The sequence below is a fragment of the Aeromonas sp. QDB62 genome (assembly GCF_027705695.1).
In the GTDB taxonomy this organism is placed as follows: domain Bacteria; phylum Pseudomonadota; class Gammaproteobacteria; order Enterobacterales; family Aeromonadaceae; genus Aeromonas; species Aeromonas allosaccharophila.
In genome coordinates, this window is the sequence record NZ_JAPDCD010000018.1 from 1 (window position 1) to 57671 (window position 57671).

At 59.0% G+C, this 57671-nt stretch carries 52 protein-coding genes and 1 tRNA gene; 23 read left to right on the forward strand and 30 right to left on the reverse strand.

The annotated features are described in order from the left end of the window. Positions 1–279 precede the first annotated feature (279 nt). Positions 280–780 (forward strand): 2TM domain-containing protein, encoded by a 501-nt coding sequence (locus OKC27_RS10585; RefSeq protein ID WP_042059946.1) that lies wholly within the window; start codon positions 280–282, stop codon positions 778–780. A 119-nt stretch (positions 781–899) separates the two neighbouring features. Here OKC27_RS10585 and OKC27_RS10590 read toward each other — a convergent pair whose 3' ends face one another. From OKC27_RS10590 to lptD, 6 genes are read right to left on the reverse strand one after another with little or no spacing between them, the layout of a single operon-like run. Further along, positions 900–1721, reverse strand: a complete 822-nt coding sequence (locus OKC27_RS10590) for a symmetrical bis(5'-nucleosyl)-tetraphosphatase (RefSeq protein WP_111808580.1) — start codon at positions 1719–1721, stop codon at positions 900–902. Between the two features lie 6 nt (positions 1722–1727). Continuing rightward, entirely contained in the window at positions 1728–2090 is a 363-nt protein-coding gene (gene apaG / locus OKC27_RS10595) for a Co2+/Mg2+ efflux protein ApaG (RefSeq protein ID WP_182938912.1), read from the reverse strand. A 4-nt stretch (positions 2091–2094) separates the two neighbouring features. After that, positions 2095–2922 (reverse strand): 16S rRNA (adenine(1518)-N(6)/adenine(1519)-N(6))-dimethyltransferase RsmA, encoded by an 828-nt coding sequence (rsmA, locus tag OKC27_RS10600; protein WP_162518047.1) that lies wholly within the window; start codon positions 2920–2922, stop codon positions 2095–2097. Next, complete coding sequence (pdxA, locus tag OKC27_RS10605; protein ID WP_182938913.1) at positions 2912–3907, reverse strand: 4-hydroxythreonine-4-phosphate dehydrogenase PdxA; 996 nt, start codon at positions 3905–3907, stop codon at positions 2912–2914. The genes rsmA and pdxA overlap by 11 nt, the downstream gene beginning before the upstream one ends. Continuing rightward, complete coding sequence (gene surA, locus OKC27_RS10610) at positions 3907–5205, reverse strand: peptidylprolyl isomerase SurA (RefSeq protein ID WP_182938914.1); 1299 nt, start codon at positions 5203–5205, stop codon at positions 3907–3909. The genes pdxA and surA overlap by 1 nt, the downstream gene beginning before the upstream one ends. 26 nt (positions 5206–5231) lie before the next feature. After that, on the reverse strand, positions 5232–7697 hold the full coding sequence (gene lptD / locus OKC27_RS10615) for an LPS assembly protein LptD (protein WP_182938915.1): 2466 nt from the start codon (positions 7695–7697) through the stop codon (positions 5232–5234). 174 nt (positions 7698–7871) lie between these two features. Here lptD and OKC27_RS10620 point away from each other — a divergent pair, with 174 nt between their 5' ends. From OKC27_RS10620 to djlA, 3 genes are read left to right on the forward strand one after another with little or no spacing between them, the layout of a single operon-like run. Then, positions 7872–8882: an aminoglycoside phosphotransferase family protein gene (locus tag OKC27_RS10620; protein WP_182938916.1), complete on the forward strand. Its 1011-nt coding sequence runs from the start codon at positions 7872–7874 to the stop codon at positions 8880–8882. Continuing rightward, positions 8879–9547, forward strand: a complete 669-nt coding sequence (gene murU / locus OKC27_RS10625; protein WP_182938917.1) for an N-acetylmuramate alpha-1-phosphate uridylyltransferase MurU — start codon at positions 8879–8881, stop codon at positions 9545–9547. Before OKC27_RS10620 ends, murU begins: the two co-directional genes overlap by 4 nt. A 19-nt stretch (positions 9548–9566) precedes the next feature. Beyond that, positions 9567–10400 (forward strand): co-chaperone DjlA, encoded by an 834-nt coding sequence (gene djlA, locus OKC27_RS10630; RefSeq protein WP_182938918.1) that lies wholly within the window; start codon positions 9567–9569, stop codon positions 10398–10400. An 88-nt stretch (positions 10401–10488) separates the two neighbouring features. On the opposite strand, the gene OKC27_RS10635 is transcribed toward djlA, so the two are convergent. Then, positions 10489–11940 (reverse strand): aminoacyl-histidine dipeptidase, encoded by a 1452-nt coding sequence (locus OKC27_RS10635; protein WP_182938919.1) that lies wholly within the window; start codon positions 11938–11940, stop codon positions 10489–10491. 948 nt (positions 11941–12888) lie between these two features. Between OKC27_RS10635 and gpt the strand changes: the two genes are divergently transcribed. The 5 genes from gpt to OKC27_RS10660 all read left to right on the forward strand — a co-directional run bounded on the left by gpt (position 12889) and on the right by OKC27_RS10660 (position 17909). Beyond that, positions 12889–13356 carry a xanthine phosphoribosyltransferase gene (gene gpt, locus OKC27_RS10640; RefSeq protein ID WP_058053568.1) on the forward strand — a complete coding sequence of 156 codons (468 nt, stop codon included), beginning with the start codon at positions 12889–12891 and terminating at the stop codon, positions 13354–13356. Positions 13357–13528: 172 nt separating this feature from the next. Beyond that, positions 13529–14797: an esterase FrsA gene (gene frsA, locus OKC27_RS10645; RefSeq protein WP_182970461.1), complete on the forward strand. Its 1269-nt coding sequence runs from the start codon at positions 13529–13531 to the stop codon at positions 14795–14797. 62 nt (positions 14798–14859) lie between these two features. Beyond that, positions 14860–15252, forward strand: coding sequence for a sigma factor-binding protein Crl (gene crl / locus OKC27_RS10650; protein WP_042059969.1), 393 nt, complete (start codon positions 14860–14862; stop codon positions 15250–15252). Between the two features lie 181 nt (positions 15253–15433). Then, on the forward strand, positions 15434–16537 hold the full coding sequence (proB, locus tag OKC27_RS10655) for a glutamate 5-kinase (protein WP_042656667.1): 1104 nt from the start codon (positions 15434–15436) through the stop codon (positions 16535–16537). Between the two features lie 118 nt (positions 16538–16655). After that, on the forward strand, positions 16656–17909 hold the full coding sequence (locus OKC27_RS10660) for a glutamate-5-semialdehyde dehydrogenase (protein WP_270806234.1): 1254 nt from the start codon (positions 16656–16658) through the stop codon (positions 17907–17909). A gap of 96 nt (positions 17910–18005) precedes the next feature. Here OKC27_RS10660 and OKC27_RS10665 read toward each other — a convergent pair whose 3' ends face one another. From OKC27_RS10665 to rsgA, 5 genes are read right to left on the reverse strand one after another with little or no spacing between them, the layout of a single operon-like run. Then, positions 18006–18407, reverse strand: a complete 402-nt coding sequence (locus OKC27_RS10665) for a hypothetical protein (protein WP_058053572.1) — start codon at positions 18405–18407, stop codon at positions 18006–18008. A gap of 2 nt (positions 18408–18409) precedes the next feature. Beyond that, positions 18410–18673 (reverse strand): DUF2960 domain-containing protein, encoded by a 264-nt coding sequence (locus OKC27_RS10670; protein WP_058053573.1) that lies wholly within the window; start codon positions 18671–18673, stop codon positions 18410–18412. Continuing rightward, the gene (locus tag OKC27_RS10675; RefSeq protein WP_270806235.1) at positions 18663–18935 is read right to left on the reverse strand and encodes a VF530 family protein; all 273 of its coding nucleotides are present in this window, start codon (positions 18933–18935) and stop codon (positions 18663–18665) included. Before OKC27_RS10675 ends, OKC27_RS10670 begins: the two co-directional genes overlap by 11 nt. Beyond that, complete coding sequence (gene asd / locus OKC27_RS10680; protein ID WP_058053575.1) at positions 18932–19804, reverse strand: archaetidylserine decarboxylase; 873 nt, start codon at positions 19802–19804, stop codon at positions 18932–18934. The genes OKC27_RS10675 and asd overlap by 4 nt, the downstream gene beginning before the upstream one ends. 28 nt (positions 19805–19832) lie before the next feature. Next, complete coding sequence (gene rsgA / locus OKC27_RS10685) at positions 19833–20867, reverse strand: small ribosomal subunit biogenesis GTPase RsgA (RefSeq protein ID WP_162851507.1); 1035 nt, start codon at positions 20865–20867, stop codon at positions 19833–19835. A gap of 91 nt (positions 20868–20958) precedes the next feature. Here rsgA and orn point away from each other — a divergent pair, with 91 nt between their 5' ends. Beyond that, positions 20959–21504: an oligoribonuclease gene (orn, locus tag OKC27_RS10690; RefSeq protein WP_042656672.1), complete on the forward strand. Its 546-nt coding sequence runs from the start codon at positions 20959–20961 to the stop codon at positions 21502–21504. Between the two features lie 178 nt (positions 21505–21682). Continuing rightward, positions 21683–21758, forward strand: a tRNA-Gly gene (locus OKC27_RS10695). Between the two features lie 242 nt (positions 21759–22000). On the opposite strand, the gene OKC27_RS10700 is transcribed toward OKC27_RS10695, so the two are convergent. From OKC27_RS10700 to OKC27_RS10710, 3 genes are all read right to left on the reverse strand, one after another. Then, a complete protein-coding gene (locus OKC27_RS10700) occupies positions 22001–22210 on the reverse strand; it encodes a cold-shock protein (RefSeq protein WP_042010507.1) in 210 nt (69 codons plus the stop codon). Positions 22211–22483: 273 nt separating this feature from the next. Next, complete coding sequence (locus OKC27_RS10705) at positions 22484–23152, reverse strand: LysM-like peptidoglycan-binding domain-containing protein (protein ID WP_270806236.1); 669 nt, start codon at positions 23150–23152, stop codon at positions 22484–22486. Positions 23153–23251: 99 nt separating this feature from the next. Next, on the reverse strand, positions 23252–25354 hold the full coding sequence (locus OKC27_RS10710) for a methyl-accepting chemotaxis protein (RefSeq protein WP_270806237.1): 2103 nt from the start codon (positions 25352–25354) through the stop codon (positions 23252–23254). A gap of 274 nt (positions 25355–25628) precedes the next feature. Here OKC27_RS10710 and gltX point away from each other — a divergent pair, with 274 nt between their 5' ends. Then, positions 25629–27044, forward strand: a complete 1416-nt coding sequence (gene gltX, locus OKC27_RS10715) for a glutamate--tRNA ligase (protein WP_182938924.1) — start codon at positions 25629–25631, stop codon at positions 27042–27044. 159 nt (positions 27045–27203) lie between these two features. On the opposite strand, the gene OKC27_RS10720 is transcribed toward gltX, so the two are convergent. The 4 genes from OKC27_RS10720 to ettA form a co-directional block, all read right to left on the reverse strand. Beyond that, entirely contained in the window at positions 27204–28166 is a 963-nt protein-coding gene (locus OKC27_RS10720; RefSeq protein WP_182938925.1) for an IS1595 family transposase, read from the reverse strand. Between the two features lie 91 nt (positions 28167–28257). Continuing rightward, complete coding sequence (locus OKC27_RS10725; protein WP_042059992.1) at positions 28258–29601, reverse strand: NCS2 family permease; 1344 nt, start codon at positions 29599–29601, stop codon at positions 28258–28260. Positions 29602–29864: 263 nt separating this feature from the next. Continuing rightward, a complete protein-coding gene (locus tag OKC27_RS10730) occupies positions 29865–30194 on the reverse strand; it encodes a hypothetical protein (protein WP_042656677.1) in 330 nt (109 codons plus the stop codon). A 93-nt stretch (positions 30195–30287) separates the two neighbouring features. Continuing rightward, positions 30288–31955: an energy-dependent translational throttle protein EttA gene (gene ettA / locus OKC27_RS10735; protein ID WP_182938926.1), complete on the reverse strand. Its 1668-nt coding sequence runs from the start codon at positions 31953–31955 to the stop codon at positions 30288–30290. Positions 31956–32197: 242 nt separating this feature from the next. On the opposite strand from ettA, the gene OKC27_RS10740 reads away from it, so the two are divergent. Together OKC27_RS10740 and OKC27_RS10745 are read left to right on the forward strand one after the other, a co-directional pair. Then, positions 32198–32773 (forward strand): Crp/Fnr family transcriptional regulator, encoded by a 576-nt coding sequence (locus OKC27_RS10740; RefSeq protein WP_182938927.1) that lies wholly within the window; start codon positions 32198–32200, stop codon positions 32771–32773. A gap of 57 nt (positions 32774–32830) precedes the next feature. Continuing rightward, positions 32831–33337 carry a YgjV family protein gene (locus OKC27_RS10745; protein ID WP_182938928.1) on the forward strand — a complete coding sequence of 169 codons (507 nt, stop codon included), beginning with the start codon at positions 32831–32833 and terminating at the stop codon, positions 33335–33337. Positions 33338–33444: 107 nt separating this feature from the next. Here the strand turns inward: OKC27_RS10745 and mtnN are convergent, their stop codons facing one another. The 5 genes from mtnN to OKC27_RS10770 all read right to left on the reverse strand — a co-directional run bounded on the left by mtnN (position 33445) and on the right by OKC27_RS10770 (position 38318). Beyond that, positions 33445–34275, reverse strand: a complete 831-nt coding sequence (gene mtnN, locus OKC27_RS10750) for a 5'-methylthioadenosine/S-adenosylhomocysteine nucleosidase (protein WP_182938929.1) — start codon at positions 34273–34275, stop codon at positions 33445–33447. A 120-nt stretch (positions 34276–34395) separates the two neighbouring features. Next, positions 34396–35253, reverse strand: a complete 858-nt coding sequence (locus tag OKC27_RS10755; RefSeq protein WP_182938930.1) for a lytic transglycosylase domain-containing protein — start codon at positions 35251–35253, stop codon at positions 34396–34398. Positions 35254–35329: 76 nt separating this feature from the next. Continuing rightward, positions 35330–35596, reverse strand: coding sequence for a hypothetical protein (locus OKC27_RS10760; RefSeq protein WP_270806238.1), 267 nt, complete (start codon positions 35594–35596; stop codon positions 35330–35332). Positions 35597–35928: 332 nt separating this feature from the next. Then, on the reverse strand, positions 35929–36942 hold the full coding sequence (locus OKC27_RS10765; protein WP_270806239.1) for an NAD-dependent epimerase: 1014 nt from the start codon (positions 36940–36942) through the stop codon (positions 35929–35931). After that, on the reverse strand, positions 36939–38318 hold the full coding sequence (locus OKC27_RS10770) for a UDP-glucose dehydrogenase family protein (RefSeq protein ID WP_270806240.1): 1380 nt from the start codon (positions 38316–38318) through the stop codon (positions 36939–36941). Before OKC27_RS10770 ends, OKC27_RS10765 begins: the two co-directional genes overlap by 4 nt. A 243-nt stretch (positions 38319–38561) precedes the next feature. Between OKC27_RS10770 and OKC27_RS10775 the strand changes: the two genes are divergently transcribed. Beyond that, on the forward strand, positions 38562–39173 hold the full coding sequence (locus tag OKC27_RS10775) for a YitT family protein (RefSeq protein ID WP_005349421.1): 612 nt from the start codon (positions 38562–38564) through the stop codon (positions 39171–39173). 101 nt (positions 39174–39274) lie between these two features. Here OKC27_RS10775 and OKC27_RS10780 read toward each other — a convergent pair whose 3' ends face one another. The 5 genes from OKC27_RS10780 to OKC27_RS10800 form a co-directional block, all read right to left on the reverse strand. Beyond that, on the reverse strand, positions 39275–40306 hold the full coding sequence (locus OKC27_RS10780; RefSeq protein WP_270806241.1) for an ABC transporter ATP-binding protein: 1032 nt from the start codon (positions 40304–40306) through the stop codon (positions 39275–39277). Then, positions 40303–41298, reverse strand: a complete 996-nt coding sequence (locus OKC27_RS10785; RefSeq protein ID WP_270806242.1) for an ABC transporter ATP-binding protein — start codon at positions 41296–41298, stop codon at positions 40303–40305. The genes OKC27_RS10780 and OKC27_RS10785 overlap by 4 nt, the downstream gene beginning before the upstream one ends. 31 nt (positions 41299–41329) lie before the next feature. Beyond that, positions 41330–43147 (reverse strand): extracellular solute-binding protein, encoded by a 1818-nt coding sequence (locus OKC27_RS10790; RefSeq protein WP_182938936.1) that lies wholly within the window; start codon positions 43145–43147, stop codon positions 41330–41332. Positions 43148–43297: 150 nt separating this feature from the next. Further along, a complete protein-coding gene (locus OKC27_RS10795) occupies positions 43298–44341 on the reverse strand; it encodes an ABC transporter permease (RefSeq protein WP_182938937.1) in 1044 nt (347 codons plus the stop codon). A gap of 109 nt (positions 44342–44450) precedes the next feature. Next, positions 44451–45476: an ABC transporter permease subunit gene (locus OKC27_RS10800; RefSeq protein WP_182938938.1), complete on the reverse strand. Its 1026-nt coding sequence runs from the start codon at positions 45474–45476 to the stop codon at positions 44451–44453. Between the two features lie 739 nt (positions 45477–46215). Here OKC27_RS10800 and OKC27_RS10805 point away from each other — a divergent pair. The 8 genes from OKC27_RS10805 (at position 46216) to OKC27_RS10840 (ending at position 55441) form a co-directional block, all read left to right on the forward strand. Continuing rightward, entirely contained in the window at positions 46216–48849 is a 2634-nt protein-coding gene (locus OKC27_RS10805) for a TonB-dependent receptor (protein ID WP_042656689.1), read from the forward strand. 108 nt (positions 48850–48957) lie between these two features. After that, entirely contained in the window at positions 48958–49722 is a 765-nt protein-coding gene (locus OKC27_RS10810) for a DUF3450 domain-containing protein (RefSeq protein ID WP_042656690.1), read from the forward strand. Next, a complete protein-coding gene (locus OKC27_RS10815) occupies positions 49719–51092 on the forward strand; it encodes a MotA/TolQ/ExbB proton channel family protein (RefSeq protein ID WP_005338937.1) in 1374 nt (457 codons plus the stop codon). Before OKC27_RS10810 ends, OKC27_RS10815 begins: the two co-directional genes overlap by 4 nt. A 10-nt stretch (positions 51093–51102) precedes the next feature. Beyond that, positions 51103–51630, forward strand: a complete 528-nt coding sequence (locus tag OKC27_RS10820) for a MotA/TolQ/ExbB proton channel family protein (RefSeq protein ID WP_005338936.1) — start codon at positions 51103–51105, stop codon at positions 51628–51630. Between the two features lie 67 nt (positions 51631–51697). Further along, positions 51698–52105 (forward strand): ExbD/TolR family protein, encoded by a 408-nt coding sequence (locus OKC27_RS10825; RefSeq protein ID WP_005338933.1) that lies wholly within the window; start codon positions 51698–51700, stop codon positions 52103–52105. 16 nt (positions 52106–52121) lie between these two features. Further along, a complete protein-coding gene (locus OKC27_RS10830; RefSeq protein WP_042656692.1) occupies positions 52122–52757 on the forward strand; it encodes an energy transducer TonB in 636 nt (211 codons plus the stop codon). Positions 52758–52768: 11 nt separating this feature from the next. Beyond that, positions 52769–54010 carry a tetratricopeptide repeat protein gene (locus tag OKC27_RS10835; RefSeq protein WP_182938939.1) on the forward strand — a complete coding sequence of 414 codons (1242 nt, stop codon included), beginning with the start codon at positions 52769–52771 and terminating at the stop codon, positions 54008–54010. A 510-nt stretch (positions 54011–54520) separates the two neighbouring features. After that, the gene (locus OKC27_RS10840) at positions 54521–55441 is read left to right on the forward strand and encodes a L,D-transpeptidase family protein (RefSeq protein ID WP_042656694.1); all 921 of its coding nucleotides are present in this window, start codon (positions 54521–54523) and stop codon (positions 55439–55441) included. A gap of 91 nt (positions 55442–55532) precedes the next feature. On the opposite strand, the gene sppA is transcribed toward OKC27_RS10840, so the two are convergent. Further along, positions 55533–57377: a signal peptide peptidase SppA gene (gene sppA, locus OKC27_RS10845; RefSeq protein WP_182938940.1), complete on the reverse strand. Its 1845-nt coding sequence runs from the start codon at positions 57375–57377 to the stop codon at positions 55533–55535. Positions 57378–57671: the final 294 nt, after the last annotated feature.

Consider the following 57671-nt stretch of genomic DNA (forward strand, 5'->3'; position numbering starts at 1 on the left):
AAAGACAACAAGCCAGCCTTGAATCTTACATCCGAAGAGCAAGCCGTGATAATGCTGGCTTAAACCGATCTCAGGTTGAATAGATAGCGTTTGTCGGGTTGCTGTCGGGTGACCGGCACCTGTCTGCAGTGTTCACAGGCGGTGCTTGAAAACGGCAGAGATGATGATGTTAATCTGTTGATTTAAAAGGAAAGTCAGGTTTATGTCAGGCATCTGTCGTGTCGTTTGTCACATCTGAGCCCGTATGCTGGCCCTGTCAATTACCACAAGGAGTTCGAGATGATCGTCAGGAAGTTGAGATTGCAACGGGGTTGGTCCCAGGATCAGTTGGCGACGATGACTGGTTTGAGTGTTCGCACTATCCAGCGGATCGAGCAGGGGCAGCAACCCGGACTGGAATCTCTCAAGGCCCTGGCCTCCGTCTTTGAACTCGATGTGGCTCAACTGGATGGGTCAGAGCAACAGGAGCGCGAGATGAGAGGAAGTGACACTATGGGTCAGGATGCGGTGCAGGTATCGGCCGAGGAGCGGGCTGCCATGCGCTATGTGGAGGCGCTCAAGGGCTTCTATCACCATGTCGCCAGCTATGTGGTGGTGATCTGCGGGCTGTTTGTCATCAACTACCTGAGCAATCCGGAGTACATCTGGGCCTGGTGGCCAGCACTGGGGTGGGGATTGGGGCTCGCCTCCCATGCCATTCGGGTATTTCAGCCCTTCAAGCTGTTTGGCCCGGAGTGGGAGCGGCGCCAGATCGAGAAGCGGCTGGGGCGCAAGTTGTAACGTCATCCACCGGAAAACAGAGAACATAAAACAGCAAGCCCGGCAGGTTGCCGGGCTTTGTTATTGATGCGGGTCTTGGCAATCCGTGCGGTTGCGACCGCCTGATTGCTGCGTAGCCTCTAGCTGGCGTGAACCGGGCAGGGGGTGGCGATCAGGGCATCATCTTCGTAGCGCCACAAGGTGAGGCTGTTGCCCCAGACGCAGCCGGTATCGAGTGCCTTGATATCGTTCTTGCCGGTGTTGCCCATCAGGGCGGCCCAGTGACCGAACACCAGAATGGGGTCGTCCACGTGATGCTCCCGCTGTTCGAACCAGGGGCGCAGCCCCGGAGTCGACTCCTTGGGCCCCTTCTTGCATTTGAAGTCGAGACGACCATCGAAATAGCAGAAGCGCATCCGGGTGAAGGTGTTGATGATGTAGCGGTAGCGGTCGATCCCGACCAGATCATCTTTCCAACCATCGGGCAGGTCGCCATACATGTTGTGCAGCAGCCAGTGGTACTGATCGCCGCGCAGCAGGCTCTCTACCTCGCGGGCGCAGTTGCGGGCGGTGCGGGCATCCCACGCGGGGGAGATACCGGCATGCACCATCATGATGGGCAGATCAGGATGTTCGGCCAGCAGCGGGCGGTGGCGTAGCCACTCCAGCAGTTCATCCCGATCAGGGGCATCCATCAGGCTCTGCAGCTTGTCTTTCTTCTTGAGCGGCGCGACGCCATTGGCGACCGCCAGCAGGTGCAGGTCGTGGTTGCCGAGCACGGTGACGGCGCGGTTGCCCAACCCTTTGACGAAACGCAGGGTATTGAGGGAGTCCGGGCCGCGGGCGACCAGGTCGCCGCAGAGCCAGAGTACGTCTTTGTCGGGATCGAACGCGGCAAGATCCAGCAGACGGCGCAAGTCGTCGTAACAGCCCTGGATGTCACCGACAAAACAGTTCGCCATGAAACCTCAGTTGATAATATTGGGGATGGCCAGCGTGAAGGGGGCGATAGGCGCCTCGAACTGCTGACCAGAGCCATCTTGCAGGGTATAGCTCCCTTCCATCACCCCGAGCGGGGTCGCCAGCGGCACGCCGCTCTGGTAGCGGTAGGTATCACCTTCGGCAATGACGGGTTGCTCCCCGACCACGCCCGGGCCTGCCACTTCCAGCATCTTGCCATTGGCATCGGTGATGAGCCAGCACCGGTGCAGCAGTTGCACCGGGCCGGGCCCCAGATTCTCAATCTCGATCAGATAGTGAAACTGGTAAGGGTCTTGGGAGCCCGCCACATACACGGGGTATGGGCGGATCTCGATGTGCGGGTGAGCCACAGGATCAGGCCTGTTGCTGATCCGCCAGCCAGTTGGCGATGATGACGAACTGCTCGAGGGAGAGGTTCTCCGGGCGCAGGTTGCCATCGATACCAAGCTCGGTCAGCTGGGCGTCGGTGATGAAGTTGGAGAAGCTGTTGCGGATGGTCTTGCGACGCTGGCCAAAGCCCTCGGTACAGACGCGACTCAGGCAGCGCATGTCTTTCGCGACCAGAGTCGGGTTCTTGTGGGGGATCAGGCGAACCACGGCAGAGTCCACTTTCGGCGCCGGTTTGAAGGCGCCCGGGCCCACTTCCAGCACAGGCACAACCTGGCAGTAGTACTGCACCATGACGCTCAGACGACCATAGGCCTTGCTGCCCGGGCCGGCACACATCCGCAATACCACCTCTTTTTGCAGCATGAAGTGCATGTCTTCAACCCGGTCGGCAAATTCGCACAGGTGGAAGATGAGCGGGGTGGAGATGTTGTAGGGCAGGTTGCCGAAGATACGCAACGGCGGCTTGCCTTCACCCATCAGGGTGCCGAAGTCAAAACGCATGGCATCTGCTTCGATGACGGTCAGTTTGTCCTTGAGGGTCGGGTGCTCGCGCAGGCGAGCGGCCAAGTCCCGGTCAAGTTCGACCACGGTCATTTTGTCCATCTGGGAGGCGACCGGCTCGGTCAGCGCGGCCAGACCCGGACCGATCTCCACCAGATTCTGACCCGGCTGCGGGTTGATGGCGGCGACGATCTGGTCGATCACATAGCGGTCGTGCAAGAAGTTCTGACCGAAACGCTTACGGGCCGTGTGACCCATGTGCACCTTATTGCTCTGCACCTTACTGCTCATATCTTTTTTTCTCTACCATCTTGATGGCGTGGTTAATCGCGGTGATCAGGCTGCCCGAATCCGCCAGGCCCTTGCCTGCCAGATCCAGCGCGGTGCCGTGATCCACCGAAGTGCGGATGAAGGGAAGCCCCAGGGTGATATTGACCGAACTGCCGAAGCCCTTGTATTTGAGCACAGGCAGCCCCTGGTCGTGGTACATGGCGAGTACCGCATCCGCATCCTTGAGGTATTTATCCTGGAACAGGGTGTCGGCCGGCAGGGGGCCGACCAGATCGATCCCCTCCTGGCGCAGCGTGGCCAGAGCGGGTTCGATCACGTCAATCTCTTCACGTCCGAGATGGCCACCTTCCCCGGCATGGGGGTTGAGGCCGCAGACGTAAATACGGGGTTTGGCGATGCCAAACTTGGTGGCGAGATCCTCGTTGAGGATCCTGATCACCTTGCCGAGGCGATCCTCGGTGATGGCCATTGCCACATAGGCCAGCGGAATATGGGTGGTCGCCAGCGCGACCCGCAGCCCCTCGGTTGCCAGCATCATCACCACATCGGCGGTGCCCGACTGCTGGGCAAAGAACTCGGTGTGGCCGCTGAACGAGACCCCGGCCTGATTGATGATCCCCTTGTGCACCGGTCCGGTCACCACGGCGGCAAATTCGCCGCTCATATTGCCATCGCAGGCGCGTTGCAGGGTTGCCAACACATAGGCGCCATTGCCTTCGTTCAGCTCGCCTGGCACCACGGGGGCGCCGAGGGTGATCGGACAGACGGTCAGGGTGCCCGCCCGCTGCGGATGGGCAGGGGCGGCGGTATCGTAGGGCTCAAGCTCGATGCTGAGCCCCAGCAGGGCGGCCCGCTCGCGCAGCAGCGCCGGATCGGCAATCACCACCAGCTGGTGGGGCCAATCCTGCTGGGCAATCTGCAGCACCAGATCCGGGCCGATCCCGGCCGGTTCGCCCGGGGTAACGGCAAGGCGACGGCAGCTCATCAGCTACCAGCGCCTTCGATCTGGATGTAGGCCTCGTCACGCAGCTCATCCAGCCACGCCTGGGACTCTTCGACGAAGCGGCGGTTGTAGATCAGCTGGTAGGCGCGCTGCTCCTGAGCCTTGTCGGTGGCATCCTGGCTGCGGCGATCTTCCACCTGCACGATGTGCCAGCCGTGGCTGGTACGGAACGGGGCACTGATCTGGCCCGGTTGCAGACGGTTGACCATGTCGCGGAACTCCGGCACATAGACGTTGGGATCAGACCAGCCCAGTTCGCCACCTTGCACCGCAGAGCCCGGATCTTCGGAGTACTTCTCCGCCATGCTGGCGAAGTTGGCCTTGCCGCTCTTGATGTCGTGCAGAATGCCGTCCAGCATCCCCTTGGCCTTCTCTTCGCTCAGGATGATAGAGGGTTTGATCAGGATATGGCGGGCCTTCACCTCGGTCTGCATCACTTGCTGCTGACCCTTGGTGTCGAACACCTTGACGATGTGCAGACCGGCGCCGGAGCGCAGCGGGCCGACGATGTCGCCCTTCTTGGCACCCTGCACCGCTTCCGCCATCAGGGTCGGCATCTCTTGCGGGCTCATCCAGCCCCAGTCGCCCCCTTCCAGCGCCTTAGGACCGTTACTCTCGGCAATGGCCAGTTTGCGGAAGTCGGCACCTTGCTTGAGGGCGGCCAGAATGCGCTCGATCTTGCTCTTGGCGGCATCCAGCTGGGCGGCAGTGGGGTTGTCCGGCAGGGCAATCTGGATATGGCCGACGTGGTATTCGTTCTGCTGTTGACCCTGTTTCTTCAGGATCTCCACCACCTGCTTCACCTCCTGCTCGGAGATGTTGATACGGCGGCGCACCTGGTTGCGGCGCACCTCGTTCATCAGGATCTCGCGGCGAACCTCTTCCCGATACTGGGCATAGGTCATCCCTTCACGGGCGAGCTGGGCACGCAACTGATCCAGGGTCATCTTGTTGTCGGCGGCGATGCCCTGAATAGCCTGTTCCAGCTGGGTATCGCTGATCTTCAGCCCCTGGCGATCCGCCAGTTGCAGTTGCAGGCTCTCCTGGATCAGACGATCCAGCGCCTGTTTGCGCAGGGTGGCGTCGTCAGGCAGGGACTGGCCGCTCTCCTGGGCGGAGAGTTTTACCTTGTTGACCAGTGCGTCCTGTTGACTGGACAGCACTACGTCCTTGTTGACCACGGCCAGCACCTTGTCCATCAGCTCGGGTGCAGCCAGTGCGGCTTGGCTCATGGCGCCGAACATTCCCGCGGTCAGCAGGGCAATCAGGGTCTTTTTCATATCCATCTCTCAAGGCTGGGCCAGCATCATTGCTGGCCTTTCAGATTAAACGGGCGAACATAGGGCAACAGCTCGGTATCCAGCGTGACACTGCGGCCACCGGTACCCACGCTGCCAAGTCCCTTCATTTCAAACTGCAGACCAATGACTTTTTCCGAAGTGGGGGTCAGGGTGACGTTGTCCGGCTGGTTGTGCCACTCCAGGCTCATGTTGATACTCCAGCAGCAGGAGTCGTATTTGACACCGATCTTGCGGTCAATGTTCACATCCTGCTTGATATCACGGTAGTAACCACCATACATCTGCCACTGATCGGCGATCGGCGCCATCACTACCAAACCCGCCTGGCTCAGATCTTCCGCCAGCGCCATATTGGTCGGATTACGGTAGTCCAGGTTGCCATCCTTGATGTAGCGGTAGTTGACCTGGGTGGTCAGCTTGCCGGTCCGGTACTCCACCGCACCGTTGCCTGCGGTAAATTCACCTTCCGAGGTGTCGTACTGGGTGCCCGCATGGGCGAACCACTCATCGGTGATGCGGGCATCCCCCTCAAACGACAGCAGCGAGCGGGCGTTGGTGCTTTCCGGATCGGACGGGTAGAGGCGCACCTTGGGTGGCGTCATCTCGAAGGCCTGGGCCACCGCCAGACGCAACCGCTCATCACCCGCATTGTCATAGACCCGGCTGGTCAGGCCAACGGTGATCCGGTTGGCATCACTGATGCGGTCGAGACCGGCAAAGCGGCGATCGCTGAACAGGCTGTAGTAGTCCTGACGGGTGGTGGTGGAGTCGTAGATCCCGATCTCGTCCTGATTTTTGTAAGGGATATAGAGGTACTGGAACTCGGGTTCCAGGGTCTGGGTACCCTTGCCATCATACCAGTCGAGCGGCCGATCGAAGTTGACGCCCCCCTTGAGGCGGAAGGATGGCAGGGTGCGGGTAATGGTGCCGTCTTTCAGGGTCAGCTGTTTGCTGTCTGCATCGGTGAAGCGGCTGCGGTCCGTATAGACCAGATCTTTGGGCACCTCCTGGTTGTAGGAGGTAAACATCAGTTTGTACTGGCTGGTCAGGTAGTAACCCGGCGCATCCACCAAGGGGACGGTCAGGGTCGGTGCCAGATGCAGACGGGTGGCGGTGTAGCGTTCACCGGCCTGCTGGGTAGTGGCACTGCCGCTGTCATAGCCAAACTTGGTCAGCTCGCTGTTCCAGGCCAGATCGAACCACTTGCCCTGCTGGAAGTAGTTGTGGTCGATGCGCGGCAGCATCTCGTGGGGCAGCAGCGCATACGGACTCAGGATCTGGTAGCGGCGCACCTCGGAGGTAAGGTTCCAGTTGTGCTGGTAGTAACCGGCGGTAAAAGATTGCTGCAACTGGCTGTCGACCTGGGTGCCTACTTGCGGGCTGAAGTCGTTGAAGTAGTTGTAGTCCTTATCCCGCACCTGGGTGTAGTCGATGCCAAAGCGCAGTGAACCATCCATCAGGGTTGAGCCGTGACGGACATTCATCAAATAGCGATGGCCATCGGAGAGGTACGGAGTGCCGGTCGCAGGGTTGGTGAAACTAGAGTTGCCCGCGGCATACTGCTTGTCATCCGCCAGATTTTCAAAATAGAGGGTGCCGGTGTGGGCGGGGTCCGGCATGTAGCGGAACTCCACCTGCTCCATCAGGCCGCGCTTGTCCATAAAACGGGAGGTGATGGTGGCATCGTAGTTGGGAGCAATGTTCCAGTAGAAGGGCTGGGTGATATCCATGCCGTTGCTGGAGCTTTGCTTGTAACCCGGGTAGAGCAGACCTGTCTTCCGCTCATCCTTGATGGGGAAGTTGATATAGGGGAAGTAGAACACCGGATAGTCATAGAGCCAGAGGCTGGCGTTCCAGGCTTCGCCGAACACCTCTTTCTGGTCGATGTCGATGCTGCCCGCCTTGAGGGTCCACACTTCCTGACCGGGGGGGCAGGTGGTGTACTGGGCCCCCTCCATGGTGATGTTCTGGTTGTTGTTGGTCATCACCACGCGTTTGGCAAAGCCGCGTACCGGTGAGCCATGCACCTGATATTTGCCCTCTTCCAGTTCGGAGTTCTTGGTATCCAGGTTGGATTTGAGGGTCTTGTCGCTGGTGACGGTCACCTGACCGTCGTTGTAATAGATGTTGCCGATGGCGATGACATCCCGGCTCTTCTGGTCGAGCTGGGCGTAGTCGGAGTCAAACTTGCGAACACCCTGACGAACCTTGACGTCGCCTTCATAGACGGCGGTGCCGCCCTGTTTGGCCTCGAGACGGTCGGCATCAACCTCGACCGGCTGTGCGTTGGCCTCCTGATCCGATACAGGCTTCTCTATCTTGGGAACATAGTCATAGCAGAGACTATCGAGAATGCCGGTGGCTGGCGGCGTTTCGAACGGGGCTGCCTGCACCACCATTGGGGCGAGTGCGGGGGCCAGGCTGATAGTCAGGGCGATGGGATAGCGGTACCCCAGTGTCCATTTGGTCATGTGAAAGACTCGTGCAATCCGTGATAGATACGGTTGATCCAAGGCATGCATTTTACGACAGGTTTCATCGAGTTGACATTGCATGTCATTGCTTTATGTTAGCCGGCAATGATAAAGCATTATTGCGGCCAGGGCTAACAGCCAAGTGCTGCTTTCCACCTTGGTCTTCTACTTATGCACGATCGCGATTCCCTGCTATTGCAGTGGGCACGCCGTATTTCCGGCGATGCCACTCTCACGCTTACCCTCATTTCCGGTGATGCCAGTTTCCGCCGCTACTCTCGTGGTGGTGGTCTGGTGTGGGTGGATGCCAATCCGAAAACCGAAAAAAATCATGAATTTGTTCGTAACGCTGCCGCCTTGCAGGCGCGTCAGTTGCTGGCGCCAGAGGTCAAGGCGGTGGACTACGAACAGGGCTTGCTGGCGGTCACTGACCTGGGCGATACCCAGCTGATCAGCTGCCTGAATGAACAAAACGTATTGGCCTGGTATGGCAAAGCCATTGATCTGCTGCCCCGACTGGGGGCGGTCGAACTGGCGCTTGAGCCCTTCGATACGGCTTTTATGGCACGGGAGAACAGCATTTTCCCCGAGTGGCTGCTTGGCCATCATCTGCAACTGACCCTGAGCCATGAAGAGCAGCAGTTGCTGGACGAGACCTTTGCCTGCCTCACCGCCTGCAATCTGGCCCAGCCGCAAGGGGTGATGCATAGGGATTTCCACAGTCGCAACCTGATGGTGTGTGGCGGTGATACCCCCGAGAGCAGCCGGCTGGCCATCATCGATTTTCAGGACATGGTCATCGGGCCCCTGAGCTATGACCTGGTCTCCCTGCTCAAAGATTGTTACGTGCGCTGGCCGGATGAGGTGATCGATGAAGGGATGCGCCACGGTTTTGCCACCCTGCAACAGGCGGGGCTGCTTGGCGAGCTCGATTATGCCAGTTTCCGTCGTGGTGCCGACCTGACCGGCATGCAGCGCCACCTCAAGGCGGCCGGGATCTTCACCCGGCTCTATCATCGCGACGGCAAGTCCGGTTATCTGAAGGATATTCCCCGCACTCTCGGCTACGTAGTGGATGCCTGTCGCACTCACGGTAGCGCCTATCCGGTACTGGCCCGTTTTGGTCAGTGGCTGGAGCAGGTGGTGTTGCCCGGGATAGCCAACGCTGGAGTGAAACCATGAAGGCGATGATCCTGGCCGCTGGCCGTGGCGAGCGGATGCGCCCGCTGACCGACCTGCTGCCCAAGCCGCTGCTGGCGGTGGGGGGCAAACCGCTCATCGTCCACCATATCGAAAAGTTGAAGTCAGCTGGCGTGACCGAGCTGGTGATCAACCACGCCTGGCTCGGCCACAAGCTGGTCGAAGTGCTCGGTGATGGCAGTTCGCTTGGGGTGACCATCCACTGGTCAGCCGAGGAGAGTGCGCTGGAGACCGCGGGCGGCATAGTGCAGGCGCTGCCACTGCTGGGCGCAGACCCTTTTCTGGTGATCAACGGCGATACCTGGCTCGATCTCGATTATCACACACTGGTCAGCCAGCCCCTTGGCGATGATCTGGCCCACCTCTGGCTGGTGCCCAATCCGCCCCAGCATCCGAGCGGGGACTTTGCCCTGCAAGGAGGGCGAGTCATAGATACGCCAGCGTTTACCTTTAGCGGGGTCGGACTATATGATCCGGCTGCCTTTGCCGGTCTCGCGGGCGGCGCCCGTAAGCTGGCGCCGCTGCTGCGTGACTGGATGGCGCAAGGGCGGGTGGGCGGCAGCCTGCTCGCTGGCGAGTGGCGCGATATCGGCACGGTCGATCGACTGCGCGAGCTGGATGACCAGCTCCAGGCCCGCACTCATTAACTTCAAGAGGTCTTGAACCATGCGTATTTGGGGTAAGGTGCTGGGCGCCTTCTTCGGTTTTCTGCTCGGCAATATCATCGGCGCCCTGATTGGCCTGTGGATTGGCCACCGTTTCGACCGTGGCATGGGGCTGCAGGGGGCGTTTCGTCGCGGCCCGAGTCAGGCGCAGCAAGCCATCTTCTTCCACGCCACCTTCTCGGTGATGGGTCACATCGCCAAGTCCAGTGGTCAGGTGACCGAGCAGGAGATCCGGGTTGCCTCCAACCTGATGGATCGGATGCGGCTGGTGGGCGAACAGCGTGCCCGGGCGCAGGAGTCGTTCCGTCTCGGTAAAGAGGCCGACTTCCCGTTGCGCGAGACCCTGGCCGAGTTTCGCCGTGCCAGTCTGGGGCAGCGCGACATTCTGCGCTTCTTCCTCGAGGTGCAGTTACAGGCGGCCTTTGCCGACGGGCGGGTAGAGGAGGGCGAGCGCGCCATTCTGCACACCATTGCCGACGAGCTGGGGTTCAGTCGCATCGAGCTGGCCCGCATTCTGGCGATGGCCGAGGCGCAGATGAACTTCTTCAATCAGGCCCATGGTCAGTATCAGGGGGGCAGTGCGGGTGGCCAGCAGTATCGGCAGGAGCCGCCCTCTGCGGATCGCCTCAAGAATGCCTACCAGTTGCTTGGGGTGAGCGAGAGCGACAGCGATCAGGATATCAAGCGCGCCTACCGCAAGGAGATGAGCAAGCATCACCCGGACAAGCTGGCCGCCAAGGGGCTGCCGCCTGAGATGATGGAGATGGCCAAGGAGAAGACCCAGGAGATCCAGCAAGCCTGGGAGTGGATCCGCGAGGCACGCGGCATTCGTTAAGCGCCAAAGCCTGATAGACCTGAACAGCAGACAATAAAAAGCCCCGCAGCAGTGCGGGGCTTTGTTTTGTTGTTTTATCCGGGCTGGCTTACTTGGCCGGAATGGCTTCCAGCACGTGCACCAGCAGTTGCCAGAAACGCTCGACTGCCGGGATGTGCACCTTCTCGTCAGGGGAGTGAGCACCACGGATGGTCGGGCCGAAGGAGACCATGTCCCACTCCGGATAGGCGCTCTTGAACAGACCGCACTCGAGACCGGCGTGGATCACCATGACATTGGGCATGGTGCCAAACAGAGTCTGGTAGCTGTTGCGCACCAGCGCCATGACGGGGGAGTCCACGTTCGGCGCCCAACCCGGATAGGCACCGGTGAATTCGCAGCTGGCACCCGCCAGGGTGAACAGGGAGCGGGTCATCTGCTCGATGCTCTCGCGGCCGGAATCGATCAGGGAGCGGATCAGGCACTGGACGTACACTTCACCATCCTGAGTCTTGATGACCCCCAGGTTGGTTGAGGTTTCGGTCACGCCGGGCATGGCATCGCTCATGCGCATCACGCCGTTCGGGCAGGCCAGCAGGGCATCCAGCAGGCGTTGCTGCAGGGAGACGCTCATCAGCTTGGCCGGTTTGGCGGCGCCGTTGACCAGCAGGGTCAGGTTCGGCTCGGTGGCGGTCAGTTCGGTCTGGTAGATACCGGTATAGCGGTCAACCAGCGCCTTGAACTCGTTCACGCTGGCGGCGGGCACCAGCAGGGTTGCGCGGGCTTCGCGCGGGATGGCGTTGCGCAGGGTGCCGCCGTGGATCTCGGCCAGACGAATACCCAGCGGCTCGGCTGCTTTGAGCAGACGCACCAGCAGCTTGTTGGCGTTGCCACGACCGCGATGGATGTCGCAACCTGAGTGACCGCCACGCAGCCCTTTGACCGCCAGCTCGAACGCTTCGCCTTCGCTGGCGTCAACCAGCTCGAGCGGGAAGCGGATATTGGCATCCACACCGCCAGCGCAGCCCATATAGACCTCGCCATCCTCTTCGGAGTCGGTGTTGAGCAGGATTTCGCCCTCCAGCCAGCCCGCTTCCAGACCGAAGGCGCCGGTCATGCCGGTCTCTTCGTCGGTGGTCAGCAGCACTTCCAGTGGGCCGTGCTTGATGGTCTTGTCAGCCAGCACCGCCAGGCAACCGGCCATGCCGATGCCGTTGTCGGCACCCAGAGTGGTGCCACGGGCAGTGACCCACTCGCCATCCACATAGGCATCGATGGGATCGGTCGCGAAGTCGTGCTGGGTGTCGGCGTTGGCTTGCGGCACCATGTCGATGTGCGCTTGCAGCACCACGGCTTTGCGGTTTTCCATCCCCGGGGTGGCCGGTTTCTTGATGATGATGTTGCCGACCTTGTCCTGCTTGACTGCCAGACCTTCTTCCTGTGCCCACTGAATGATCCAGGCGCTCAGTTTGGCTTCATGCTTGGAAGGGTGGGGAATGGAGCAGATCTGTTCGAAGAAATGCCAAATCAGTTTGGGAGAGAGAGAGCTAAGCTGTGCCACGTCGGGACTCCTTACCAGCACGGAATAAACAGGGCCCCATCAGCGGGCCGGGGAAGAGGGTAACGATAATACAGTCAATCACACAAAAATGTGAGCAATCAGCGCAAATCGCAGGCAGCTTGTGCTGGGCCATGGCAACCAGGCAGTACGATCGTCAGGTTTGGACGACGCTGGCCGGTAGAAAAGAAATTATGTGACCGATCTCACAAAAAAGTTGAATTTAACGCGCCGACTGGTAAATTAGCTTCCGTGGTTCGCCACCCGTCAGGATGACGATGAAAGCCTCCAGGGAACCGAAGCAAAGCAAGTGCGCCTCCATGGAACCGAGTGTTCGTTCAAGGATTTGAGCCCGCATTAAAGGTACGTAACTTGTTAAGCAATCAGGAGTTTCAATATGCCAGGCAGCAACTCAACCTATTGGTTTGCCCCGTCTTTGTATACCCAGGGTTTCAGCTACCCTAACCCCTTCGTCACTCGTCGCTAAGACGAGCTGCCTGACCGGGCAGAGGCGAGAAAGCAGCAGGTGCGTGAGGTCAAACCTCCCCCTGCTATTTTTTTATCTGCGATTTGCCGCTACGCCCATTTTGATGTCATTAGCAGCAGCGACAGATTGGTCGTTTGGCTCTCTTGATGTGCCAAATGGAGAGGTTGATGCCGATTTTTCCTGAATTTGGCATACGTTTGCCAGGCATTTTCTCTGTAAACGGTGCTATCATATCGGCCCAACAGCCTGTCCGCGGTTTGGACACATCATCGAACCGATCGCCGGATACGCCCATCTTGCTTCCATTGTTATCAGATTTGCTGCCGAGGCTCAGCCCTGAGGCAGCCGAAGTGCAATCTGAATTCAGTCGGGCAAGGGCCGCCATTTGCTGGCATCCGCAGGGAAATCTGCGGGTGTCATTATTTTAAGTGATTGTTTTTATATAACTATTTGAGATCGATAACATGCCGAAAAAGTTCTATGTGTCGTGGGACAACCTGCAACGTGAAGCTCGTCGTCTGGCCCGTCGTCAGCTGCCTGTCAGCCAGTGGAAAGGTATCATCGCGGTCAGCCGTGGTGGTCTGGTGCCCGCTGCCCTGATGGCCCGTGAACTTGGCATTCGTAATGTGGAAACCCTCTGCATCTCCAGCTATGACCACGACAACCAGCGCGAGCTGGTGGTCGTGAAGGCCGCCACCACAGCCGGTGACGGCGAAGGCTGGCTGGTGGTGGAAGATCTGGTGGACACCGGCACCACCGCCAAGGCGATCCGCGAGCTCTACCCGAAAGCCAAGTTCATCGCGATCTTCGCCAAGCCGATGGGCGAAGCGCTGCTGGACGATTTCGAAGTGGCGATCCCGCAGGATACCTGGATCGAACAGCCGTGGGATATGGCGCTGGAGTTCGCCACACCGATCTGCGACGAACAGTAACAGGATCGGAATTTGACGTTCACTGCGTCAATTGGCCGCACGCGGCAAGAATGGTTTCACAGGGCTCCAATTAGGAGCCCTGTTTTTTTGTCTATCAATCTGTTGCGGGGTGGCTGAGTGGCGCTAAAAGTGGTTAAGATGGGCCATTGCCTGATATGAATGAGACACTATCTTGGACTTGAACGACGACCTAAACCTGACCGAACAGCTCTTTACCCGCGTCAAGAAGGTATTGGAAACATCCGAGATCTCCAACTCCAGTGCGGCTGATCTGGCGGAGGCCGCGTCAGACGAGATGTTTATCGACGGCTCCATGTCAAAGAGCTGGTATCGCCTGCTGCGCCGACCCTCCTGGGCCTGGCAGGGGGCTGATCCGATCGAGGTGGAGCAGACCCTGGCCCGCATCGCCATGGCGACGGGGGAGCGCACTCACGACTGCTATCTCGATACCATCAAGGGCTATGTGCCCGGCAACTGGATCTACGAGTGGAGCCAGGTGGCTGGCAACTACTTCAAGCAGGGCCGCGAGCTGCGCGAGCAGGGGGATGCCGCGGGCGCGCTGAAACAGCTGCTCAAGGCGGTTCGCTACTACTCCATCGCCAGCTATCCCCATCTCAAAGACGACGAACTGGCGGATCAGGCCCAACTGCTCGGCAACATGGCCTATCGCGAGGCGGGTCGGCTGTTCAAGGTGCCGCTCAAAGAGATCCAGGTGCCCTTTCGCGGCAAGAATATTCAGGGTTATCTCCACCTGCCGACCACCGACAAACCGGTGCCGCTGGTGATCATTAGCGGCGGGATCGACTCACTGCAGCTCGATTTCCTCAACTTCTATCTCAAGCGACTCGAACCCCATGGCATCGGCATGCTCTCTCTCGACATGCCGGGTATCGGCTATGCCGAGCATTGGCCGCTGGTGCAGGATACCAGCCGACTCCATCAGGCGGTGCTGCACTACCTCTCCGAGGTGGCCTGGGTCGATCATCAGCGTATCGCCATGGTGGGGATGCGTCTGGCGGGGAATGTCGCCGCCAGATTGGCCTTTATCGAACCGTTCAAGCTGCGTACCGTGGTCTGTGTCGGGGCCGGGGTCAATCAGGTGTTTACCAATCAGGAGCTGTTTGCCAAGTGCCCGCGCATGATGCGGGACAGTCTGGCCAACCGGTTGGGGGCCGATGCGGCGCAGTGGGATGGCATGCGCACCAAGTGCCAGGTATTTTCACTGAAAACGCAAGGATTACTGGGGACTCGCACCTCTGTGCCGATATTGAGTATTGGACACAAGCGAGATTTTATTTGTCCCGAGCAGGATGTACGGGCATTGGCGGCGGCCAGTCGTAACGGCAAGGCCATCGTTTTCGACAAGCAGCCTTTGCTGGAGGTGTATGACAAGGCGCTGGACGAAATCGTCGAGTGGCTGAAACAGCATTTGTGTACCTGATATTGCGCTAAAAAACTGACGCCATCCCGAGGTGGCGCGGCTTGTTTAACAGGGAGGTTAACATGTCTGAAAAAGTGACCTACAAGCGACTGCTGCGGCAGTTTGCTGCCATTGGCCCCTATTTGCGCGAAGATCTCTGCGAAGAGGGGCGTTATCGTTTCGACTGCCTGTCGGTCTGCGTCAGCGCCAAGCCGGCGCCGGACAAACGGGAGTTCTGGGGCTGGTGGCTGGTGCTGGAGCAGGACGATCACCATTTCCGTTATCACTATCAGCTCGGTTTCTACAATGCTGACGGTGAGTGGCTGGACAAGCCGATCCCCAAGAAGCACCAGGTCGAGGTGGAGCGAACCCTCAACCGTTTCTACAAGCTCATCAGCGACAAACTGACGGCATTGGAGTGCCAGCTGGTGCCTGCCGAGCAGGTCACCAACGAGTTGAGCGTCACCGCAGCCTGATCCCTGATGCCCGGCAAGCCGCGTTACGCTGCTTGCCGGGCCATCAGTCAGTTATTTTCCACTCCGCTCGCAACAATCAAGGCCTTTTCCCCCATCTCCCCACCTCGGCGTTAATTGCCTTGCAGGGCTCCATGGCCGTGGGTATAAAGATATTCCTTACTTTTTTAGCCTTTATGCTCCCATGGAAAACAGAACCATAGTCGTCAAGTTGGGCACCAGCGTGCTTACAGGGGGGTCTTCCCAGCTCAATCGTGCCCATATGGTCGAGCTGGTCAGACAGTGTGCGGCCTTGCACCGTCACGGCCATCGGGTCGTGGTCGTCACATCAGGGGCTATCGCCGCCGGGCGTGAACATCTGGGCCACCCGCCACTGGCGCCAACCCTGCCCAACAAGCAGATGCTGGCGGCGGTCGGTCAGACCCAGCTTATTCGGGTATGGCAGGATCTGTTCAACCTCTATGGCCTGCATATCGGCCAGATGCTGCTGACCCGCGCCGATCTGGAGGATCGCGAACGCTACCTCAATGCCCGCGACACCCTGCGTACCCTGCTCGATCACCGGATCATTCCGGTGATCAACGAAAACGACGCGGTGGCGACCGCCGAGATCAAGGTGGGCGACAACGACAACCTCTCCGCCCGTGCCGCCATCCTGGCCGATGCGGATCTGCTGATCTTGCTGACCGACCAGAAGGGGCTGTTTACCGCCGATCCGCGCACCAATCCGGATGCCCAGCTGATCGAAGAGGTGCAGACCATCGACGATACCCTGCGCTCGCTGGCGGGTGACAGCGTCAGTGGCCTTGGCACCGGCGGCATGGCTACCAAGCTGCAGGCGGCCGATGTGGCGCGCCGTGCCGGGGTCAACGTGGTGATCGCCACCGGCCAGATGCCGGAGGTGATCGGTCGTCTCGCCAAGGGCGAGCGGATCGGCACCCTGTTCCCGGCGCTGGCTTCCCCGCTGGAGGGGCGCAAGAGCTGGATTTTGGCAGGCCCACCCCCTCACGGCGAAGTGCAGGTGGATCAGGGGGCTGTCGCCGCCATGAAGGATAAAGGTTCCAGCCTGCTGCCCAAGGGGATCGTCGCGGTCAGGGGCGACTTCATCCGGGGCGATGTGGTGCGCATTCTCGATCCCAAGGGGGTTGAGCTGGCGCGCGGCATCTGCCGTTACGACCATCTGGAGCTGGAGAAGCTGCGCGGTGTTCACTCGGATCAGATTGAGCAGGTACTGGGCTATGGATATGGTTCAGTAGCCATCCATCGAGACGATATGGTGCTGCTCTGAGTGGATCGGTGTTAGCAGCCCAGAGCCAACGATGGCTACGGGATCTGTGGGCTATCCACCGAGATAATAGGGTGCTGCTCTAATCAGGGCGGCACAGCATGAATAAAAGGGAACCGAGATGAGTCTGGAGAAAATGGGGCAGGCGGCCCGTGAAGCCGCCTATCAGCTGGCCACCATCAGCACGGCGCAGAAGAATCGGGCGCTGGCCGCCATCGCCGACGAGCTGGAGGCGCGAAGCGAGCAGATCCTCGCGGCTAACGACAAGGATATCGCGGCTGGCCGTGAGGCCGGCTTGTCAGAAGCCATGCTGGATCGCCTGCTGCTCAATCCGGCCCGGCTGGCCGGGATCGTGGCCGATGTGCGCAAGGTGATCACGCTGGACGATCCGGTCGGCGCCGAAATGGATAGCCGGGTGCTGGAGAACGGCCTGCGGCTCTCCCGTCGGCGGGTGCCCATCGGGGTTATCGGCGTCATCTACGAGGCGCGCCCCAACGTCACCATCGACATCGCCAGCCTCTGCCTCAAGACCGGCAACGCCAGCATACTGCGTGGCGGGCGCGAGACCTTCCACTCCAATCTGGAGCTGGTGCAGGTGATCCAGCATGCGCTGGTCGCCTCCGGCTTGCCGCAGGCGGCGGTGCAGTACATCGACAATCCGGATCGGGCGCTGGTCGGCGAGTTGCTGCGCCTCGATCGTTATGTGGACATGATTATCCCCCGCGGCGGTGCCGGGCTGCACAAGATGTGTAAGGAGAACAGCTCCATCCCGGTCATCATCGGCGGTTTTGGCATCAGCCATATCTTCGTTGACGAGAGTGCCGATCTGGTGCGCTCCCTGGCGGTCATCGACAATGCCAAGGTACAGCGTCCCTCCGCCTGCAACGCCCTCGATACCCTGCTGGTACACGAGAAGGTGGCTGCCACCTTCCTGCCGCAGCTGGTGGCGCTGATGAATGAACGCAAGGTGACCCTGGTGGCCGCGGCCAACGCCATGACTCTGCTGGTGGGTGCCGACAACCTGTGCGAGACGGGGCCGGAAGATTTCGATACCGAGTGGCTGGGGCTGACCCTGGGGGTCAAGCTGGTGGCGGATGTCAACGAAGCGCTGGCTCATATGCGCGAGCATAACGCCGGTCACTCCGATGCCATCCTGACCAACGATCTGGCCAACGCCGAGCGTTTCGTCAATGGCGCCGGTTCGGCGGCGGTCTACGTCAACGCCTCGACTCGCTTCACCGATGGCGGCCAGTTTGGACTGGGTGCTGAAGTGGCGGTCTCGACCCAGATGCTGCATGCCCGCGGCCCCATGGGGTTGACCGAGCTCACCAGCTACAAGTGGGTGGGGCAGGCCGATTACCTCAGCCGGGCCTGATAAGAGGCTGTTTCACATACAAAAATGCCGACCACATGGTCGGCATTTTTTTCACTGGTATCGCGTCGATACCATGTAGTGCGCTATCGCTCGGGGTCATTCCCCCTGATAGAGCACCTTGTCACCGGACTTGAGCACATAACCCTTCCAGGGGAAGAGGATGTAGTCGCCACCTTGCCAGGACCAGTTGCCTTCCGCACCCTGACGGGTCAGCGCAAGCAGCTCGCCGCTTGGCAGATGCAGTTCGGCCTGCGTCTGGTCAGCGTTGAACAGCACGAAAGCGCTGCTGGTTTGGCTGGTATCGGTCGGGTTCAGTCGTACGCCCTGTTCAAACAGGCGCACGCACTGGTTGGTCAGTGGTGACCACTGGTAACCGGCACTGCCGATACAGCCGTGGCTGTCGCGATCACTGCCTGGCATAGTGCCTGTCATAGGTTGCTCCGGTGCGCTGCAGGCGGCCAATAGCAGAGAGGCGGCCAGCAGAGTCAAGGTTCTCATGATTACTCCTGCTTGTCTTCGAGATGATCCCGTTCAATGACGATGTTGGAGAATCCCAACTCTTTGAAGTAGTTCTCTTGGTAATCCTTTACGCTTTTCTTGTCACGGCGACAAACCTGAGCCAGCTGGGCCTCCATGGCGTGGAAACTGGCGAGATCCAGCCCTTCGGCAGCGGCGATGGCGTCGTAGATGCTGCGGAACTTGTCGTTCGCGTAGCCGATCTCTTTGGCCTGTTTTTTATAGGTATAGGTAATCTTAAAGGCCATCTTGCCCTTCCTTCTTCGATTTGGCTTGCTTGCGCTGGATGTAGAGGTAGAGGCTTTCGACCTTCTCCCGAGCCCAGGGGGTCTTGCGCAAGAACTTCAGGCTGGACTTGATGCTGGGATTATCGGTGAAGCAGCGGATATTGATCTGCTGCCCCAGCTCTTCCCAGCCATAGTGCTCGACCAGCGCGGTGACGATCGCTTCCAGGGTCAGCCCGTGCAGCGGGTTGTTTTTCTGCGCCGGGGTCGGCAGTTCAGCGCTCATGCCTGCTCCGCCAGTTTGGCAAAGGGTTGACCCATGCGGGTGGTGACCCCGTTGGCCAAGTGAGGCTCGAAACCGGCCAGCATGCCTGGGCCAAACAGGCAGACCACGGTGCTGCCCAGCTTGAACAGGCCCATCTCGGCGCCTTTTTGCAGGGTAATGGCCTCGTCGCCGGTGTAGTCCCAGCGCACCACCTTCTTCTCTTTGGTTGGTGCAATATTGCCTGCCCAGATGGTTTCGATGCTGGCGACGATAGTCGCGCCGACCAGCACCAGCGCCATCGGGCCGTGCGGGGTGCGGAAGGTGGCCACCACCCGCTCGTTGCGGGCAAACAGGTTGGGCACGTTCTCGGCGGTGAGCGGGTTGACGGAGAAGAGATCCCCCGGCACGAACACCATGCTCTCCAGCACGCCGTCCAGCGGCATATGGATGCGGTGGTAATCCTTGGGCGCCAGATAGATGGTGGCAAAGTCGCCATCCTTGAACGGCGCAACCAGATCCTCATAGCCACCCAGCAGCTCGCGGGCGCTGTAGTCGTGGCCCTTGGCCTGAATGATGCGGCCCTGCTGGATGGGGCCGAGCTGGCTGACGGTGCCATCTACCGGCAGTGCCAGAGTCATGGCATCGTCAACCACCGGGCGGATGCCGGGCTTGAGCTCACGGGTGAAGAAGGCGTTGAAGCTCTTGTAGTGGGCCGGACTCTCATGCAGCGCCTCGCTCATGTCGACCTGATACTGCTTGATAAAGGCTTCGATCACTTTGGTCGTGAGGTTGCCCGCTTCGGCCGCGGCAAACTTGCCGATCAGACGGGAGAGGGCGTGCTTGGGCAGACAGTATTGACCGGCAATTTTCAGGTTGTCAGTAATGCTCATGTTCATCATCAACGTAGGTTTATTAGGGTCACAGGCGCGCCTGTTGGCGACCGTGACGGGCTTCCTGCATGGTTTCCAGGATGCGGTGATAGTTGTGGAAGCGATCGGCGCTGATGGCGCCACTGTCGACTGCCGCCCGCAGGGCACAGCCGGGATCGTCCTTGTGGGTGCAGTCGCGGAACTTGCAGCCACCCAGATAGTCGCGGAACTCGATAAAGCACCAGGTGATGCGATCGGCTTCCAGATGCCAGAGGGCGAACTCGCGGATCCCGGGGGAGTCGATCAGATCGCCGCCGCTCGGGAAGTGGTAGAGTCGCGCCGTGGTGGTGGTGTGCGTACCGAGTCCCGAGTTTTCGGAGATCTCGCCGGTGAGCACATCCAGCCCCGGCATCAGGGCGTTGGTCAGGGACGATTTGCCGACCCCTGACTGGCCGACGAAGATGCTGATCTTGCCTTCAAACTGGGCCTTGAGCTCATCGAGCCCTTCGCCGCTCTCGCAGCTCACCAGGATCACCTGATAGCCAAGCTTGCGATAGGGTTCGAGCTGGCGCTCGATGCGCTTGCGCGCCGCGTCATCCAGCATATCGACCTTGTTCAGCACGATGAGCGGCTGGATCTCCACATCCTCGGCGGCCACCAGATAGCGGTCGACGATGTTGGTGGAGAACTCGGGCATCACCGCCGAGACGATGATGATCTGGTCGATATTGGCGGCGATGGGTTTGACCCCGTCGTAGAAGTCCGGCCGGGTCAGTACCGAGTGGCGCGGATGCACCGCCTCGATGACGCCCGCTGTCGCGGCATTGAGGCCGGGACGCCACACCACCTTGTCGCCGCACACCAGACTGCTGATGCTGCTGCGACGCAGGTTGCTGCGGTGGATGGTGCCATCGACCGCTTCCACGTCTGCGTGCTGACCAAAACGGCTGATCACCACCCCTTCGATGGCTGGGCCAAACAGGGTGTCATCCACCACAGTGGAGTGATCTTTTTGCAGCCGCCGTTCGCGGTTGGCCTGGACGCGCCTTTGTTGACCCAGATTGAGTTTTGCTTTCTTTGCCACTCGATTCGCCAGTTTATGAACAGATCCAAAGCCAGTATGATACATGCAAATTGGCAAAATTCCGCCATTCCTCCCAATAGAGAGAGCAATCATGACAGTCAGCGCGCAGAACCTGGTATGGATCGACATGGAGATGACGGGTCTGGACCCCGAACAGAACGTGGTACTGGAGATCGCCACCATCGTCACCGACAAGGATCTGAACGTACTGGCCGAAGGGCCGGTCATCGCCATTCATCAGAGTGATGAAGAGCTTGCCAAGATGGACGACTGGAACGTCAACACCCACACCAAGAGTGGTCTGGTGGCCCGGGTCAAGGCGAGCCAGCACGACGAGGCGAAAGCCATTGCCGAGACCCTCGACTTTATCCGCCAGTGGGTGCCGGAGCGCACCAGCCCGCTGTGTGGCAACAGCATCGGTCAGGATCGCCGCTTCATGGTCAAGCACATGGCCGAACTGGAAGCCTTCTTCCACTATCGCAACGTGGACGTCAGCACCATCAAGGAGCTGGTCCGTCGCTGGCAGCCGGAATTGCTGGATCAGTTCACCAAGAGCGGCACCCATCAGGCACTGGATGACATCCGCGAATCGATCGCCGAACTGCGCTTCTATCGCAGCCACGTCTTCAAGATCTGAGTCATTGGCAAGGAGTTGCCCCGGTTTGGTTGCTAAAATCGACAGTTCGGCCAGCTTTTGAGCGAACGCGCGCAACCAGACAAAAAAGCCCTTGCAATTGGAATGTCTGCTCTTATAATTCGGCTCCCGTACAGTAGCGCAAGCAACCAAATGCTGTACGGCCTGTTTTAAGGTAGTTGCGGGAATAGCTCAGTTGGTAGAGCACGACCTTGCCAAGGTCGGGGTCGCGAGTTCGAGTCTCGTTTCCCGCTCCAAATCTCTCTCCTCGAAGTACACCAATTCATATTCGAAATTGCCCATCACATCGCGCTGCGATGCTTTGTCGTATCTGGCGTTTACTCCGCGCGTCTCTGCCTTCTTCTGTCAACAGGAAGGGCATGCGAGGGGCTTACTCTGTGGGCTGAACGAGACAAGCGGTGGTGACCGGAGAGGGTAAATTTCGGGCAAAAAAAGAGGAGGGGCCTTGGCTCCTCCTGCATGATTCACTGGCGCGAGCTTAGACCAGAGTAACGTTCTCAGCCTGGGGGCCTTTTTGGCCCTGGGTCACAGTGAACTGGACTTTTTGACCTTCAGCCAGGGTTTTGAAACCGGTGCTCTGGATGGAGGAGAAGTGAACGAAAACGTCCGGACCCTGAGATTGCTCAATAAAGCCAAAACCCTTGGTTTCGTTGAACCATTTTACCTGGCCGGTGCGAATGTCAGACATGTGCTAAATCCTATCAATAACAAAATGAAACTAAGCCCGTGCTGGGCTGCATTTGCCTTGCAAGCAGGGGTTGGCTCATGACTGACCACGTCTATTTGTCCCAGTAGCACGTAGAACAATCCCTGTCTAAAGCACAAACGATTGTACGTTAGCGCCGATCCTTGTCAATTTGACCCCTTTCGTTTTTTGAACAAGCTAAAAATATTGTGAAGTCAGTAGCTTATTTGAAGAGATTTGACCGAAAAAAACGGGAGGCCAGCGCCTCCCGTGTTGTTATTCCTTGAGGGCGAACCCTTCACCCTGCCGGTCGTAGCGGTAGACCGCCTGACCGTAGGAGCGGATCTCCACCCGCTGGATGCGGCGGGTGTCATCCACCAGAATAAAGACCGAGCGGCCCGATTGCAGGCGGGTCAGCGGGCGATCCGGCCCCTCGATGGCGATCAGGCGGCTCAGCTCGGCACCCGGCAACTCGAATTTGCGCCAGATGGAGTAGAGGGTCTCACCAGCCTGCACATCGTGTTGCAGCCAGGTGCCGTTGACCTTCTCTTCGACCGGTTTGGTTGCCGCAGGCGCACTGCCTGCCGCGCCGTTACCGACGGTGAGGGCCTGAGCAGGCACGGCCAGCGGCACTTCCAGCGAGCCGGAAGGGGCGGCTTTGGGTGCTGACGGTGCCGGCTCCCAGGCCAGCACCAGCAGCCAGAGCGGGACCAGGATCAGCAGACCTATGGTGTTTTTGCGGGGCAGCGGGCTGGACAGCTTGAATTTGCCTGCTTTGGCATCCTGGCGGCGTTGGTCAAGGTTGCTCATCCCTTGGCCAAAACGTTGGCGCAGGGACAGGGTCGCGGCATTGATGCGATGGAGCAGGGATCCTTGTGATTCGTCTTGGCGACGCTGCTGGGCTCGTCTGTTATGGCCTCGTGGGCGACGGTCCGGGGTGGGCACGGCATTTACCTCTCACTACATTGCCTGCCATCAGGCAAATTCGTTGCCTATGGTAAACGGACTCGCCCCCGAGGGGGAGAGTCCGCGAGAGGAAAATTATCAGCTGAGACGAAATTGACCCAATAATTGCTGTAATTTGTCGGCCGCCTGACGCAATGCCTGACTGGCTTTGGCCGTTTCGGTCGCATCCTGAGCAATGTCGTTGGCCAGTGCGTTGGTTTTTGACAGGTTGCCGGAGACGGTTTCGGAAACCGAGCTCTGCTCCTCGGCGGCGGAGGCGATCTGATAGGTCATGTCGTTGATGGTCGAGATGGCCTTGTAGATGCTGCCGAGCGCCTCTTCCGCCAGATCCGCTTCGCTCACCGCCTGATGGGTCAGTTGCTGGCTCTGGGTGATGGCGTTGACCGCATTGCTGGAACTCTGGCGGATCTTCTCGATCAACTCCTGGGTGTTCTGCACCGCTTGCTGGGTATTACCCGCCAGTTTGCGCACCTCGTCGGCGACCACCGCAAAACCACGTCCCTGTTCGCCAGCCCGTGCTGCCTCGATGGCGGCGTTGAGGGCGAGCAGGTTGGTCTGATCGGCAATCCCCTGAATGACGGTAAGGATGCTGGTGATCTGGGCGCTGTCGTGAGCCAGCCCTTCGACCACTTCGGCCCCTTTCCCGGCTTCTGCCGCCACCTTGTGCATCGACTGGATCACCTGCTGGAAGCGCTCCTTGCCCTGATCCGCCGCGCTTTGCGCCTGTTTGGCCGAGTCAGCGGTGTTGTTGGCGTGGGTGGCGACCTCCTGACTGACGTAGGACATCTCCTGTACCGCGGTCAGCATCTGCTCCATCTCCGCCTGATGATGTTGCAGGTTGGTGTCGGTCTGACCGGCGATGCGATCGGTGTCGCAGGCGTGGCGGTTCACCTCGCTGGCCGTTTTCAGCACATCCCCGAGCAGCCCTTGCAACTTGTCGATAAAGCGGTTGATCCCCTTGGCGAGATCCCCCAGCTCATCGACGGAGCGGGTCGCGAGGCGCTTGGTGAGATCCCCTTCGCCATCGGCGATGTCATCCACCAGGCTGACCATCTGACGGATGGGGCCGGTGATGCTGCGGGCAATCACCAGCATGGTGGCCAGCGCCAGTACCAGCACGATAAAGGCGCCGACCAGCTGTTGGGTCACGGCGGCCCGGTTCATCTCGTTGAGCTGGCTCTCCAGCTGATCGGCCCCTGCCAGCACCACCTTGTAGGGCAGGGTGACGATGATGGCCCAGTTGCGGCTCATCCCCGGCACCATGATGGGGACTGAAATACGGAATGATTCGTCCAGCTCCTGACGCTGTACTTCCGGTTTCAGGTACTGCTGCCACTGATTGCCGAGCAATTTGTCGGCGCGGCTGCCAAGCAGGCTGGCATCACCGCTGGTGCCGGTAATGACGCCAGCGGCGCTGACGATCAGGGTTTCCCCCTGGCCGTCATAAATGTTGCTGTTGAGGCTCTTGGCCTGACGGCTGATGGAGTCCACCGCCAGGTCCAGCGCAGCGATCCCCTTGAACTGACCGCCCACCAGAATGGGGGTAGTGATAGTGCTCACCAGCACCTGCTGGCCGTTGATGTCCACCTTGAAGGGGTCGATCAGGCAAGAGCGACCTTCCCGTTTCGGGCAGGCGTAGTAGTCGTTGGCGGGATTGCCGAATTCGTCCGGGTTGGTTTTTTCGATGGAGAGCAGCAGATCGGTGCCAATTTGCTCCTTGTCGCGATAGAAGTAGGGCACGAAGCGCCCCTTGTCGTCACTGCCCAGCGCCGTCTGGCCAGCGAAGGCGGCATCCTGACCGTCGAAACCGTTGGGCTCGAAGCCGGCGAAGGCGCCATAGAGCTGTGGTTCCAGGTTGAGCTGTGCCTTGAGCAGGTCGGTCACCTGCTGGCGATCCAGCGGCAGTTTGCCCTGTTGTTGCAGGGCGAGGGCGCTCGCCATCTGCTGGGTATAGGAGAGCCCCTTTTGCAACAGTTGGGTGATGGTGGCCGCTTCGGCGCGGGCGTTGGCGCTGACCTTCTGCCATGCCTCCTGCTGCAGCGCTTCACGGCTGGAGCTGATGGTCAGTTGTTGGGTTTGTTGGCCGGAGTATTGGTTGAGCAGGATCAGGATGACCAGGGCTGCGGTCATGGCGATCCCGGCCATCACTAGAATGCGATTCTGGATAGAACGGAACTGCATCGTCTCTTCCTTGTGCGTGAGAAGTGTGGTGAGCGTTATCTGAGTATCGACCGGAGGAGGCAGCTCTCCAGCATTGTGCATAGCAAATCGGAAACGGGGCTTCTGTTTTGCGATCCTCTTCAAATATCGGGCTACAGATGAAAATGGTGACAGATTTAATCCCCTACTTTAGCCCGCAATGGCGTCATGGTTTTCCCATCCGTGATGGTCGGTGCTAAAATGCGACGGTTTTTTCTAACGAATTGGCCCAAGGCCCTCTACACAAGGCTTAAAGATGAAAGTCAAAACCCGTTTTGCTCCCAGCCCGACCGGCTTTTTGCATGTCGGCGGTGCCCGTACCGCACTCTATTCCTGGTTGTTTGCAAAGAACCAGGGCGGTGAGTTCGTGCTGCGTATTGAGGATACCGACCTGGAACGTTCCACTCAGGAGGCGATCGACGCCATCATTGAGGGCATGGAATGGCTGGAGCTGAACTGGGATGAGGGCCCCTACTACCAGACCAAGCGCTTCGATCGCTACAACGGCATCATCGACGAGATGCTGGCCGATGGCCGCGCCTACAAGTGCTACTGCTCCAAGGAGCGTCTGGAAGCGCTACGCGAAGGCCAGATGGCCAACGGCGAGAAGCCCCGTTATGACGGCAAATGCCGCGATCACGCCCACGATCACCCGGCCGATGCGCCGCACGTCATCCGCTTCCGCAACCCGACCGAAGGTTCCGTGGTGTTCGATGACCACGTTCGTGGCCGCATCGAGTTTGCCAACACCGAGCTGGACGATCTGATCATTCGCCGTACCGACGGCGCGCCGACCTACAACTTCTGCGTAGTGGTCGATGACTGGGATATGGAGATCACCCACGTGGTGCGTGGTGAAGACCACATCAACAACACCCCGCGCCAGATCAACATCTACAAGGCGCTGAACGCGCCGGTACCGGAGTTTGCCCACGTCTCCATGATCCTGGGTGACGACGGCGCCAAGCTCTCCAAGCGCCACGGTGCGGTTTCCGTGATGCAGTACCGCGACGACGGCTACCTGCCGGAAGCGCTGCTGAACTATCTGGTACGTCTGGGCTGGTCCCACGGCGATCAGGAGATCTTCACCCTCGACGAGATGATCAAGCTGTTCAGCCTGGATGCCATCTCCAAGTCTGCTTCTGCTTTCAACACCGACAAGCTGCTGTGGCTGAACAACCACTACATGCGCAGCCTAGATCCGGTCTATGTGGCCAAGCATCTGGCCTGGCACATGGAAAACCAGCAGATCGATACCAGCAATGGCCCGGCCTTGCCTGCGGTAGTCACCCTGCTGGCCGAGCGCTGCAACACCCTGGTCGAGATGGCTGCCCAGAGCCGCTATCTGTTCGAAGATTTTGAGGCGATCGACGAAGCGGCTGCCAAGAAGCACCTGCGTGGCGTCGCAGCCGAGCCGCTGACTCTGGCCAAGGCCAAGCTGGCTGCACTGGATAGCTGGACCACTGAAGCGCTGCACGAGCTGATTGAAGCCACTGCCGCCGAGCTGGGTCAGGGCATGGGCAAGGTCGGCATGCCGCTGCGCGTTGCCGTGACCGGTCTGGGTCAGTCCCCGGGTATCGACGCCGTGATGGCGCTGGTCGGCAAAGAGCGGGTACTGGCTCGTATCGACCGCGCACTGGCTTACATCGAAGCCCGCATGGCTGCCGAGTAAGTTCTGCCAAGGTGGCAGGCGAGGGAATAACCCAACTCTGCCACATGCTGAATAGAAAAAATCCGAAACCACTGGTTTCGGATTTTTTTATGGCCAGCGCACAGGCCGAGAATATTTTGGGATAAAAAAATGCCAGTCAGCTGACTGGTATTTTTATGGCTATGTCCCAATTACGTGCTGCATGGGGTGCCCCAGCGCCTCATGCAAACACGCTTTGATATTTACGCCCCTCCCGTAACGCTCCAGCATCCTGCGCCAACCCAAATAATTCATCAGGTAGTGCGTCGCCACACCATGGAACCGCTCCATCCACTCTTTCAACCGATGGTGATACCCGTTCACGTGCTGGATGTGATACGCACCGACCACCCGTTCGCCCTGGCGATTGCGCACTACCTGATGGGTGACGCCCTGCGCTTGGCTAAAACTGGCATACACACCCGCACCATCGCTACACAGCACCGCATCCGGTGACACCAGCGGCGTCAAGACCGCGATGACCGCCTCGGCATTTATCTTCTCCAGCTGAAAATCCGCATGGTGGCCTGCCCTGTCTTGCACCACCATCACAGGGATGTAATCCGACCTGGTTCCACGAGTTCGACCTTTACCACCGCGATGACGTGCCGGACGCGGCAGCCCCCGTTGCCCCTTGAACGATTCAAGGAAGAAGGTCTCGTCTACCTCAACGATGCCCTCTTCCTGTGTGGCTTGATGGCCTGCCATGGCACGCAAGAAGCGGTGACGCCAGAGGAAGGCGGTGTTTTTGCTGACCCCACAGCGCCGCGCTGCCTGGCGGACGGTCAGCCCTTCGATGAGGGCTTGCGCGTAGTCTTCCCAGCACTGTGCTTTACGCAACCGGGCCAGAGGCGTCTTGGTGAGGATGGAGCTGGTGCGCAGACATTGTTTGCAACGGTAGCGGCGCAGTCCCCGACTCCATCCCCAAGGCGCCAGCTGGGTAACATCGGCCTGACAATGTGGGCAGCCACTGCATGCCGGTAACTGAGTATTGAGTGAGGTAATGGTGTGGGGTGCAGTGAGTTCCTGCTGAGCAACACGGCGCTGGCGCAGGGTTAACTGGGGAAAGAGGGACAACAGGTGTTGAAAGGCTGGGGTATCCATGATGGTAGACCTCAAGGTGATGGCCTACGTCAAGATTAGCCTTTCAACACGTAATTGGGACATAGCCATTTTTATTGGGGCAGAGTGCCCCTTAGTGGCTGTCGACCCAGACGAACTTGAGCACAAACAGCAGGGCGACCACCAGCACGCAGGGGTTGATCTCGCGCCAGCGGCCGGTGCCTGCTTTCATCACGCAGTAGGAGATAAAGCCGACGGCGATCCCCTCGGTGATGGAGAAGCTGAACGGCATCATCACCGCGGTCATGAAGGCCGGTACCGCTTCGGTCAGATCTTCCCACTTGACCCGGGTCAGCTCGGAGCACATCAGTACGCCCACATAGATAAGAGCGCCAGCAGCGGCATAGGCTGGCACCATGGCGGCAACCGGGGAGAAGAAGATGGCCAGCAGGAACAGGATGCCCGCGATGATGGCGGTCAGACCGGTGCGGCCGCCGACGGCGACGCCGGAGCTGCTCTCGATAAAGGCGGTGACCGAGGAGGTGCCCATGAAAGCGCCGCCGACGGAGCTGACGCTATCGACCATCAGCGCTTGCTTCATGCGCGGGAAGTGGCCGCGATCATCGGCCAGCTTGGCGCGGTTGGTGACGCCAATCAGGGTGCCGGAGGAGTCGAACAGGTTGACCAGCATAAAAGAGAAGATGATCCCGGCAAGACTGATGTCGAGCGAACCCATCAGATCCAGCTGACCGAATACCGGTTCGATGCTGGGGGGCATGGAGACAAAGCCCTTGAAGGTGACATCGCCAAACAGCCAGCCAAGGGTGGTGGTGACCACGATGGCGATCAGCACGGCAGAGTGAACGCCACGAGCAGAGAAGATGCAGATCAGGAAGAAACCGAGCAGACCCAGCAGGCAGGGCAGGGAGGTGAGGTTGCCCACGGTCACCATGGTCGCGGGGCTCGCGACCACGATACCGGCGTTGTGCAGACCGAGCAGGGCGATCAGCAGACCGATACCGGCGGTGATGCCGACCCGCAGGGTGAGCGGGATGTTACCGATCAGCCAATAGCGCACCCGCAGCAGGGTGAGGATCAGCAGGCCCATGGCGCCCCAGAAGATGGTGCCCATACCCACTTGCCAGGAGTAGCCCATGCCTGCGACCACTACGAAGGCGAAGAAGGCGTTGAGGCCCATGGCGGGAGCCAGGGCGATGGGCAGGTTGGCCAACAGGCCCATCAGGATGCTGCCGATACCGGCGATCAGGCAGGTGGTGACGAACACGGCCTGGGTGTCCATGCCAGCCGCAGAGAGGATCTGCGGGTTGACGAACACGATGTAGACCATGGTCAGGAAGGTGGTGATGCCGGCGATCACTTCGGTGCGGGCGGTAGTGCCATGGCCTTGCAGGGCAAACAGGCGCTCAAGCAATCCTTGCCCGGCGGCCTGATTGGCAGCTTGGTGTTGTTGATTCATGTTGGATTCCAATAGGTGACGTGAAATAAGCAGCAGGGGAACGGGCTATCCCATCCATGCGGGGTAAATTGCCCTGTTTCTGGCGGTTAAGTAACCAGACTCGTCCTGATACCGTGACAGCGCGCACATTTTTACACAGGCGGCGCCGTTTACAAACCCTGGATCTGCGAAGCAGATCAATGAATAGAGTAAAAATTCAAACGTTTGCTTTTTGAGCATAAAAAAAGGTTCTCAGCAGAGAACATTTTATCGGAAAAGGGGGCTTAAAGTGTCTTGAAGTAGCGCTCGACCAGTTGGGCCAGCACGGAGTCGAGCCGGTCTTGAACCTCACCCAGCTCGCGGCCGAAGCGGCGCAGAAAGAGACTGGCCTGCTCTTCGGTCAGCTTGCGCCCCTCGATAAAGAACTCTTGCTCCGGCAGCTGTTTGTCGTAGCGGGGGATCAGCACCCAGCTCACAAGATCAGGGTAGATAGCGGCGAAGATCTTGGCGGCAGCGGCACAGAAGGTCTCTATGTGCGCCTTGCCATCCGGCCCAAGGCAACCCGGTTCAACCCGGATCTGGATGGTGAGTTTTTTCTCTATGGGGGTCGTCATCGTGCTACATCCATGCAAAGGCATCCGTCTTGGATTGTAAGCTAAAAGGAAATAGAAAGGGGAGCCGAAGCTCCCCTCAACACGCAGTCAGCCTTATTTGGTGATGCGCTTGTACTTGGCGCGATGGGGCTGGATCGCCTCGGCGCCGTAGGTTTTCTTCTTCCACTCTTCGTATTCGGTAAAGTTACCTTCGAAGAACTCGATCTTGCCCTCGTCCTGATAATCCAGGATGTGAGTGGCGATACGGTCGAGGAACCAGCGGTCGTGGGAGATGACCATGGCACAACCCGGGAACTCCAGCAGGGCGTTCTCGAGGGCGCGCAGGGTTTCGATATCCAGATCGTTGGTCGGTTCATCCAGCAGCAGCACGTTGCCGCCGGTCTGCAGCAGCTTGGCCAGGTGCAGACGACCACGTTCACCACCTGAGAGTTCGCCAACCCGCTTCTGCTGGTCGGAACCCTTGAAGTTGAAGCGGCCGATATAGGCGCGGCTCGGGAACTCGTAGTTGCCGATGCGCAGGATATCCTGACCGTCAGCGACTTCCTCGAATACCGTCTTCTTGTCATCCATGCTGTCGCGGAACTGATCGACAGAAGCCAGCACCACGGTGTCACCCAGGGTGATGGCGCCGGAATCCGGCTGCTCCTGGCCCGACATCATACGGAACAGGGTCGACTTACCGGCACCGTTCGGGCCGATGATGCCGACGATGGCCCCTTTCGGAATGGCAAACGACAGATCGTCGATCAGCACCCGATCACCGTAGGATTTGCACAGGTTGGCCACTTCCACCACCTTGTCGCCGAGGCGCGGTCCGGGCGGAATGAACAGCTCGTTGGTCTCGTTGCGCTTCTGGTAGTCGTTGGTGTTGAGCTCTTCGAAGCGAGCCATACGGGCCTTGGACTTGGCCTGACGGCCTTTCGGGTTTTGACGAACCCACTCCAGCTCTTTCTCGATGGACTTGCGACGGGCCGCTTCGGAACTTGCTTCCTGCGCCAGACGGGCATCCTTCTGCTCCAGCCAGGAGGAGTAGTTGCCTTCCCACGGGATACCTTCGCCGCGGTCCAGCTCCAGGATCCAGCCAGCCACGTTGTCGAGGAAGTAGCGGTCGTGGGTGATGGCGACCACAGTGCCTTCGTAGTCGTGCAGGAAGCGCTCCAGCCAGGCCACGGATTCCGCATCCAGGTGGTTGGTCGGTTCGTCCAGCAGCAGCATGTCCGGCTTTTCCAGCAGCAGACGGCACAGTGCCACACGGCGACGCTCACCACCTGAGAGGTGTTTGATCTGGGCATCCCAGGCTGGCAGGCGCAGGGCATCGGCCGCACGCTCCAGCTGGTTTTCCATGTTGTGGCCACCCTGAGCCTGAATGATGGCTTCCAGCTCGCCCTGTTCGCGGGCCAGTTTGTCAAAGTCGGCATCCGGGTCGGCGTAGGCCGCATAGACTTCGTCGAGACGGGCCATGGCGCGCTTCACCTCGCCAACGGCCTCTTCGACCGCTTCGCGTACGGTCTGCTCCGGATCCAGCTTCGGCTCCTGGGGCAGGTAGCCGATCTTGATGCCGGGTTGCGGGCGGGCTTCCCCTTCAATATCGGTATCGATGCCCGCCATGATGCGCAGCAGGGTCGATTTACCGGCGCCGTTCAAACCCAAAACGCCGATCTTGGCGCCCGGGAAGAAGCTCAAGGAGATGTTCTTGAGAATATGACGCTTGGGCGGCACGACCTTGCCGACCCGGTTCATGGTGTAAATAAATTGAGCCATTGGCTAATTCTCTTCCTTTTCAGCAGGTTAATGTCTTGGCACTAACAGACTGATGTCGTGGTGGGGCCAGGTCGACACAGGTCAACCGGGTTCCAAAAAACCCGTCGATTGTAAACCAACGGACAGGGGTGGGCAAAGGTGGCGCCCGGTTGGCGCCCCCCTTTGCCGACGGGGTCACGTCTTGCTGCATCAGCCGTGCAATTTGGGCATGATGTGGGCTGCCGTTTTGTCCCGGAGCCCTCATGATCCCATCCCCTCAAGTTCCCTCACTGGCCGCCTTTCTGTGCATAATGGGGTTGGATACCGCCTTGAGCGAAGCCATCAGCCTGCGCTTGCCACGGCAGACGCTGCGCACCGGGCAGACACTGTTGGCGCAAGGGGCCGAACAGGATGCTGCCTTCTATATCGAAGCGGGCATCGCCCGTGCCTGCCACTACACCCGGGACGGGCAGGAGCGCTGCAAGGAGTTCTACTTCGAGGGGGAGCTCTGCCTGCTCTATGACAGCTGGCTCACGGGGTCGCCCGCCCGCTACCAGCTGGAGGCGCTGACGGAACTGCAGGTGGTGAGGGTGCCGCTCGCCTTGCTGGATGAGCCCGCCTGGCAGCCGGTCTGCATGGCCCTGTTGCGCCAGCAGCTGGGTTACAAGGATCGCAAGGAGGCGTTCTTGCTGCTGCACTCTCCCGAAGAGCGTTATCGGGAGCTTTGCCACACCTTCCCCCACTGGCCAGCGCGGCTCACTCAGGTACAGCTCGCCAACTACATCGGTATCAGCCCGGTCACCCTGTCGCGGATCCGCCGCCGCATTAACACAGGTTAATGCCACCTGCTGGTTGCCACTTCATGCTGCGCCATCCAAATGACGGACGAGGTGTGGATGATGTCGCTGTTTCTGTGGTCGCAACTGGTGGTGAGCCTGGCCTTGTTGCTCGATCTGTTGTCGTTTCAGTTGCGGGATCGCCGCAGGATCCTGGCCTGTCTGGCCCTATCCTGCGCGCTCAATGCCGGTCACTTTGCCCTGCTCGGGCAGTGGTCGGCCGCCAGCCTGTTGCTGCTGGCCAGCGTGCGCTTTCTGGTCAGTATCTGGCTGGTTAACCGCATCTTGATGTGGTTTTTCATGGGGTTGGCCTGTGCGGCGGCGCTGGCGACCTATCAGGGCCTGCTCTCATGGATTGGGCTGCTGGCGAGCCTGTTGCAAACCCGGGCTGCGTTTTGCCCCGACGATCGCCAACTGCGGCGCTGGATGCTGCTCGGCACCCTCTGCTGGCTGGGCAACAACCTGCTGGTGGGCTCACCGGTGGCGGCGTTGATGGAGGGACTGTTTCTGGTCAGCAATCTGGTGGGGTATTACCGTCACTACGGGCGCAAGGTGGCTGTCTACTGATGATTGTTGCTGACTGACTTGAGAGGCAGATGGAGGGGGGCGGTCTGGTTGGGGCTGGAGGGTGACAAGACAGAGAGGCCACCATTGCGGCGGCCTCTCTGACATTATCAAGCCTTGTTAAAGCTGTTGATCAGGGCTTTGGTGTAGTCGATGACGAATTGCTGGCAGTGGATCGCGGTTTGCGGATCGAAATCCTCGCCATGGATGTCGGTGTTGGAGAGCACTCGCACCCCGACAAAGGGCACCTTGTAGGCTTCGGCGACCAGGGCGGCGGAGGCGGTTTCCATCTCTTCGGCCGCCGTGTTGTAAGTCTGGTGCAGCCAGTTAATGCGGGCGACCTGACGGTTCCACTCATCGGCAGTGCCGATGATGCCTGCCACCACGCGACCGTGCTGATAGCGGTCGGCCATGCCAAGGGCGCGGCCAACCAGCTCGGGGTCACCGGCAAACGAAGAGTGTTCCACCAGCTTGCCGTTTTCCCGCAGACGCATGGTCACCTCGAAGTTGTGCCATTTGCGCGGATCAATGCCCTGATCTGCCGGAGTAAAGTCACTGCGATAAGCGCCCATGTTGAAGCTCTTGGTGGCGATCACGATATCACCGCGATGAAGCGCCGGATCATGGCCGCCCGAGGTGCCCTGGTTGATGATGAGACGCGGCTTGAAGCGCTCGATGGCCAGGGTGGTGGCGGCTGCTGCATTGGCCAGACCCACCTCGGTACGGGAGATAACCACCGGATAGCCAGCCAGCGTGCCCTGCCAGAATGTCCATGCGCCGATAGTCAGCACCTGTTTCTCTTGCAGGGCGGCGACCAGGGTATCGACCTCAACGTCCATCGCCCCCTGGATCAGGATGGGGGCGGATGCGGGGTTGGAAGCGTGGGTGAAGGGGGCGCAAAACAGTGCGATCAGACACATCAACCGTTTAAAGAAATTCATGTTTTACCTGTCAGGACTGCGGGAAAGCGCCGGATTCTACTTGCAAGCAAACGATTGCGCAATTTATTAATTGTTTTGTAAATAGAACGGTTTATCTGGATCCCGCTCTGGTGATAGGGATCAGGGTTGTTTGTGTCCTGCGAAGTAGAGCACCCGTTTTACATACTCCTGCGTCTCGTCATAGGGGGGGATCCCGCCATAGCGTTCCACCGCTTTTTCCCCGGCGTTGTAGGCCGCCGAGATCAGCACCCAGTCGCCATCGAAGCGGCGATCCAGCCACTTGAGATAGGTGACGCCGCCCTTGATGTTCTGGGCCGGATCGAATGGACGGGTCACCCCGAACCGCAGTTGGGTCTCGGGGATCAACTGCATCAGCCCCTGGGCATTCTTGGGTGAAACGGCGCGGCTGTTGAGGTTGGATTCGGCGATGGCAATCGCCAGCACCAGCCGGGCATCCACCTTATGGTGTTTGGCGGCGTGGCGCAGCATGGTGACCAGTTTTTGCTTGGCGGGGGGCTGGCGCGCAACCCAGGAGTCGACATTGAAGGGGGTGGAGGGGAGCTGCGCCAGATAGCCCCCCTGACCGCCACGGATCCCGATGCCGCACTGATCCCCCATAGGGGCATTGCCGATACGGGCGTTGTAGTAACGGGCGGCCTGCTGGTTGCCAAGGCGCATCGCCATGGCGAGATAGCTGTTGGCCAGCTTGGCGCTGCGCACCGAGGCGGGGCCGATGGCGAGCAGGCGGCCGATCCGGAAGTACCCTTCGGGGTTGCCGGTGCTGGCCGCGACACAGTAGAGGGCTATCGCCTTTTGCAGATGACCGTTTTGCTGGGCTGCCTGGCCCTGCTTGATCGCCGTCAGCGCCCTGGGGGCTTGTCTGAAATCCCTGCCCTGTGCCATCGCCCACGGCATTCCTGCCAGTAACAACGACAAAAAAAGCAGCAAAAACAGTCCGTTTTCGCTGATGTGCCTCATGGGTTATCTCCTGTTTGAGTACAGAAGATATAGAGGAACATGGCTGCTATCGCCACGAATCCAGTGGATCCTGTTGTTATAGCCCGGAGATTTCAGAGATCAAAACGGTATGGAACCAATGGCGAGCGAGCCGTTTATCGAGGCTTTTCGGTCGCTTAGAAGTCGTGGTGATACTCCTGCTCATCCAGTACGGCGGGAGGAAGCGCGCGAAGAAGCTGCCAATTTCGCTGACAACCCAGAGCGAAAGCAGGGCAAGCAGGCTGAGCAGGGGAAGCAGTGCGTGGCTTTGGGTCAGGGCATAGGCCGCGATGGCGGCGCCGCTCAAAAGCAGGGTTCGGATCATGGGTGGCTCCTTGTCGTCATGGGGGTGTTGCGTGGCCACGGACAGAGCGCCTGGGGTCGGGAGTTGTTCCCGGGTGGCACAGAGCGCGCTGAGTATATCGCGCTGCGCCGCTGCCAATCCGTGGTGTTATCACACTTTTCATCGTTATCTCCGTCCTCTGGGCAGGCTGTTGCCGCTGGCGATTGAACATTCGGTGCCGCCTTTCGACGCCCCTCACTGCATTCGTTCGCCCCACAAGCCCATGCCGCCAGTGAGTTCAGCCATCCTAAAACCCATGGCAAACCAGTGATACCGGATTAACTCATCAATGACCGAGGGGCTGCTTGGCATCGTCAAGGTGCAGGCCGGTAGTAGTCGAGATACCAGCGGACAAACTCGGCGACCCCCTGCTTGAGAGGCGTGGCGGGCCGCAGGCCGGTGAGGGTGTGCAGCGGCTCGCTGTCGGCCCAGGTGGCGTGCATGTCGCCCGACTGCATCGGCAGCATCCGCTTGATGGCGGGTTTGCCGAGAGCCTCTTCCAGCGCCTCGATAAAATCGAGCAGTCGTACCGGCTGGCCGTTGCCGATATTGAGGATGCGGTAGGGGGCTGCGCTTTCGGCCGCGCTCTGCTCGCTGGCATGCCAGTCAGGATTGGGTCGGGGAGACTGATCGGCCACGGCGAGGATCCCCGCGACGATGTCGTCGATAAAGGTGAAGTCGCGGCTGAGATCGCCGTGGTTGTACACGTCAATGGGCTCCCCCGCGAGGATGGCGCGGGTGAACTTGATGATGGCCATGTCGGGGCGACCCCAGGGGCCGTAGACGGTGAAAAAGCGCAACCCTGTGGTGGGCAGACCATAGAGCGCCGAGTAGGCGTGAGCCATCAGCTCGCCGCTCTTCTTGGTGGCGGCGTAGAGGGAGACGGGGTGATCCACTTGCTGCGCGGTGGAGTAGGGCATCTGCTCCCCCATGCCATAGACCGAGCTGGAGGAGGCGTAGATGAGGTGCTGGATACCGTGGTGGCGGCACCCCTCCAGCACCGTCAGCATGCCGGTGAGGTTGCTGTCGGCATAGGCGAACGGATTGTCGATAGAGTAGCGCACCCCCGCCTGCGCCCCCAGATGGACCACCCGCTCGAAACGGTGGCTGGCAAACAGGGTCGCCATCGCCTCGCGATCCGCCAGATCCAGCCGCTCGAAGTGAAAATTGGTGAAACTGGCTAGCTGGGCCAGCCGCGCCTCTTTCAGACTCACCTCGTAGTAGTCGTTGAGGTTGTCGATCCCCACCACCTGATGACCGGCGGTGCATAGCTGGCTGGCCACATGAAAACCGATAAAACCAGCGACGCCGGTGACCAGATAGATCATGGTTGGATCTCCGGGTTGCAGTTGGTGCTGGCTGGCTGCTTTTTGGCGGGAAGATGTGGTCGCCCGATGGCGTGATAGTCAAAGCCGAGCTCGCTGAGCTGGCGCGGGTCATAAAGGTTGCGGCCATCGATGATAACGGGCTGGTTGAGCAGGGCCTTCAGCTGCTGGAAATCGGGGGCGCGAAACGCCTGCCACTCGGTGCAGATCAGCAGAGCATCGGCCCCTTCCAGCGCCGATTCCTGAGTGGGGCAGAGCAGCAGATCCGGCCGCTGGCCGTAGAGCTGGCGGGCGCGTGCCATCGCCTTGGGATCAAAGGCCTGTACCCGGCCACCGGCAGCCCAGATGGCGGCTAGCAGTGTACGGCTCGGCGCATCGCGCATATCGTCGGTGCCGGGTTTGAACGCCAGTCCCCACAGGGCGAAGGTACGGCCGCGCAGATCCGGCCCGAAGCGGTTCAGCAGGGTTTGCGCCATCTTCTGTTGCTGACGCTGGTTGACCTGCTCGACCGCCGCTAAAAGCGGGGTGTCGCAGCCGACACTCGCCGCGGTATGACGCAACGACTTGATATCCTTGGGGAAGCAGGAGCCGCCGTAGCCGCAGCCCGGGTAGATAAAGTGGTAACCGATACGGGGATCGGCCCCCATCCCTTGCCGCACTGCCTCAATATCGGCACCCAGCTGCTCGGCGAGGGCTGCCATCTCGTTCATAAAGGAGATCTTGGTGGCCAGCATGGCGTTGGCGGCGTATTTGGTGAGCTCGGCGCTGCGCAGATCCATCACCACGATCCGGTCGTGATTGCGGTTGAAGGGGGCGTAGAGGGCGCGCAACTGCTCAAGCGCCGTCTCGCTGTCACTGCCGATGATGATGCGGTCCGGCCGCATGCAGTCGTTGACTGCTGCCCCCTCCTTGAGAAACTCGGGGTTGGCTGCCACCTCGCAGGCGAGGGTCAGCCCACGCATGGCCAACTGCTGCTCAATGTGTTCTTTTACTTGCTGCGTCGTGCCGACCGGCACAGTGCTCTTGGTCACCACCAGCTTGGGGCGCTGCATCAATCTGCCTATGGTGTCGGCCACCGCCAGCACATGTTGCAGATCGGCCGAGCCATCCTCGTCAGCTGGTGTACCCACGGCGATCAACAGCAGGTCGGCGTGTGCCACGCCAATGGCGGGATCGACCGTAAAGCTCAGGCGGCCGCTGGCCAGATGGCTCTCGACCAGCGGTGCCAGCCCCGGTTCGTAGAAGGGGATCTGCCCCAGCCTGAGGGCGGCGATCCGCTCATCATCCACATCCACGCAGCAGACCTGATGGCCCACCTCGGCCAGAACGGCGGCCTGTACCAGCCCGACATAGCCTGTGCCAAAAATGGTGACCTTCATGAAAAGTGCCTCGTGCTGTGAATGGGGGGATGGCGCGGTTAAACCGCGGCATGCTGCATCTTGGTGCAGCGAGTGTCAATGCCAGATGACAGGCACCAGAATGGGGCGTTCCGCCTGCCTGTTGTGATCCTTTTCACAAAAAATAGACTGGACCCCATAACGAAGCCCTGTGGACAGGGCTCGCAGCCTGCCCGCAACGGCAGGCGACAGACACTCTCTCTTTACTTCGCTTGGATACAGGTTATGGACAACACCTCGATTCGCACTGCCCATCCTATTTATGAGGATGTGCTGGCCCTGCTGACGGCGGCCGGCTTTGTTTCCCTCGGCATCTTTCTGTTTCATCAGGTTGGCCTGCTTACCGGCGGGACTGCCGGGCTGGCACTGCTGCTGCAAAAGGTGACCGGCATCAGCTTCGGCCTGCTGTTTTTCGGCATCAACCTGCCCTTCTATGCGCTGGCATGGCTGCGGATGGGGCCACGTTTTACCTTCAACACCTTTGTTTCGGTGGCGGCGGTCTCCTACATGACCGATCACCTCAACGGGGTGTTGCAGATCGGCAAGATAGAGCCGCTCTATGCGGCGCTGATCGGCGGAACCCTGATTGGCATGGGGCTGCTCATCATGTTCCGTCACAAGTCGAGTCTGGGGGGCTTCAACATTCTGGCGCTCTTTATTCAGGATCGCTTTGGCATCCGGGCGGGCAAGCTGCAGATGGGGCTCGATTGCGCCATTGTTGTCGCCTCGTTTTTCGTGGTGCAGCCCTGGATCCTGGCGCTCTCCATCGTTGCGGCGGTTATCTGTAATCTGGTGTTGACACTCAACCACAAGCCGGGCCGCTACCAGATTGCCTGACGAGCAGCGGCCGTGACGCGATAATGCAAGCGTGACCCGATAGCACGAGGCGGCCTGATGGCCGCCTCGTCTGTTTCTACCCTAGTGTTGGTTCGCTGCGCCTAGCTCGCCTGTTCCAGCCTGCTGTCACCGCTCATGGCATTGCCACTGATGGCGTGACCACCGACGGCGAGCGGGGTGTGACAGGCCACCTGATGATGGGACTCATCACACGCCTCAAGCTTGGGCGCCTTGCTTTTGCACAACTCGGTCGCATGGGGGCAGCGCTGGTGGAAGTGGCAGCCGCTTGGCGGCGAGATGGGGGAGGGCACATCTCCGGTCAGCAGAATGCGCTGGCTGCGCCTGCGCGGGTCCGGTACCGGAATGGCAGAGATCAGCGCCTGGGTATAGGGATGGCGCGGCGCCAGATAGAGCGACTGGGCATCCGCCAGCTCGACGATCCGTCCCAGATACATCACCGCGATCCGATCCGAGATGTGTTTGACCACCGACAGATCGTGGGCGATGAAGATGATGGAGAGGTTCATCTCCCGCTGCAGGCTGAGCAGCAGGTTGACGATCTGCGACTGCACCGAGACATCGAGGGCCGAGACCGCCTCGTCGCACACCAGCAGCTTGGGCTTGAGGGCGATGGCGCGGGCGATGCCGATCCGCTGGCGCTGACCGCCGGAAAACTCGTGGGGGTAGCGATCCACCGCGCTGCCCGGCAGGCCCACTTTTGCCAGCAACTCCTGTACCCAGGCGCGCCGCTGTTCGGTGTTGCCTTTACCGTGGATGATGAAGGGTTCTTCCAAAATCTGGCCCACGGTGTGGCGGCTGTTGAGAGATTCTGCAGGATCCTGAAACACCATCTGCATCTCCTGGCGCAGGGATCGCATCTCCTTCGGGCTGAGGGCGGTGATGTCGCGCCCCTCGAAGGTGATGGTGCCCGCGGTCGGCTCGAACAGCTTGAGCAGGCTGCGTCCGAGGGTGGACTTGCCGCAGCCCGACTCACCCACCAGCCCCAGCGTCTCCCCCTGTTTCAGGTCGAAGCTGATGCCATCCACCGCGTGGACCGTATATTGCTTGCGCAGGAAACCGCCTCCCAGCCGGAAGTGCTGTTTCAGGTCCCTGACCGATAACAGAGTGCTCATACGGTCAACTCCTTCCAGTAGTGACAGGCGACATGGTGGTGCGGATTGAGTTGCTCCACCGCCGGAATGGCGTTGACACAGAGATCGGTCGCGTGGGGGCAGCGGTTGGAGAAGCGGCAGCCAGCGGGCATCTCGTGCAAGGCTGGCACCTGTCCCTTGATGGTCTTGAGCAGGCTCTTGGGCTCATCCTCGAGGCGCGGGATCGAGCTCATCAAGCCGTGGGTATAGGGGTGACGGGGGTGGTCAAACAGCTCGAACACATCGGCCTGCTCTACCGCCCGCCCGGCGTACATCACCACCACTTCGTCGCACAGCTCTGCAACCACCCCCAGATCGTGGGTGATAAAGATGATGGCCATCCCGGTCTGGGCTTGCAGCTCTTTCATCAGTTCGAGGATCTGGGCCTGAATGGTGACATCCAGCGCCGTGGTCGGCTCGTCGCAGATAAGCAGGTCTGGCTCGCAGGAGAGCGCCATGGCGATCATCACCCGTTGGCGCATGCCGCCGGAGAGGTTGTGGGGATAGACCGCAAAGCGCTGGGCCGGTTCCGGGATCCCCACCTTCTGCAGCATGGCAATGGCCGCGGCTCTGCGCTGGGCCTTGTCATACTCGGGGCGATGGAGGCGAAACACCTCCATCAGCTGCTCCCCCACCGTCTGCACCGGGTTGAGGGCCGTCATCGGCTCCTGAAAGATCATCGAGATGCGGTTGCCGCGCACCTTGTACATCTGATCCGGCGCAAGCGACAGCAGCTCCTCCCCCTGAAAGCGAATGGAGCCGGCGACCACCTGACCGTGGGGTTTGGGCAGCAGCCCCATGATGGCGAGCGAGGTAACGCTCTTGCCACAGCCGGACTCGCCGACGATCCCAAGGGTCTGACCCGGGGCCACCTTGAAGCTGACCCCGTCGAGCACCTTGATCTTGCCGTCATCGACGGCGAACTCCACCTCGAGATCGCTGACCTCAAGGATGGGTGCCTGGGTGTTGGGCATAACTGCTGCTCCCTTCGCAATGGCCTGAATATCAATGACGTGCATAGGTCTTGTCGAGCAGGTTGATGGGCGCCAGCGCCTCCCCTGCCTCCTTGGCGTTGCGAGTCTCTTCCTTCACCTTGGGATCGAGCCAGAGCAGACCGCCACTACTGTGAGGATAACCGTCCATCGGCCAGTAGAGCAGATCCGGCGTGTTCTTGGTGGCAGGCACCTCCGGCAGCATCACATAACGCCAGCTGCTGGCCCGTACATAGTTGAGCTGCACCCCGGGCACGAAGATGGCGAGATCATAGATGCGCTGCTGGATTTGCTGGGAGAGCTTGGCCCGTTTGGCCATGTCGAATTCGACGTTGTAGGCATCGATCAGCGCGTCCAGCTCCTTGTCAGCCACGTTGAACAGGTTGTTGGTCTGCGGTTTGTTGGCGTTGGCGGAGTGGAAAAACTCCCAATATTGCGGATAGAGACCGCCGCCGCCCCAACCGAGCCAGGCTGCTTCGTGTTTTTTCTCCAGCATTACCTTGAAACCGGTGGCGCCATCCACCAGATTGAGCTCCAGATCCAGCCCCGCCTTCTTGGCCTCCTCTTTCAGCACGGTCAGGCGCTTGGAGTGCTCCTGACTGGTGTAGGTGAGTGCCAGCGTCAGCCGCTCCCCCTTCTCATTTTGCAGGATGCCGTCCGGCCCCGGCTTGTTGTAGCCGCCCTTGGCAAAGTACTCCCGCGCCTTGCCAATGTCATAAGCCCGCTCCGGCAGCGTGATGTCAGTGAACTCGCCAAAGCCCGAGTCAAAGGTGGTGGCTCTGTCGTAATCGCCGCGCAGCACGGTCTCGATCATCTTGTCTATGTTGAAGGCGTGCTGGATGCCGAGGCGCACGTTTACGTCCGCCAGCTTGGGGTTGGCCACATTGAGGTGAACCCCCTGACCGCCCTGTTTGGTATCGGTCATGGCCATCACCTTCTGCACGTACCCCTTCTTGTACTCCGGGGTGACCGCTTTCTCATGCCACCAGTTGGGCAGGATCATCTCGAAGGTATCGATCTCCCCTTTCAGGAAGTGGCGGAAGGCGATGTTGTGGTCGCGGATCACCTGCACCTTGATGTTGTCGATGTTGAATCTGTGCTGGTTGTAGCGATCATCCTTTGCCCACCAATCCTTCTGCTTGCTGAAGGTGACCGACTTGCCCTTCTTGACGTCGCTGATCACGTAGGGACCTGTGGTGGGCACCACGGCCCAGTTGTACTGCTTCACCCAGTTGGGGGTCAGCTTGTAGTAGTGCTTGGGCTGGGGCCACAGCTCGGTGGTGTTGAGCAGATCCATCTTGGCCTTGCGGTTGCCTGCTTTGACCAGAATGGTGTGTTCATCGATCTTCTCTACCGCTACCACTTCAGTGGTGTAGTAGTTGTTGAACCAGGGCCCCTTGATGTGTTTGGAACGCATCATCTCGTAGCCGAAGGTGTAGTCGTCGGCATTGACCGGCTTGCCATCCGACCATTTGGCGCGGGGATCCAGCTTGAAGTAGACGGTCTGGCTGTCTGGCGCGATGGCCCAGTGGGTCGCCAGCGAGGGGATGGGGTTGCCGGTATTGGGGTGAAAGCTGATGAGCCGCAACTGGTTATCGAGAATAAAGGAGCGGAACGATCCGTTGGAGTCAGGCCCCACGGTGCGGAACGTCAGCGGAAAGCTGTCGACAAACATATTGAGGCTGCCACCGGGCAGCGCCTTGGGGGAGGCGAACATGGGGTCGGTGTCGTTGGTCTCCCATTTGAGATCCGCGGGCAGGGTGGCTGCCCAGACCCAGGATCCGTTTACCAGCACAAAGAGAGCACCTATCCATTTGATTTTATTTTTCATGTTTGACTTCCAGGTCTGGCCCCTGCACTGGGGGTCTTGATTGATAACGGGATTATCCCTTGCTCCCGGGACCGCCGATGGGGCGGCCCGTCCTTCATTAATGACTCTTCGTTACTTGGCAAATGCCGATGCGAGTTGGCACCGGCTGGCTTATTGGTAACGGGTAAATTTGCGCGGATCGAATGCCTCGCGGATCGCCTCGCCGATAAAGGAGACCATGATCAGCACCAGACTCACCGCCGCCACCACGGAGCTGACGATCCAGATGGCATCCAGATTGTTGATGCCCTGGGAGAGCAGCTCCCCCCAGCTCGGGGTCGGCGGAGCCAGCCCGAAGCCCAGATAGTCGAGCGCCGTCAGGGTCGAGATATTGCCCACCACGGCGAATGGCGCCAGAGTGACGATCATCATCATGGTATTGGGCAGGATGTGGTTGAAGATGATTCGCCCGGTGGTGGCCCCTTGCGCCCGTGCCGCCATCACATAGTCACGCGCCCGCTCCTTGTAGGTGAGGGTGCGCATATACCAGGTGATCCCCATCCAGCCGAACAGCACGTTGATGCCGACAAACAGGCCGAAGTTGGGCTTGGCCAGCGATACCAGGATCATGATGACGTAGAGAAACGGCACCTGGGACCAGATCTCGATAAAGCGTTGCAGGATGAGGTCAAAGCGGCCGCCGAGAAAGCCCATCAGGCAGCCGATGGTGACCCCGATAGCGTAACTGGCCGCCAGCGCGATAAAGGCAAAGCCGATGGCGATGCGAAAGCCGTAAACCAGCCGCGCCAGCACGTCGCGGCCGCTGGTGTCGGTGCCAAGGAAGTGGCGTTCAGCCGCGCTGGGAGCGTAGGGCGGGTAGGCATCCTCCTTGAAATCCTGCTCGTAGGGGTTCCAGGGCACAGGCGGCAGCAGCACCCAGTCGCCCTGACCCTCTGCGGCAAACTTGGCCTTGAGCTGGCGGTAGTTGGTCTCGTACTCGTAATCGAGCCCGAACTGCTGGCCGGGGATCACATCGCCATAGGTGGGGAAGTGCAGCTGGCCCTGATAGCTCACCATCAGCGCCCGGCTGTTGACCAGCAGCTCCGCCAGCAGGGAGAGCAGCACCAGGGTGGTGAAGATGATGAAGGAGTAGTAACCGCGCTTGATCGACTTGAAGCGCTTGAGTTTTTTCAAGGTAACCGGATTGAGCTTCATGGTCAGTCTCCAAACCGCACGCGGGGGTCAACAGAAGGTGCAACGCAGATATCGGAGACGATAGGACGTGATGTCAGCATCGGCATGGCAAGAGGGGTCTGGTTCATGGTCACTCTCCAAACCGCACGCGAGGGTCAACGAGGGCAACACAGATATCGGAGACGATATTGCCAATCAGCATCAGCATCGAGGTGATGGCCAGAATGCCCATGACGGTGGGGTAATCCCGCTCGACGATCGCCTCGTAACCGAGCAGGCCGATACCGTCGATGTTGAAGATGGTCTCGATGAGGAAGGAGCCGCCGAAGAAGACGGTGAGCACGGACCCCAGGTGACTGGCGATGGGGATCAGGCTGTTGCGCATAGCGTGGTCGGTGACCGCCTTGCGAAACGGCAACCCCTTGGCCACAGCGGTACGCACATAATCGGCCGACAGGTTCTCCATCAGGCTGTTCTTCATGGTCATGGTGAGGATGGCGAAATCACCGATGGCGTAGGCGATAAGCGGCAGCAGGGCATGGGCGAAGACAGTGCGGATCTGATCCCAACTGCTCTCCATGTACTCAAAGTCGTCCCCCGGAAAACCGCCCATCGGCAGCCACTCCAGATGGAAGGCGAATACGGTGATGAGGAAGATCCCCACCACGTAGGCGGGCAGGGCATAGGCCATGTAGATGAGCATGGAGCTTAACGAGTCGAAGCGGCTGTTGTGCCTGAGGGCCTTGGCCACCCCGAGCGGGATGGAAACGGCATAACTGAGCAGAAAGGTCGCCAGCCCGAAGAAGGTGGTGACGGGGAGCCGATCCTTGATGAGGTCCCACACCGGCTCGTAGTAGCGGGTCGATTCGCCCAGATCCAGCACCGCCAGCTTCTGCAGCCACTCCCAGTAGGCGACCAGCATCGGCTTGTCGAGGCCATAGAAGGCCTTGAGTTCCTCGATCTGTTCATCGGAGAGGGCCTGCGCCCCCTTGCTGCCGCTGGAGCGGCCAGATTCATTCTGGGAAACCTGGGCTTGCAGCAGCATGCGTTCGACCGGCCCGCCCGGCACGAAACGGGTGATGGTGAAGACGAGCAGGGTGATACCGAGAAACGTCGGGATGATCAAAAGCATCCGGCGTAGGAAATACGACAGCATGGTGGAACCTCGTCCTTGTTGTTCTTTTTTGCGGCCAGTCAAATCCGGTGACGGGCCTGTCCTTCCTGGCATTACGCGCTGGATTGGTTGCCAAACAGCAGACAATCCGCTTGGCCACTGTAAAAGCTCTGCAACAAAAATCAAGTACAAGGAAATGGAAAACTGGGACAAATGACCCGCTGAGACCAAAAGCATCGAAAAATGACGTTTTTTATCTGAAAAGTGAAAATCAAAACAAAACGCTACTGCTCAACATTATTTTAAAAAATATAAACAGCTGTTTGTTTGAGTTTTTGGTGTTTTTAAGTTGTTGATTAATAATGTTTTTGTTTGGGCAGTGAAATTGAAGGAAAACGATATCATCTCGACGATTTTAACTGTTATCCCCATGGAAGCGGTCAGGTTCAACCCTCATGAAGTTAGTGTTTTATTCTTATTAAGGCCGATAAATCAAAATAAGATATAAACCGACAGCACGTTAACTAATAAGTTCATCAAATTTTAATTCAGCGCCATTTACGCCATTTAACAATGTTTTTACATTGTGTGGGTTGTTTTTGGCAGAATTATTCACTAATTATTCCGGTCAAAATTAATACACTCCGCTTATTCTACGCCTGACCTTGCCACACCCCTGCTCCATTGACGTCGCTAGTCAAAGATTGATAAGCCTTACACATCGCTCCAAAGAGGGCGGTATCAGGAAGCAAACAATAAACAACCAGGAAGGATATAAGCGATGCTTAGGAAGAGCAGAATCTCTGCTGCGATTGCGTTCGCCTTGGCGAGCCTTGCGGCGGCCCCATCCGTATCTGCCGAAGAAGGGCAGAACGTCGAAAAACTTCAGAAAATCAAAGTCACTGGCTCCCGTATCTCTCGTGTTGAAGTTGAGACCGCGCAACCTGTACAGGTGATGAGCAAGGCCGATATCGAACGAAGTGGTTTAACGTCTGTTGGCGATATTCTGCAGCGCATTCCTGCTATTTCTGGTCAGGCGCAAAGTACATCTGTGAACAACGGTGGCAATGGTACCGTTACCGTAAACCTTCGAGGTTTGGGCACTCAAAGAACGTTGGTGTTGGTGAATGGCAGAAGAATGGTCTATGGCGGGTCGGGCGCGAACTCATCGGTTGATCTGAATACTATTCCTGTTGCGATTATTGAGCGTGTTGAGATCCTTAAAAATGGAGCATCTTCCATTTATGGTGCTGATGCTGTGGGCGGTGTGGTGAACATTATCACCAAGACTGGATTTGATGGATTTGAGCTGAATGGTCAAATTGGTCAAACCAGTAAGTCAGATGCAGAAGCGCACGATGTGAATATGGTCGCAGGTGGCTCAACTGATGTTTCCAACTATGTTTTCTCAGCGGGTCTCGTTGAAGAGAAAGAAGCGATGGCCGGAGCTCGCTCTTTTTCCAATGTCGATTATGAGCATGATGGTGCAGGAGGCCAGTATATTGGTGGTAGTAGTCGTGTTCCTTGGGGCTACTTCAAAACAAGTCAGGGGGTTCTGACAAAGGGGCCTGAAGGTAGCACTAACCTTCGGCCATATGATTCTGTCGCGGATGCCTACAATTATGCTCCGGAGAATTATTTAAAAACGCCAAGCAAGCGTTGGTACACTTCTTTCTTCGGAGATCGTTCTCTGGGGCAATTGGGTGTACTGGGCGAAACAAGATTTTTCTCTGAGGCATCATATTTAAATCGTCAGTCAGATTATTTGTTGGCCGCGACCCCCTTGGCTTCTGGCACTGATGGTTTGAATCCAATCTCGAAAGATAATGCATTCAATACAACTGGTGAAGATATAGCTGATTGGCGGTATCGCACTATTGAAGCCGGTGGTCGAAATCGGATGTTTGACTCATCAACTAGCCGATTGGTATTAGGTTTTGATGGGCAACTTGAAAACTCCTGGACTTGGGATACCGCGTTTGTGTATGGCAAGACCAAAACCACCGAGTCTGAACAAAATGTATTCATGAAGGACCGCATTAATAATGCCATTGGTGCAACATCTGCGGATGGCAAGCAGTGCCTTGACTCCGGTGGAAAAGTGATTGCTGGTTGTGTGCCCTGGAACTTGTTTGGGGGTGGAGGCCTAAGTCAAGACGCGATCAAGTATGCGAGTTTTACCCGTAATGACAATGGTTCAAATGAGCAGCAGTCATTGGAGTTTAACTTGTCTGGTGATTTGCTCGAGTGGCAAGCAGGCACTATCGGATTTGCTACCGGCTATCAGGTACGCAAGGAAAGTGGTGAAACTAATCCAGATGCATTGGTATCCCTGGGTAATGCAACTGGTAATGCAGAAACCGCCACCAAGGGGAGCTATGATGTTAACTCTTTGTATGGCGAGTTGATCGTTCCACTGTTGTCAGATAAGCCTTTTGTAGAGTCCTTGGAAGCGAGTGTCTCTTCACGCTATGATAATTACAGCTCATTTGGTGACAATATCGCAATGGGTTATAGCATTACCTATCGTCCATATAGTGACCTGATGTTGCGTGGTACTTATTCTGATGTGTTCAGAGCGCCGACAATCTCTGATCTGTATAGCGGTAAATCACAGAGCTTTGATCCATTAACTGATCCTACAGGGCAAGATGATGACCCGCAAAAACCAGTTTACTACGGTGGTAATAGCGAGCTAAAACCAGAGCAAGGATATAGTACCTCTTTGGGGGCTGTATATTCCCCTTCGTATATAGAAAATGCATCTCTGACAGTCGATCTCTGGTCGGTTAAACTGGATGACGTCATTGATGTTGTTAATCCTCAGTATATGTTGGATCAGTGTTTTTCTAGTGGCCAGTTCTGCGACAAGATAGATCGCGCGCCAGATGGAAAAATAATGGGGATCGATGCCACCTATGCAAATTTGAATTCGTTGGAAACCAATGGCGTAGATTTTAATGTTAAATATGCCTACGACTTCGATTTTGCAATGCTTGCCGCTAACTGGGAAAACTCATATTTAAAGAAATATGAGGTGACTCAGCCAAATGGTGAAACACTGGATTATGCGGGCACGTTTGTGAGCGACCAAATTGGCAATTATTCAAAGTGGCGCTCAACAATGTCACTGGATCTGTTTAATGAAAAAGTGGGAGGGAGTTGGTCTGCTCGTTATATTAAAGGTGTTACTTATACGGCAGATGACATAGATTTTAATGTCCCTAGTATGGTTTACCATGATTTGAATGCGCGTTATCAGGTGACTAAAGCCTTGCGTTTGACCACCGGGATTAATAACGTGTTTGACAAAACACCACCACTTATCTTGAATGCGCTGTCAGCGAATACAGATACCGTTACTTATGATGTGCTCGGTAGAACTTATTACCTGAGAGCGAACTACAAGTTCTAATCAACCCCGTTGATATACAACCTCAGCCGGCCCGGTCGGGCCGGCTGTGCCCAACGTCCAAGGAAGTTACGGAGATAGGGTAATCCTATGAAGACAAGGACCATTACAATGAAGAAAGCGCTCCTTGGCAGCCTGGTTTCGGCCGCCTTGTTGACCAGCTTCAATCTGAGTGCCGCCACTGCCGGTCAGGCTGTGGACGCTCAAGCCGCCACCAATAATGCATCCAAAGTTTCCCAGCAGAAGATCGACAGCTATGCCGAATCTGCCGAATCCGCACTGGCCCAGTACAAGGCCGCCCTGCGCCAGGTCGACAGTCTGCGCACCTACAACGAGCAGGTGAGCAAGATGGTCGAGTCCCAGAGCGCCGAGCTGGCGTCGATGCAAAAGCAGATCGCCCAGATTGATCAGACCAGCACCGAAGTGGTGCCCCTGATGCTCAAGATGATCGACTCCCTCGAACAATTTGTGTCACTGGATCTGCCGTTCCAGAAGGTCGAGCGCGAGGACCGCGTAGCGGCCCTGACCGACCTGATGAACCGGGCCGATGTCACCATCTCCGAGAAATACCGCAAGATCCTGGAGGCTTACCAGATCGAGGAGGGCTTCAGCCGCACCATCGAATCCTACAAGGCGAGCCTGGACAAGGATGGCAGCGAGAAGACCTACGAGTTCCTGCGGGTTGGCCGTATCGCGTTGCTTTACCAGTCCCCGGATGGCAATGAGACCGGCATGTGGAACAAGAAGACCCGTCAGTGGGAAGAGTTGCCCCAGGAGTATCGCAGTGCGGTTGAACAGGGCCTTCGCATCGCCAAGAAGCAGGCGCCTCCTGCGCTGATCAAGCTGCCGGTTCAAACTGCGGAGAAAGCATCATGAAAGGAATCAAACTTGCTATTGCCTCCCTGATTGCGGGAGCAACCCTGGTCACCCTGCCGGTGACCGCCGCCGAAAAACCGGTGGATCTCAATGCGCTGCTGAACCAGGTCAAGGCCTCCAGCCTAAGCGAATCCCAACTCAACAAGGAGCGGGAAGCCCGCTTCCTGGCTGACAAGAACGAGCAGGGGGCGCTGCTGGCCAAGGCCAAGGCCGAGCTGGCAGCCGAAACCGCCAAGGGCGAGCAGCTCAAGGCGACCTTTGATGCCAACGACAAGCAGTTGACCGAACTGACCGAAACCCTGCGCCAGCGTTCTGGCAACATGGGCGAGATGTTTGGTGTGCTGCGTCAGTTCGCCGGTGAGTTCAAGGGGATCTTCAACGCCTCTGCTCGTCGGGTCGAGCATCCGGAGCAATCCGCCCTGTTGACCCGTCTGGCCGAGAGTAAAGAGCTCCCCTCCAGCGACGATCTGGAAGCGTTCTGGACCACCACCCTCAGCCGCATGGTGGACGGTGGCAAGGTGAGCCAGATCCCGGCGACCGTGGTCTACGGTGAGGGCAACCAGGCCGAGAAGACCGTCACCCAGATCGGCGAGTTCAACACTGTCTCCGAAGGCAAGTACCTCACCTTTGTGCCGGAGACCGGTAAATTCGAGCAGCTCTCCCGTCAACCGGAGAAGAGCGTGCTGGCTCCCATCGCCGAGTTTGAACAGGGCGGTGACGGGGTCAAGCCCATCTTTATCGACCCGTCTCGTGGCGTGATCCTCTCCCTGCTGGTGCAGTCACCGACCCTCAAGGAGCGTATCGATCAGGGTGGTTCCGTGGGTTATGTGATCCTGGCATTGGGGGTCATCGGTACCCTGCTGGCCATCTTCTGCGGTATCCGGCTGTCGCTGATCGGATCGTCCATGCGCAAGCAGCTGAAATCCGATCAGATCATCAAGGGCAACCCCATTGGTGACATGCTGGGGGCCTACCAGAACCATCGCGGTGACAACATCGAGGATCTGGAGTCCAAGCTCGACGAGATCATCCTGCGCAACGTGCCCAAGTTCGAGAAGGGCATCAGCCTCATCAAGCTGATCGCCTCCGTCGCGCCGCTGCTGGGCCTGCTCGGCACCGTAGTGGGGATGATTGCCACCTTCCAGGCCATCACATTGTTCGGTACCGGCGATCCCAAGCTGATGGCAGGCGGTATCTCCGAGGCGCTGGTGACCACCATGCAGGGTCTGGTCGTCGCGGTGCCCATGCTGTTCCTCTACACCATTGTGCAAACCCAGAGCCGTCGTCTGATCCAGGTGCTGGAAGAGCAGAGCGCCGGTTTCGTCGCCCGTTATCAGGAACGTCTGCACGCCTCCAAAGCCGCAGCGTAAGGAGTCACCCATGTGGTTCTGGTTGATTGAAGAAGTCGAGTCGGTCCGCCGGTTTTTGGGATTGGGGGGCGATGTACTGGTCGCCCTGTTCTTCCTGACCCTGATGATGTGGGCCCTGTTGCTGGAGCGCTGGTTCTACTTCATGGCGGTCTACCCCAAGCAGGTGAAGCAGACCAAGGCCACCTGGCTGGCCCGCACCGATCATCTCTCCTGGTCTGCCAAGCAGATCCGGCGCGAGCTGGTCTCACGGGTTGCCATGGCGGTGGACAAGGGGATGCCGGTCATCAAGGTGCTGATCGCTCTCTGCCCGTTGATGGGGCTGCTCGGTACCGTGGTGGGGATGGTGCAGGTGTTTGATACCCTGGCCATCACCGGCACAGGTTCGCCGCGGGCGATGGCATCGGGGATCTCCAAAGCAACGGTACCGACCATGGCGGGCATGATTGCCGCCCTTTCCGGCCTGTTTTTTGTCAACCAGCTCGATCACAAGGCCAAACTGGCGGTGCAAAAGCTGGAAGACAACCTGAAACACGGTTGATGCAGGATGCATACCCCCGGCGAGGCATGGCCTGCCGGGGGCACAGAACAAGCAAGGAGTTTCTGCTATGAGAAAACGTTACAGCGACAGCGGTGCTGACGAGGCGGCTATCGATTTGACCCCCATGCTGGACATAGTGTTCATCATGCTGATCTTCTTCATCGTCACCACCTCCTTCGTCAAGGAGTCCGGTGTCGAGATCAACCGTCCCAGTGCCAGCACGGCCGAGACGGTGAAGAAGGGCAATATCATGGTCGCGGTGCGCGAAAACGGTCAGGTCTGGGTCGACAAGCGGGTGGTCGAGGTGGGGGCGGTACGCGCCAACATCGAGCGGCTGCGGGCCGAAAACCCGGAGAGCGCCGTGGTGATCCAGGCCGATAACGAATCCCGTTCCGGTCTGGTGGTGCAGGTCATGGATCAGATCCGCATGGCCGGTGTCCAGAACATCTCCATCGCGGCAGACAAGAGCAGCTGATGCCGGAGAGAGACCTATGAGATACCTGATATCGTTGGCGGTCTCCTGTGTGGTGGTGTTCTTTCTGTTTCTGGGAATGAACAAGCTGATCACACCGGATCACCGGGAGCTGGTGGAGAAGGATGACGTCACCATGACCGATTTCATCCGCCTCAAGCCCCAGGAGACCCTGCAAGAGAAACAGCGGGAGCTGCCCAAACCGCCGCCGCCCAAGCGTCCGCCGCCTCCTCCCGAGATGGAAGTGGCCAGCACGGATCGGCCGAAGATGGATAGCGCGCCGATGGACATGCCCAAGCTCGACATCCCGGTCAACATCGGTGGTGGCAATGCGCTCGGTGCCTACAGCACCGGCGGTGGTGGTGGCGGCGTCGGTGGCAACAACGGTGCCATTCCGCTGGCAACCTTCGAGCCCATGATGCCCCGCAAGGCGGCACTGGCAGGTCTGGCTTCCGGCAAGGTATTGGTGGAGTTCACCGTCACCGAGCGCGGCACCGTCAGCAACGTGCGGATCGTCAAGGAAGAGCCGCGCAGCTATGACCTCGGCAAAGAGGCGCGCAAAACCATCGCCAAGTGGACGTTCAAACCGGCCATGGTGGATGGCAAGCCGCAGGCGAGCCGTATGCAGCAAGAGATCGAGTTTGCGGTCAACTAAGGAAGGTGGCGATGAACAAGTTACACAAGATGATCCTCGCCCCGGTCGCCATGGCGGTGCTGCTCAGCACCGCCAGTTGGGCTGCCGAGCAGCCGACCCTGTCGGATCGGGCCTATCGGGCGGTCAACAAGGCGCAGGAGCTGATCACCGAGAAGAAATACAGCGAGGCAAATGCCAAGTTGCAAGATGCGCTCTCTGGCGCGGGCGAGCGGGTCTACGACAAGGGGGTCATCTTGCAGACCCTCGGTTTCGTGGCCGCCCAGCAGGAGAAATACGGTCAGGCGACCAAGTACTTTGCCGATGCCATCGCGACAGGCGGTCTGCCGCCACCGGTGGCCCAGCAGGTGCGCTACAACCTGGCCCAGCTCTACATGGCAGAGGGCAATTATCAAGGCTCGATCAAGACCATGAAGGAGTGGTTTGCCAACCAGGGCAAGGATGACAAGCCCAACTCCCATGCCTATATCACCCTGGCCAACGCCCACGTGCAGCTCAAGCAGTACCGTGACGCGATCCCGGCGGTGGATCAGGCGATCAAGCTCTCGGCAGGTAAAGCGCCGGAGTCCTGGTATCTGCTGAAGATGGGCGCTCACTACGAGCTGAAACAGTACAAACCGGCGACCGAGGTACTGACCTCTCTGGTCAACATGTTCCCGGAGAAGAAGAAGTACTGGACCCAGCTGTCGGCCATGCATATGCAGGCGGGGAATGATGGCAAGGCACTGGCGGCGCTGGAGTCGGCCTACAACCTTGGCATGCTGACCGAGGCAGCCGAGCTGCAGCGTCTCGCCAACTACCTCGCCTTCAGCGGCATTCCCCATCGCGCCGCACGGGTGATGGAGAAGGGGATGAAGGAGGGGGTGATTGAGCAGAGCGCCAGCAACTACAAGACCCTGGCGAACTACTGGCATCAGGCCAAGGAGCTGGATCCGGCCATCGACACCCTGGCCAAGTCCTATCAGCTGGCCCCGAGCGCCGAATTGCAGTTGAAAATGGCGCGCATGATGATCCAGAGCAAACGCTATCAGGATCTGGTGGCGCTGGCCGCCAAACCGGCGGCCAATGCCAATGGTGAGCAGCGTGCGGATCTCAAGTTCCTGACCGGGGTCGCCTATTTTGAGCAACAAAAGCCGAAGGAGGCCCTCAACGCCTTCACCCAGGCGGCTCAGAATGGCAACGTCAGCGGTCGGGCATCCCCTTGGATCAGCTTCCTCAAGGAGCAGAGTGGCGCGGGGGAGGCAACCGTCCAGTAATGCCAATGACAACTACCTGTAGTCCCTTTTATGGTTGCCTGGTGGCTCCATTAACCGCTCTTCGGAGCGGTTTTTTTATGGCGGCAGCCAGCACCTGCTGGTGGCCAATGCGCTGTTTCATCCCTTTCACGGCAATAAAGTGCCACTGCCTGCATTGGCTTATCTCCCCGAATGTGACAAACGTTTTAGCCACCGCGGCAACCGTGACACCAGGTGGCGCAGCGAGTGGTTGACGGGTAAGCGGGGGGGCCTGCTCGCTGGGCACCAGTACCGTTCATCTTTCTCTCAGCTGCGACTTGCTAGGGTGGCTTTTGCTCTGTTGAGAAGCGTCACACCGAAAACGGCCACTTTTAACAAGAAAAGCAACATATCGAAGTTGAAATTTTGGCCGACTCAGGAAAGAATGCGCGCTCGGTTATTGGCGCCGTGGTGCAGGTTGACCCGCCACCGGCAGACCGAGGATAAGACGGCCTCCGGCCCATTTGGTACAGGAAACCACACAGGAATTTTATGAATCCCCTTCGCACTGCCGCTTCGGCCCTTTTATGCACATTTGCGCTGGTCAGCCAGCAGGCTGCCGCCGTCGAGTACCGTCTGCCTGCGGCCAACAGCCGCCTGATCGGTGAAAACCAGCAATACGTGGTGCCTGCGGACAACCGTCCGCTGGAGCAGATCGCCTCCGACTTCCAGCTGGGTCTGACCAACATCATGGAAGCCAACCCGGGTGTTGATCCCTATCTGCCTAAGGCGGGTAGCACCCTGATCATCCCCCACCAGCTGATCCTGCCCAACGCGCCGCGCGAAGGGATCGTCATCAACGTCGCCGAGATGCGTCTCTACTACTACCCGAAAGGGAAGAACGTGGTGGAAGTGCTGCCCATCGGCATCGGCCAACTGGGGGTCAACACCCCGGAGAACTGGATCACCAAGGTAGAGCGCAAGCGCGCCAACCCGACCTGGACCCCGACCGAGAACATCCGTCGCCGCTATGCCGCCCAGGGCAAGACCCTGCCTGCAGTATGGCCAGCCGGCCCGGATAACCCCATGGGTCTGCACGCCCTCTACATCGGCAACCTCTATGCCATCCACGGCACCAACGCCACCTTCGGTATCGGTCTGCGGGTGAGCAGCGGTTGTGTGCGTCTGCGCGCCGACGACATCAAGTATCTGTTCGACAACGTGCCGGTCGGCACCCGTGTCCAGTTCGTCAACCAGCCGGTCAAGACCACGGTCGAGCCGGATGGCGGTCGCTACATGGAAGTACACGAGCCGCTGTCGCGCAACGAAGAGGAGTTCAACTCCACCGCTTCCGTGCCGCTTCCGATGACCCCGGCCATTACCCGCTTCATCGCTCACGCCGAGTCTGACTCCAACGTGGTCAAGCAGGTACTGGAACAGCGTACCGGTATGCCGACCCGCCTCAATCCCTGATTGAGCAAGTTGGCGGTGCCGCTGGCACTCGTAGGATAAAGAAAACGGCGACCATCTGGTCGCCGTTTTTTATGAGGCATTCGCCGCTTGCTTACTGCACGCAAACCGGGCAGAAGGCGTAGGTGCCTTGCGGATCATTGAAGCGGGTGAGCGGGTCGAGGCTGCGGTTCACTTCCACCAGCGCCTTGCCAAATCCCGCTGGCAACCAGCTTTGCAACTGCGGAGCCAGCACTTGGGCGCTGCTGTCGAACAGCTGGCGCAGGAACTTGTCTTTGGCTGACTCCTCCTGCTCGATGGGGGTCACCTGCCACTCCTTGAGGTTGGCCAGTTCGGCTGCGGCCTTGATGGCGTCATCCAGATTGCCGAACTCGTCCACCAGACCCAGGGTCTTGGCGTCTTCGCCGGTCCAGACCCGGCCTTCGGCCGCTTTCTCGGCCTCTTCCGGGCTCAGGCCGCGGCCCTTGCTGACCAGACCGATGAAGCGCTGATAGGTATCTTCCACGCTCAACTGGATCGCCTGACCGACGTGATCCGGCAGGGCGCGGGTCGGGCCTACGCCGACGTAATCTGTGGTGCCGACCCCGTCGGTGTGTACCCCGAACTGGGCCAGTGCCTTGTCGATGGTGGCGAACATGCCGAACACCCCGATGGAGCCGGTGAGAGTGGTCGGGAAGGCAAAAATCTTGTCCGCATCGGCGGAGATCCAGTAGCCACCGGAGGCGGCATAGCTGCCCATGGAAACCACCACCGGCTTGCCTGCTTGTTTCAGGGCCAGCAGCTCGGCGCGGATCTGCTCAGCGGCAAAGGCGCTGCCGCCCGGGCTGTCGACCCGCAAGACCACGGCTTTAACCTTGTCATCGCGGCGGGCATCGGCCAGCAGATCGGAGAGGGTATCACCGCCTATGGTACCGGCAGGCTGCACGCCATCCATGATGGCGCCGCTGGCGACCACCAAACCCACCTCATCCTTGCCGCTCTGGGGATATTGTTCCGGGATGGCTGCCAGATACTCTTTCAGGCCGACCCCTTTCCAGCCGTGATCGTCCGCTTCACCGACCTCTTTAATGACCGCCTGGGTCATCTCGTCGCGGGTAGCCAGCTGATCCACCAGACCGTTGTCGAGGGCGTAGTTGGCGGCATTGCCACCGGCTTTGCGCAGCAGCTCGAGGAAGCGCTCTTTGCCCGGTGCGACCGCATCGGGTTCGATCTCCCGCTGTTCGGCGACATCCGCCACATAGGATTGCCACAGCTGATCTAGCCAGCGCTGGTTTGCCTCCTTGCTCTCGGGGGACATCTCGTCGCGGGTATAGGGCTCGACGAAGGATTTGTAGGTGCCGACCTTGAACACGTGCGGGGTGATGTTGAGCTTCTCCAGTGCCGACTTGAAGTAGGTCTGGTAGACACCAAGCCCCTCGATCACCACGGCGCCACTCTGGTTGAGCAGCACGTGATCGGCGTGGGCCGCCAGCAGGTACTGGCCCTGGCTATAGAAGTCGGCCATGGCGATCACCGGTTTGCCGCTCTCCCGGAAGGAGTCGATGGCGCGCGCCACCTCCTGCAGTTTGCTGAAGTTGGCCCCCTGCAGCCCTTGCGGCTTGATCACCAGCGCCTTGATGCGCTCGTCATCCTTGGCACTCTTGATGGCCCACAGCAGGTCGGAGAGAACGATCTCGCTCGGTTGCTCGTCGCTGCTGTCCATCTGGCGCAGCAGTTGTACGGTGGGATCGGTCTGGGAGCGTTGCTCCACCAGCACCCCGTTGAGATTGAGGGTCAGCGCCCCTTCGATGGGAGCCTGAGGGGCCTCTTTCTGGCTGACGCTGAAGACGATGACCAGCACTACGATGAGAAACAGCAGATTGACCAGCATCAGCCGGGTGAAATTGAGCAGGCGCCACAGGCTGCGGAACAACCAACCCAGACCTTTGAAAATAGACATAGTCGCGTTATCGCCCTGTTAATGGGTAAAGAAGGGTCATTATTAACCAGTTGCGGGCGAAATTGCCATTTCCCACTGGCGGATCCCGCCTATCTTCGTTCAGGGCACGGCTGTTCGCTGAAAATTTGTCCAAACATTTGTTTGAAAAAGGATTTTCGATTCTTTACTCTAGCCTCAGTTTGATAACAAAAAATTAACTGGAGGCATCGTGAGCCGCTATCCGACCCTGCTGACCCCGCTCGACCTTGGCTTTACCCAGCTGCGCAACCGGGTGTTGGGCGTTGTTCCATGCAC

Coding starts and splice junctions, on each gene's coding strand:
- OKC27_RS10585 (WP_042059946.1), top strand. CDS start 280: ATGATCGTCAGGAAGTTGAGATTGCAACGGGGTTGGTCCCAGGATCAG.
- OKC27_RS10590 (WP_111808580.1), bottom strand. CDS start 1,721: ATGGCGAACTGTTTTGTCGGTGACATCCAGGGCTGTTACGACGACTTG.
- rsmA (WP_162518047.1), bottom strand. CDS start 2,922: ATGAGCAGTAAGGTGCAGAGCAATAAGGTGCACATGGGTCACACGGCC.
- pdxA (WP_182938913.1), bottom strand. CDS start 3,907: ATGAGCTGCCGTCGCCTTGCCGTTACCCCGGGCGAACCGGCCGGGATC.
- surA (WP_182938914.1), bottom strand. CDS start 5,205: ATGAAAAAGACCCTGATTGCCCTGCTGACCGCGGGAATGTTCGGCGCC.
- lptD (WP_182938915.1), bottom strand. CDS start 7,697: ATGACCAAATGGACACTGGGGTACCGCTATCCCATCGCCCTGACTATC.
- OKC27_RS10620 (WP_182938916.1), top strand. CDS start 7,872: ATGCACGATCGCGATTCCCTGCTATTGCAGTGGGCACGCCGTATTTCC.
- murU (WP_182938917.1), top strand. CDS start 8,879: ATGAAGGCGATGATCCTGGCCGCTGGCCGTGGCGAGCGGATGCGCCCG.
- djlA (WP_182938918.1), top strand. CDS start 9,567: ATGCGTATTTGGGGTAAGGTGCTGGGCGCCTTCTTCGGTTTTCTGCTC.
- gpt (WP_058053568.1), top strand. CDS start 12,889: ATGCCGAAAAAGTTCTATGTGTCGTGGGACAACCTGCAACGTGAAGCT.
- crl (WP_042059969.1), top strand. CDS start 14,860: ATGTCTGAAAAAGTGACCTACAAGCGACTGCTGCGGCAGTTTGCTGCC.
- proB (WP_042656667.1), top strand. CDS start 15,434: ATGGAAAACAGAACCATAGTCGTCAAGTTGGGCACCAGCGTGCTTACA.
- OKC27_RS10660 (WP_270806234.1), top strand. CDS start 16,656: ATGAGTCTGGAGAAAATGGGGCAGGCGGCCCGTGAAGCCGCCTATCAG.
- OKC27_RS10665 (WP_058053572.1), bottom strand. CDS start 18,407: ATGAGAACCTTGACTCTGCTGGCCGCCTCTCTGCTATTGGCCGCCTGC.
- OKC27_RS10670 (WP_058053573.1), bottom strand. CDS start 18,673: ATGGCCTTTAAGATTACCTATACCTATAAAAAACAGGCCAAAGAGATC.
- OKC27_RS10675 (WP_270806235.1), bottom strand. CDS start 18,935: ATGAGCGCTGAACTGCCGACCCCGGCGCAGAAAAACAACCCGCTGCAC.
- asd (WP_058053575.1), bottom strand. CDS start 19,804: ATGAGCATTACTGACAACCTGAAAATTGCCGGTCAATACTGTCTGCCC.
- orn (WP_042656672.1), top strand. CDS start 20,959: ATGACAGTCAGCGCGCAGAACCTGGTATGGATCGACATGGAGATGACG.
- OKC27_RS10700 (WP_042010507.1), bottom strand. CDS start 22,210: ATGTCTGACATTCGCACCGGCCAGGTAAAATGGTTCAACGAAACCAAG.
- OKC27_RS10710 (WP_270806237.1), bottom strand. CDS start 25,354: ATGCAGTTCCGTTCTATCCAGAATCGCATTCTAGTGATGGCCGGGATC.
- gltX (WP_182938924.1), top strand. CDS start 25,629: ATGAAAGTCAAAACCCGTTTTGCTCCCAGCCCGACCGGCTTTTTGCAT.
- OKC27_RS10720 (WP_182938925.1), bottom strand. CDS start 28,166: ATGGATACCCCAGCCTTTCAACACCTGTTGTCCCTCTTTCCCCAGTTA.
- OKC27_RS10725 (WP_042059992.1), bottom strand. CDS start 29,601: ATGAATCAACAACACCAAGCTGCCAATCAGGCCGCCGGGCAAGGATTG.
- OKC27_RS10730 (WP_042656677.1), bottom strand. CDS start 30,194: ATGACGACCCCCATAGAGAAAAAACTCACCATCCAGATCCGGGTTGAA.
- ettA (WP_182938926.1), bottom strand. CDS start 31,955: ATGGCTCAATTTATTTACACCATGAACCGGGTCGGCAAGGTCGTGCCG.
- OKC27_RS10740 (WP_182938927.1), top strand. CDS start 32,198: ATGATCCCATCCCCTCAAGTTCCCTCACTGGCCGCCTTTCTGTGCATA.
- OKC27_RS10745 (WP_182938928.1), top strand. CDS start 32,831: ATGATGTCGCTGTTTCTGTGGTCGCAACTGGTGGTGAGCCTGGCCTTG.
- mtnN (WP_182938929.1), bottom strand. CDS start 34,275: ATGAATTTCTTTAAACGGTTGATGTGTCTGATCGCACTGTTTTGCGCC.
- OKC27_RS10755 (WP_182938930.1), bottom strand. CDS start 35,253: ATGAGGCACATCAGCGAAAACGGACTGTTTTTGCTGCTTTTTTTGTCG.
- OKC27_RS10760 (WP_270806238.1), bottom strand. CDS start 35,596: ATGATCCGAACCCTGCTTTTGAGCGGCGCCGCCATCGCGGCCTATGCC.
- OKC27_RS10765 (WP_270806239.1), bottom strand. CDS start 36,942: ATGATCTATCTGGTCACCGGCGTCGCTGGTTTTATCGGTTTTCATGTG.
- OKC27_RS10770 (WP_270806240.1), bottom strand. CDS start 38,318: ATGAAGGTCACCATTTTTGGCACAGGCTATGTCGGGCTGGTACAGGCC.
- OKC27_RS10775 (WP_005349421.1), top strand. CDS start 38,562: ATGGACAACACCTCGATTCGCACTGCCCATCCTATTTATGAGGATGTG.
- OKC27_RS10780 (WP_270806241.1), bottom strand. CDS start 40,306: ATGAGCACTCTGTTATCGGTCAGGGACCTGAAACAGCACTTCCGGCTG.
- OKC27_RS10785 (WP_270806242.1), bottom strand. CDS start 41,298: ATGCCCAACACCCAGGCACCCATCCTTGAGGTCAGCGATCTCGAGGTG.
- OKC27_RS10790 (WP_182938936.1), bottom strand. CDS start 43,147: ATGAAAAATAAAATCAAATGGATAGGTGCTCTCTTTGTGCTGGTAAAC.
- OKC27_RS10795 (WP_182938937.1), bottom strand. CDS start 44,341: ATGAAGCTCAATCCGGTTACCTTGAAAAAACTCAAGCGCTTCAAGTCG.
- OKC27_RS10800 (WP_182938938.1), bottom strand. CDS start 45,476: ATGCTGTCGTATTTCCTACGCCGGATGCTTTTGATCATCCCGACGTTT.
- OKC27_RS10805 (WP_042656689.1), top strand. CDS start 46,216: ATGCTTAGGAAGAGCAGAATCTCTGCTGCGATTGCGTTCGCCTTGGCG.
- OKC27_RS10810 (WP_042656690.1), top strand. CDS start 48,958: ATGAAGAAAGCGCTCCTTGGCAGCCTGGTTTCGGCCGCCTTGTTGACC.
- OKC27_RS10815 (WP_005338937.1), top strand. CDS start 49,719: ATGAAAGGAATCAAACTTGCTATTGCCTCCCTGATTGCGGGAGCAACC.
- OKC27_RS10820 (WP_005338936.1), top strand. CDS start 51,103: ATGTGGTTCTGGTTGATTGAAGAAGTCGAGTCGGTCCGCCGGTTTTTG.
- OKC27_RS10825 (WP_005338933.1), top strand. CDS start 51,698: ATGAGAAAACGTTACAGCGACAGCGGTGCTGACGAGGCGGCTATCGAT.
- OKC27_RS10830 (WP_042656692.1), top strand. CDS start 52,122: ATGAGATACCTGATATCGTTGGCGGTCTCCTGTGTGGTGGTGTTCTTT.
- OKC27_RS10835 (WP_182938939.1), top strand. CDS start 52,769: ATGAACAAGTTACACAAGATGATCCTCGCCCCGGTCGCCATGGCGGTG.
- OKC27_RS10840 (WP_042656694.1), top strand. CDS start 54,521: ATGAATCCCCTTCGCACTGCCGCTTCGGCCCTTTTATGCACATTTGCG.
- sppA (WP_182938940.1), bottom strand. CDS start 57,377: ATGTCTATTTTCAAAGGTCTGGGTTGGTTGTTCCGCAGCCTGTGGCGC.